This window comes from Paracoccus sp. NBH48 (genome assembly GCF_015390265.1).
Classification (GTDB): domain Bacteria; phylum Pseudomonadota; class Alphaproteobacteria; order Rhodobacterales; family Rhodobacteraceae; genus Paracoccus; species Paracoccus marcusii.
Genome location: NZ_VUOJ01000007.1, coordinates 1 through 55,674 on the forward strand (window position 1 = coordinate 1; position 55,674 = coordinate 55,674).

General features: G+C 68.9%; 51 protein-coding genes and 10 pseudogenes. 25 read left to right on the forward strand and 36 right to left on the reverse strand.

What is annotated here, in order from left to right; genetic code table 11:
* The 7 genes and pseudogenes from F1642_RS12530 to phhA form a co-directional block, all read right to left on the reverse strand.
* A pseudogene (locus F1642_RS12530) lies at nt 1-403 on the reverse strand (AI-2E family transporter); the annotation flags it as partial.
* Nucleotides 404-526: 123 nt separating this feature from the next.
* The gene (locus F1642_RS12535) at nt 527-1,753 is read right to left on the reverse strand and encodes a saccharopine dehydrogenase family protein (protein WP_046001263.1); all 1,227 of its coding nucleotides are present in this window, start codon (nt 1,751-1,753) and stop codon (nt 527-529) included.
* A gap of 35 nt (nt 1,754-1,788) precedes the next feature.
* Nucleotides 1,789-2,884, reverse strand: a pseudogene (locus F1642_RS12540) (carboxynorspermidine decarboxylase).
* Nucleotides 2,885-2,992: 108 nt separating this feature from the next.
* On the reverse strand, nt 2,993-3,385 hold the full coding sequence (locus F1642_RS12545; protein WP_194886378.1) for a hypothetical protein: 393 nt from the start codon (nt 3,383-3,385) through the stop codon (nt 2,993-2,995).
* Nucleotides 3,386-3,395: 10 nt separating this feature from the next.
* Nucleotides 3,396-4,181, reverse strand: a complete 786-nt coding sequence (locus F1642_RS12550) for a DUF6478 family protein (RefSeq protein ID WP_194886379.1) — start codon at nt 4,179-4,181, stop codon at nt 3,396-3,398.
* Nucleotides 4,182-4,317: 136 nt separating this feature from the next.
* Nucleotides 4,318-4,656, reverse strand: a complete 339-nt coding sequence (locus F1642_RS12555; protein WP_194886380.1) for a 4a-hydroxytetrahydrobiopterin dehydratase — start codon at nt 4,654-4,656, stop codon at nt 4,318-4,320.
* Between the two features lie 13 nt (nt 4,657-4,669).
* Nucleotides 4,670-5,461 carry a phenylalanine 4-monooxygenase gene (gene phhA, locus F1642_RS12560; protein WP_194886381.1) on the reverse strand — a complete coding sequence of 264 codons (792 nt, stop codon included), beginning with the start codon at nt 5,459-5,461 and terminating at the stop codon, nt 4,670-4,672.
* 119 nt (nt 5,462-5,580) lie between these two features.
* Here phhA and F1642_RS12565 point away from each other — a divergent pair, with 119 nt between their 5' ends.
* Nucleotides 5,581-6,042 (forward strand): Lrp/AsnC family transcriptional regulator, encoded by a 462-nt coding sequence (locus F1642_RS12565; protein WP_045982401.1) that lies wholly within the window; start codon nt 5,581-5,583, stop codon nt 6,040-6,042.
* Here F1642_RS12565 and cls read toward each other — a convergent pair whose 3' ends face one another.
* Nucleotides 6,043-7,470: a cardiolipin synthase gene (gene cls, locus F1642_RS12570; protein ID WP_045982400.1), complete on the reverse strand. Its 1,428-nt coding sequence runs from the start codon at nt 7,468-7,470 to the stop codon at nt 6,043-6,045.
* Between the two features lie 88 nt (nt 7,471-7,558).
* Here cls and accD point away from each other — a divergent pair, with 88 nt between their 5' ends.
* From accD to F1642_RS12585, 3 genes and pseudogenes are all read left to right on the forward strand, one after another.
* Nucleotides 7,559-8,500, forward strand: coding sequence for an acetyl-CoA carboxylase, carboxyltransferase subunit beta (gene accD / locus F1642_RS12575; RefSeq protein WP_194886382.1), 942 nt, complete (start codon nt 7,559-7,561; stop codon nt 8,498-8,500).
* A gap of 54 nt (nt 8,501-8,554) precedes the next feature.
* Nucleotides 8,555-9,822: pseudogene (locus F1642_RS12580) on the forward strand (folylpolyglutamate synthase/dihydrofolate synthase family protein).
* A gap of 26 nt (nt 9,823-9,848) precedes the next feature.
* Nucleotides 9,849-10,214, forward strand: a complete 366-nt coding sequence (locus F1642_RS12585) for a DUF983 domain-containing protein (protein ID WP_045982397.1) — start codon at nt 9,849-9,851, stop codon at nt 10,212-10,214.
* A 19-nt stretch (nt 10,215-10,233) separates the two neighbouring features.
* Here the strand turns inward: F1642_RS12585 and F1642_RS12590 are convergent, their stop codons facing one another.
* Nucleotides 10,234-12,117: an acyl-CoA synthetase gene (locus F1642_RS12590; RefSeq protein ID WP_194886406.1), complete on the reverse strand. Its 1,884-nt coding sequence runs from the start codon at nt 12,115-12,117 to the stop codon at nt 10,234-10,236.
* A 160-nt stretch (nt 12,118-12,277) separates the two neighbouring features.
* Entirely contained in the window at nt 12,278-12,784 is a 507-nt protein-coding gene (lysM, locus tag F1642_RS12595) for a peptidoglycan-binding protein LysM (RefSeq protein WP_194886383.1), read from the reverse strand.
* Nucleotides 12,785-12,942: 158 nt separating this feature from the next.
* Between lysM and F1642_RS12600 the strand changes: the two genes are divergently transcribed.
* Both F1642_RS12600 and F1642_RS16570 read left to right on the forward strand, forming a co-directional pair.
* Nucleotides 12,943-13,488, forward strand: a complete 546-nt coding sequence (locus F1642_RS12600; RefSeq protein WP_255522436.1) for a CAP domain-containing protein — start codon at nt 12,943-12,945, stop codon at nt 13,486-13,488.
* 190 nt (nt 13,489-13,678) lie between these two features.
* A pseudogene (locus F1642_RS16570) lies at nt 13,679-13,852 on the forward strand (CAP domain-containing protein); the annotation flags it as partial.
* Between the two features lie 166 nt (nt 13,853-14,018).
* Here the strand turns inward: F1642_RS16570 and F1642_RS12610 are convergent.
* Both F1642_RS12610 and F1642_RS12615 read right to left on the reverse strand, forming a co-directional pair.
* Nucleotides 14,019-15,822: pseudogene (locus F1642_RS12610) on the reverse strand (ABC transporter transmembrane domain-containing protein).
* 70 nt (nt 15,823-15,892) lie between these two features.
* Complete coding sequence (locus F1642_RS12615; RefSeq protein WP_045983308.1) at nt 15,893-16,501, reverse strand: 5'-methylthioadenosine/S-adenosylhomocysteine nucleosidase; 609 nt, start codon at nt 16,499-16,501, stop codon at nt 15,893-15,895.
* 131 nt (nt 16,502-16,632) lie between these two features.
* Here F1642_RS12615 and zapE point away from each other — a divergent pair, with 131 nt between their 5' ends.
* Nucleotides 16,633-17,742: a cell division protein ZapE gene (gene zapE / locus F1642_RS12620; protein WP_194886385.1), complete on the forward strand. Its 1,110-nt coding sequence runs from the start codon at nt 16,633-16,635 to the stop codon at nt 17,740-17,742.
* Here the strand turns inward: zapE and F1642_RS12625 are convergent.
* Nucleotides 17,739-18,356 (reverse strand): DsbA family protein, encoded by a 618-nt coding sequence (locus tag F1642_RS12625; protein ID WP_139598999.1) that lies wholly within the window; start codon nt 18,354-18,356, stop codon nt 17,739-17,741. The two genes, zapE and F1642_RS12625, sit on opposite strands and share 4 nt — an antisense overlap.
* Before the next feature lie 60 nt (nt 18,357-18,416).
* Between F1642_RS12625 and F1642_RS12630 the strand changes: the two genes are divergently transcribed.
* From F1642_RS12630 to F1642_RS12640, 3 genes are all read left to right on the forward strand, one after another.
* Nucleotides 18,417-18,737 (forward strand): HNH endonuclease, encoded by a 321-nt coding sequence (locus F1642_RS12630; protein WP_232303365.1) that lies wholly within the window; start codon nt 18,417-18,419, stop codon nt 18,735-18,737.
* Nucleotides 18,738-18,816: 79 nt separating this feature from the next.
* Nucleotides 18,817-19,026, forward strand: a complete 210-nt coding sequence (locus F1642_RS12635; protein ID WP_045983312.1) for a hypothetical protein — start codon at nt 18,817-18,819, stop codon at nt 19,024-19,026.
* 265 nt (nt 19,027-19,291) lie between these two features.
* Complete coding sequence (locus F1642_RS12640) at nt 19,292-19,864, forward strand: outer membrane protein (protein ID WP_046001250.1); 573 nt, start codon at nt 19,292-19,294, stop codon at nt 19,862-19,864.
* 69 nt (nt 19,865-19,933) lie between these two features.
* Here F1642_RS12640 and ettA read toward each other — a convergent pair whose 3' ends face one another.
* The 3 genes from ettA to rimO are packed head-to-tail and all read right to left on the reverse strand — an operon-like array spanning nt 19,934 to nt 23,904.
* A complete protein-coding gene (gene ettA, locus F1642_RS12645; RefSeq protein WP_045983314.1) occupies nt 19,934-21,589 on the reverse strand; it encodes an energy-dependent translational throttle protein EttA in 1,656 nt (551 codons plus the stop codon).
* 55 nt (nt 21,590-21,644) lie between these two features.
* Complete coding sequence (locus tag F1642_RS12650; protein ID WP_194886386.1) at nt 21,645-22,544, reverse strand: sulfotransferase; 900 nt, start codon at nt 22,542-22,544, stop codon at nt 21,645-21,647.
* Nucleotides 22,534-23,904: a 30S ribosomal protein S12 methylthiotransferase RimO gene (gene rimO, locus F1642_RS12655; protein ID WP_194886387.1), complete on the reverse strand. Its 1,371-nt coding sequence runs from the start codon at nt 23,902-23,904 to the stop codon at nt 22,534-22,536. The genes F1642_RS12650 and rimO overlap by 11 nt, the downstream gene beginning before the upstream one ends.
* 247 nt (nt 23,905-24,151) lie before the next feature.
* Here rimO and F1642_RS12660 point away from each other — a divergent pair, with 247 nt between their 5' ends.
* Nucleotides 24,152-24,622 carry a hypothetical protein gene (locus tag F1642_RS12660; protein ID WP_239441348.1) on the forward strand — a complete coding sequence of 157 codons (471 nt, stop codon included), beginning with the start codon at nt 24,152-24,154 and terminating at the stop codon, nt 24,620-24,622.
* Here F1642_RS12660 and F1642_RS12665 read toward each other — a convergent pair.
* The 3 genes and pseudogenes from F1642_RS12665 to mnmD form a co-directional block, all read right to left on the reverse strand.
* Nucleotides 24,619-25,380 carry an ABC transporter permease gene (locus tag F1642_RS12665; RefSeq protein WP_045983333.1) on the reverse strand — a complete coding sequence of 254 codons (762 nt, stop codon included), beginning with the start codon at nt 25,378-25,380 and terminating at the stop codon, nt 24,619-24,621. The two genes, F1642_RS12660 and F1642_RS12665, sit on opposite strands and share 4 nt — an antisense overlap.
* Nucleotides 25,381-25,382: 2 nt before the next feature.
* Nucleotides 25,383-26,313: pseudogene (locus F1642_RS12670) on the reverse strand (ABC transporter ATP-binding protein).
* A 108-nt stretch (nt 26,314-26,421) separates the two neighbouring features.
* A complete protein-coding gene (gene mnmD, locus F1642_RS12675) occupies nt 26,422-27,105 on the reverse strand; it encodes a tRNA (5-methylaminomethyl-2-thiouridine)(34)-methyltransferase MnmD (protein WP_194886388.1) in 684 nt (227 codons plus the stop codon).
* Nucleotides 27,106-27,133: 28 nt separating this feature from the next.
* On the opposite strand from mnmD, the gene F1642_RS12680 reads away from it, so the two are divergent.
* The 11 genes from F1642_RS12680 (at nt 27,134) to F1642_RS12735 (ending at nt 38,235) form a co-directional block, all read left to right on the forward strand.
* On the forward strand, nt 27,134-28,165 hold the full coding sequence (locus F1642_RS12680) for an FAD-binding oxidoreductase (protein WP_255522438.1): 1,032 nt from the start codon (nt 27,134-27,136) through the stop codon (nt 28,163-28,165).
* Nucleotides 28,166-28,287: 122 nt separating this feature from the next.
* Complete coding sequence (locus tag F1642_RS16575; RefSeq protein ID WP_370582874.1) at nt 28,288-29,556, forward strand: DUF4202 family protein; 1,269 nt, start codon at nt 28,288-28,290, stop codon at nt 29,554-29,556.
* Between the two features lie 42 nt (nt 29,557-29,598).
* Nucleotides 29,599-31,878 (forward strand): bifunctional salicylyl-CoA 5-hydroxylase/oxidoreductase, encoded by a 2,280-nt coding sequence (locus tag F1642_RS12695; RefSeq protein ID WP_194886390.1) that lies wholly within the window; start codon nt 29,599-29,601, stop codon nt 31,876-31,878.
* Nucleotides 31,875-32,600, forward strand: a complete 726-nt coding sequence (locus tag F1642_RS12700; RefSeq protein ID WP_194886391.1) for an SDR family NAD(P)-dependent oxidoreductase — start codon at nt 31,875-31,877, stop codon at nt 32,598-32,600. The genes F1642_RS12695 and F1642_RS12700 overlap by 4 nt, the downstream gene beginning before the upstream one ends.
* Complete coding sequence (locus F1642_RS12705) at nt 32,597-33,031, forward strand: MarR family winged helix-turn-helix transcriptional regulator (protein WP_046001243.1); 435 nt, start codon at nt 32,597-32,599, stop codon at nt 33,029-33,031. The genes F1642_RS12700 and F1642_RS12705 overlap by 4 nt, the downstream gene beginning before the upstream one ends.
* A complete protein-coding gene (locus F1642_RS12710; protein ID WP_084693878.1) occupies nt 33,028-33,840 on the forward strand; it encodes an enoyl-CoA hydratase family protein in 813 nt (270 codons plus the stop codon). The genes F1642_RS12705 and F1642_RS12710 overlap by 4 nt, the downstream gene beginning before the upstream one ends.
* Nucleotides 33,841-33,888: 48 nt before the next feature.
* Nucleotides 33,889-35,019, forward strand: a complete 1,131-nt coding sequence (locus F1642_RS12715; protein ID WP_194886409.1) for an acyl-CoA dehydrogenase family protein — start codon at nt 33,889-33,891, stop codon at nt 35,017-35,019.
* Nucleotides 35,016-35,405 carry a thioesterase family protein gene (locus tag F1642_RS12720; protein ID WP_194886392.1) on the forward strand — a complete coding sequence of 130 codons (390 nt, stop codon included), beginning with the start codon at nt 35,016-35,018 and terminating at the stop codon, nt 35,403-35,405. Before F1642_RS12715 ends, F1642_RS12720 begins: the two co-directional genes overlap by 4 nt.
* The gene (locus F1642_RS12725; RefSeq protein WP_194886393.1) at nt 35,398-35,793 is read left to right on the forward strand and encodes a RidA family protein; all 396 of its coding nucleotides are present in this window, start codon (nt 35,398-35,400) and stop codon (nt 35,791-35,793) included. Before F1642_RS12720 ends, F1642_RS12725 begins: the two co-directional genes overlap by 8 nt.
* Nucleotides 35,794-35,803: 10 nt before the next feature.
* Nucleotides 35,804-37,417 carry a benzoate-CoA ligase family protein gene (locus tag F1642_RS12730; RefSeq protein WP_194886394.1) on the forward strand — a complete coding sequence of 538 codons (1,614 nt, stop codon included), beginning with the start codon at nt 35,804-35,806 and terminating at the stop codon, nt 37,415-37,417.
* On the forward strand, nt 37,414-38,235 hold the full coding sequence (locus tag F1642_RS12735) for a tryptophan 2,3-dioxygenase (protein ID WP_194886395.1): 822 nt from the start codon (nt 37,414-37,416) through the stop codon (nt 38,233-38,235). The genes F1642_RS12730 and F1642_RS12735 overlap by 4 nt, the downstream gene beginning before the upstream one ends.
* Before the next feature lie 98 nt (nt 38,236-38,333).
* Here the strand turns inward: F1642_RS12735 and F1642_RS12740 are convergent, their stop codons facing one another.
* Both F1642_RS12740 and F1642_RS12745 read right to left on the reverse strand, forming a co-directional pair.
* The gene (locus F1642_RS12740; RefSeq protein WP_194886396.1) at nt 38,334-39,053 is read right to left on the reverse strand and encodes a GNAT family N-acetyltransferase; all 720 of its coding nucleotides are present in this window, start codon (nt 39,051-39,053) and stop codon (nt 38,334-38,336) included.
* A pseudogene (locus F1642_RS12745) lies at nt 39,050-39,791 on the reverse strand (competence/damage-inducible protein A). The gene F1642_RS12740 and the pseudogene F1642_RS12745 overlap by 4 nt, the downstream one beginning before the upstream one ends.
* Nucleotides 39,792-39,893: 102 nt before the next feature.
* On the opposite strand from F1642_RS12745, the gene map reads away from it, so the two are divergent.
* Nucleotides 39,894-40,691 (forward strand): type I methionyl aminopeptidase, encoded by a 798-nt coding sequence (gene map, locus F1642_RS12750; RefSeq protein ID WP_045983330.1) that lies wholly within the window; start codon nt 39,894-39,896, stop codon nt 40,689-40,691.
* 238 nt (nt 40,692-40,929) lie between these two features.
* Here map and F1642_RS12755 read toward each other — a convergent pair whose 3' ends face one another.
* The gene (locus F1642_RS12755) at nt 40,930-41,436 is read right to left on the reverse strand and encodes a YqgE/AlgH family protein (RefSeq protein ID WP_370582875.1); all 507 of its coding nucleotides are present in this window, start codon (nt 41,434-41,436) and stop codon (nt 40,930-40,932) included.
* Between the two features lie 103 nt (nt 41,437-41,539).
* Here F1642_RS12755 and F1642_RS12760 point away from each other — a divergent pair, with 103 nt between their 5' ends.
* Nucleotides 41,540-42,340 (forward strand): protein-disulfide reductase DsbD domain-containing protein, encoded by an 801-nt coding sequence (locus F1642_RS12760; protein WP_194886397.1) that lies wholly within the window; start codon nt 41,540-41,542, stop codon nt 42,338-42,340.
* A 39-nt stretch (nt 42,341-42,379) separates the two neighbouring features.
* On the opposite strand, the pseudogene F1642_RS12765 reads toward F1642_RS12760, so the two are convergent.
* From F1642_RS12765 to F1642_RS12785, 5 genes and pseudogenes are all read right to left on the reverse strand, one after another.
* A pseudogene (locus F1642_RS12765) lies at nt 42,380-45,688 on the reverse strand (efflux RND transporter permease subunit); the annotation flags it as partial.
* Entirely contained in the window at nt 45,681-47,009 is a 1,329-nt protein-coding gene (locus tag F1642_RS12770; protein ID WP_194886398.1) for an efflux RND transporter periplasmic adaptor subunit, read from the reverse strand. The gene F1642_RS12770 and the pseudogene F1642_RS12765, both read right to left, overlap by 8 nt.
* Before the next feature lie 54 nt (nt 47,010-47,063).
* Nucleotides 47,064-47,871 (reverse strand): annotated as a pseudogene (locus F1642_RS12775) (uracil-DNA glycosylase family protein).
* Between the two features lie 27 nt (nt 47,872-47,898).
* Nucleotides 47,899-48,600 (reverse strand): response regulator, encoded by a 702-nt coding sequence (locus tag F1642_RS12780; protein WP_046001231.1) that lies wholly within the window; start codon nt 48,598-48,600, stop codon nt 47,899-47,901.
* A 7-nt stretch (nt 48,601-48,607) separates the two neighbouring features.
* Nucleotides 48,608-49,126: a MarR family winged helix-turn-helix transcriptional regulator gene (locus tag F1642_RS12785; protein WP_046001230.1), complete on the reverse strand. Its 519-nt coding sequence runs from the start codon at nt 49,124-49,126 to the stop codon at nt 48,608-48,610.
* A gap of 156 nt (nt 49,127-49,282) precedes the next feature.
* Between F1642_RS12785 and F1642_RS12790 the strand changes: the two genes are divergently transcribed.
* Nucleotides 49,283-50,149, forward strand: coding sequence for a branched-chain amino acid aminotransferase (locus tag F1642_RS12790; RefSeq protein WP_369799449.1), 867 nt, complete (start codon nt 49,283-49,285; stop codon nt 50,147-50,149).
* Between the two features lie 43 nt (nt 50,150-50,192).
* Here the strand turns inward: F1642_RS12790 and F1642_RS12795 are convergent, their stop codons facing one another.
* The 9 genes and pseudogenes from F1642_RS12795 to F1642_RS12835 all read right to left on the reverse strand — a co-directional run bounded on the left by F1642_RS12795 (nt 50,193) and on the right by F1642_RS12835 (nt 55,650).
* Entirely contained in the window at nt 50,193-50,381 is a 189-nt protein-coding gene (locus tag F1642_RS12795) for a hypothetical protein (RefSeq protein WP_045983215.1), read from the reverse strand.
* Nucleotides 50,382-50,464: 83 nt separating this feature from the next.
* On the reverse strand, nt 50,465-50,929 hold the full coding sequence (locus F1642_RS12800) for a PTS sugar transporter subunit IIA (protein ID WP_046001228.1): 465 nt from the start codon (nt 50,927-50,929) through the stop codon (nt 50,465-50,467).
* A 104-nt stretch (nt 50,930-51,033) separates the two neighbouring features.
* On the reverse strand, nt 51,034-51,609 hold the full coding sequence (gene hpf, locus F1642_RS12805; RefSeq protein ID WP_045984022.1) for a ribosome hibernation-promoting factor, HPF/YfiA family: 576 nt from the start codon (nt 51,607-51,609) through the stop codon (nt 51,034-51,036).
* Nucleotides 51,610-51,788: 179 nt separating this feature from the next.
* Nucleotides 51,789-52,523, reverse strand: a complete 735-nt coding sequence (gene lptB, locus F1642_RS12810) for an LPS export ABC transporter ATP-binding protein (protein WP_194886399.1) — start codon at nt 52,521-52,523, stop codon at nt 51,789-51,791.
* Nucleotides 52,523-53,002, reverse strand: coding sequence for a lipopolysaccharide transport periplasmic protein LptA (gene lptA / locus F1642_RS12815; protein WP_194886400.1), 480 nt, complete (start codon nt 53,000-53,002; stop codon nt 52,523-52,525). Before lptA ends, lptB begins: the two co-directional genes overlap by 1 nt.
* A 40-nt stretch (nt 53,003-53,042) precedes the next feature.
* On the reverse strand, nt 53,043-53,651 hold the full coding sequence (locus F1642_RS12820) for a hypothetical protein (protein ID WP_194886401.1): 609 nt from the start codon (nt 53,649-53,651) through the stop codon (nt 53,043-53,045).
* Between the two features lie 2 nt (nt 53,652-53,653).
* Nucleotides 53,654-54,599 (reverse strand): annotated as a pseudogene (locus F1642_RS12825) (SIS domain-containing protein).
* A gap of 39 nt (nt 54,600-54,638) precedes the next feature.
* Entirely contained in the window at nt 54,639-55,253 is a 615-nt protein-coding gene (locus F1642_RS12830) for a ribonuclease D (protein WP_127897359.1), read from the reverse strand.
* Between the two features lie 109 nt (nt 55,254-55,362).
* Nucleotides 55,363-55,650, reverse strand: a complete 288-nt coding sequence (locus F1642_RS12835; RefSeq protein WP_052715322.1) for a DUF2218 domain-containing protein — start codon at nt 55,648-55,650, stop codon at nt 55,363-55,365.
* Nucleotides 55,651-55,674 lie beyond the last annotated feature (24 nt).

Here is a 55,674-nt window from a genome sequence, read left to right on the forward strand (position 1 = left end):
TGCGTGCGGCGGCCTCGCGCAGGTCCGACAGGCTGTCGCGGACGCTGTCGAACTTCTGCTCCAGCTTCGCGCTGATGATGGGCATGTTGCTCATCGCCCGGCTCAGCGGGCCGCTGGCGGCATAGGCGATGACCCCCACGGCCAGCAGGATCGACAGGGTGATGCCCGCCGCGGTCGCCGCATCCGGGATGCCGCGGCGTTCGGCAAAGCGGCGCAGGGGCGTGAAGACGAAGAACAGCAGCATCGCCATGGTGACGGGCATCAGGAAATCGCGCCCCGCGGCGATGGCGGCAAAGGCCATGACCAGAAAGATGCCGATCACGGCCCAGTTCGCCAGAACCGGGACCTTGCTGTCGGCGCGCTGTGAAAACCGTGGAAAAAGATGTCCTTCAGGACCTGGCATGTCGAACCCCCGATACGGGCGCCGCGTTCCCCAACGCCGGTGGCACCCGTGTGCTGCGCAAACGCAGGCGGCGGCCCGGATGTTCCGAACCGCCGCGTTCACGTTATTTCGGATCGGCCTGGATCAGACCGGATGATCGCCCGATGCGTCGATGACGCGGGTGGGAAGGCCCATCTCTCCCAGCAGCTCCAGGAAGGGTCGCGCGGGCAGATCCTCGACATTAGCCATCTTGCCCGCGTCCCACGGGCCGCGCGCGATCAGGATCGCCGCCGCGACCGGGGGCACGCCCGCGGTATAGCTGATGCCTTGGCTGCCGACCTCCTCGAAGGCCTCCTTGTGGTCGGCGACGTTGTAGATGAAGACCTCGGCCTCCTTGCCGTCGCGGGTGCCGCGGACCAGGTCGCCGATGCAGGTCTTGCCCTCATAGTCGGGGGCAAGGCTGGCCGGGTCGGGCAGCACGGCCTTGACCACCTTCAGCGGCACCACGTCCGTGCCGTCGGCCAGCGTGACCGGCTGTTCCGACAGCAGGCCCAGCTTCTGCAGGACGGTGAAGACGTTGATGTAATGCTCTCCGAACCCCATCCAGAACCGCACGTCGGCCTGCGGGTAGCGGGCCGACAGGCTGTGGACCTCGTCATGGCCGGACAGATAGGCGGTGCGCTTGCCCACCACGGGCAGGTCCCATTCGCGGCCGACCTCGAACATGCGGTTCTCCTGCCAGGCGCCCTTCTGCCAGGAATAGACCGTGCCGGTGAACTCACGGAAATTGATCTCGGGGTCGAAATTCGTGGCGAACCAACGGCCGTGCGATCCGGCGTTGATGTCCACGATGTCGATGCTGTCGACCTTGTCGAAATACTCGTCCTCGGCCAGGCGCGCATAGGCGTTGACCACGCCCGGATCGAAGCCCGCGCCCAGGATGGCGGTGATGCCCGCCTTGGCCACGTCCTCGCGGCGCTTCCATTCGTAATTGCCGTACCAGGGCGGCGTCTCGCAGATCTTGGCGGGATCCTCGTGGATGGCCGTGTCGATGTAGGCGGCGCCCGCGCGGATGCAGCCCTCAAGGACGGTCATGTTGATGAAGGCCGTGCCCACGTTGATGACGATGCCCGCATCCACCTGCCGGATCAGCGCCTCGACCGCGTCCGCGTCCATCGCGTCCAGCGCATGGCTGGTCCAGGCCATGTCATGACCCTTCTCGCGCAAGGACTGGATGATCGCGTCGGCCTTGGCCTGCGTGCGGTTCGCGATGTGCAGGTCGCCGAATTCGGCCGCCCATTGCGCGACCTTGTGGGCCGTGACCTGCGCCACGCCGCCCGCACCGATGATGAGCACGTTCTTTTTCGCCAATTCTGTCTCCTTCAGGTGGCAGAGGATGGGTGGCCTTAGGACAGGCTGCCTTTGTATTCGTCGTAACCGAAGCTGCGGACGGTGCGGATCGTTCCGTCCTCCTCGCGGCGCGCGATGGCGGGCATGGCGACGCCGTTGAACCAGTTCTTCTTGACCATCGTGTATCCGGCCGCATCCTGGATGCTGACCCGGTCGCCGATCCGCAGGGGCCGGTCAAAGCCCGCCTCTCCGAAGATGTCGCCCGCCAGGCAGGTCTTGCCCGCGATCTGGTAGCGGTGATCGCCCTCCTGCGGCAGGCGGGGCGTCCTGGCGATAGATCAGCAGGTCCAGCATATGCGCCTCGGTCGAGCTGTCCACGATCGCCACGGGCTTGCCGGTGTCGATGATGTCCAGGACGCTGACCTCCAGCGTGGTGGTGTTGGTGATGCTGGCCTCTCCGGGCTCCAGATAGGCCTGCACGCCAAAGCGGTCCTGGAAGGCCTTCAGGCGGTCGGCCAGCCGGTCCAGCGGATAGCCCTGGCCGGTGAAGTGGATGCCGCCGCCCAGGGACACCCAGTCCAGGCGCTTCAGGATGGCGCCGAACTCGTCCTCAATCCGGGTCAGCTGGCGGTCGAACAGGTCGAAGTCGCCGTTTTCGCAGTTGTAGTGGATCATCACGCCGCTGATGCGGTCCAGCGCGGATTCCAGCCGCTCCACGTCGCCTTCGCCCAGGCGGGAAAACGGCCGCGCCGGGTCGGCCAGATCGAAGCCGCTGGTCGAAAAGCGCGGGTTCAGCCGCAGGCCGGTCGCGATGCCCGCGGCCTTGGCGCCGAAGCGGTCCAGCTGCGACAGGCTGTTGAAGATGATCTTGTCGGCGTAACCCACCGCCTCGTCGATCTCGTGATCGGCCCAGGCCACGGAATAGGCGTGGGTTTCCTTGCCGAAGGTCTCATGCCCCAGGCGCAGTTCATAAAGCGACGAGGACGTGGTCCCGTCCATGTAGTCGCGCATCAGGTCGAAGACCGACCAGGTGGCAAAGCATTTCAGCGCCAGAAGCGCCTTGGCGCCCGACGCCTCGCGCAGATGGGCGACCTTTTCCATGTTGGCGCGCAGACGGGCCATGTCGATCAGGTAATGCGGCGTCTGCGGCAGGGTCATGGTCAACCTTACGTCAAGAAACACGGGGGGCGGGTCGCGAAGCCGCGATATAGCCACGCCCCCCGCTTTTCGCAAGGAACCATGACGGCCGGGTGACGGGACCTAGCGCCCGGTCAGGTCAGCGGCAAAGCGGCGCAGCTCTCGCTTGACCAGTTCCAGCTCGGCCCGCAGAGCGGCGATCTCGGCGGTCAGATCCTCGTCCAGGGGCTGGCCCGCCATCAGCGACAGCCGCGCCAGGACATACCCGTCCGGCCCGCTGTCCTGTCCCGGCCCCGCCGCCGTCTTCAGCAGCAGCGTCTGCACCCCGTCCGACAGGACCTGGGCCGGCAGGTCCGCCTCGACCAGCCAGCGGCCGGGGCCGTCGGCGGTCACGCGCGCCTCGGCCAGGACCTCGGCGTGCTGGATCAGCACGACCCGGATGCCGGGTGCGTCGATGCCCGTCAGCGCGCCGCGCCAGACGCCGCCCTTCAGGCCGTGATTGTCGAAATGCGGCATGGCCATATCCTCAGATCTGGGCGCGGGGATGGCGCGACAGGATGACATCGCGCAGGCCGACCGCGTTCATGAAGGGCGCCTCGAAGATCAGGTCCAGCCATGCCTTCTCGACCGACCGGGCGGACAGTTCGGCATAGCCCAGGTCGAACTCGACGATGCGGTCGCAATGGCGGCCCTCGATCGGCTCGCCCATCTTGCGCAGCATGGTTTCGGTGTTCGGACCCTGCTGGATGTTCAGCCGGGCATAGACCGCGATGGGGCGTTCCGCCTGCAGCGTCGCGTCCAGCCGGATGATGTGATGCCCGCCCAGATCACGCAGCGCCTCGACCGGCAGCGATAGCGAGAACGACAGGAAGCTGCCGGAAAACCCCATCACCTCCAGCGCCAGCCCGTAATCGGACAGGTCGGTGGCGCGGCGGTTGCGCACCTGCCGCAGGATCAGCGCACGTTCGGCGCAGTCGTGGAACAGCGCCACCTCGGGGGACAGCCACAGGCCCGCTTCCGGGGCGATCAGCGCGGGGGCGGCATGGCGCGCCTGCAGGATCTGGGGCCGCCAGCGCCAGTCGGTTCCCGCCGGCAGATCGATGCGCGACAGGGAATCGCGGGCGCCCACGCTGCGCGCGTCGGCGGCGTGCAGCAGACGCGACAGCACCTGATGCAGGTCGCGGGCCTCGTCGCGCAGGTCGGGATCCAGGGGCCGGTCGCGGCGCGTGACCGATTTCAGCATCCGCGACCATTGCCGGGCCGCATGGCCGCGCCGGCGGCGCGACAGCCAGCTGGTCTCATGGCGCGACATGGACGCGACCCCCGGTCTGGCGCCGGTCATCCCGGACAAGGCGACGATTCGTCATGCGGCACGGCCCGTATGCTGGAAACCCCTGGACTTGGGGATAGACCGTGACGGGCCGCCGGACAACCCTGACGCGTGCCGTTCAGGCCACCAGCGCGTCCAGCCGGGCGGCGCAGATGAAGTCGTTGTCGGTCAGCCCGCCGGCCTCGTGCGTGGTGAAGGTCACCGTGCAATAGCCCCAGCCGAAGGCGATGTCGGGATGGTGGCCCTGCTTGTTGCCCAGCCATGCGGCCAGGTTCGCCATCTCCACCGCCTTGGCGAACCCCTTGAAGGTGAAGCGCCGGCTGATGGCGGTGCCATCGTCCGACAGGGTCCAGCCCGTCAGCCGGGTCAGCATGGTGGCGGCGGTCGCCGGGTCGTGCGGTGCCACGCCCCCCTTGCAGGGTTCGCAGTCGCGGGCGGCAAGATCGCAGGTGGTCATGGCATCGGTCCTTTCAGGCGGCGGTCTTGGGCGGGTATTTCGGTGCGTGCAGCCCCAGGGCGCGGGCCTGGGCGATGTCGGCCAGCAGGTCGCGCCGGGCGGCGGCGAACAGGTCGTCCAGATCGTCTATCACGAAATAGACCGGCTGGTGGATATCGATCCGATAGGGCGTGCGCAGGATGTCGATCACGTCGAAAGGCCGCTGTTCCGCCTGCCCGGAAATGGCCCAGGGCAGTTCGGTGACCGAACTGGCCAGCCCCGACCCCAGGGCCTTCAGCTGGCCATCCTCGCGCATCAGCCCGAATTCGATCGAGAACCAATACAGGCGGATCAGCCAGGCAAAATCGGCCTTGTCGCAGCGCGTTCCCGCCGCGCCGATGGCCTGGCTGAAGGCGGCAAAGGCCGGATCGGTCAGCAGCGGGGTGTGGCCGAAGATCTCGTGGAAGATGTCCGGCTCTTCGATATAGTTGAAATGCTTGCGCTTGCGGATGAAGCTGGCGGCCGGGAACGTCCGGTCGGCCAGCATGCCGAAGAACCGCCCGAACCCGATCAGCGCCGGCACGGGTTCCACCCGCCACCCGGTCAGCGCGCCCAGCTTGGCCGACACCTCGGGGCATTGCGGCACACGGTCCTGCGGCAGGTCCAGCAGGTCCAGACCCCGCAAATAGGGCGAGGCCATCCGGTCCCGCACGGCGGGCAGCTGCTGGGCCATCAGGTCGCGCCAGACGGCATCCTCCTCGGCGTCATAGGCGATGAAACCCCGGTCATCGGCGACCTTGGCGGCATATTCGGTCGATTTCGGCATGGCACGTCCTCCTCTGCGGTCCAGATTACCGGATGTGGGGGAAAAACTTTGCCGGAATGGGTTGTCCAGCCGGCTTTGGCGGCACATCATCTCGCATATCGCCGAAACAGGGGAAACCGATGCCCGATCTGGACGACGCCGACCGCCGCATCCTGCGCCTGATGCAGCAGGACGCGACTTTGTCGACCCAGGGGCTGGCCGATGCGGCGGGCCTGTCGACATCGCCCGCGTGGCGGCGGCTGCGGCGACTGATCGAGACCGGGGTGATCGACCGGCAGGTGGCGCTGGTTCCGCCGGCCAAGGCCGGGCTGCATGCCCTTGCCTATGTCCAGGTGTCGCTGCTGGACCATACCGAGGCGACGCTGGCGCGGTTCGACCGCTTCGTGCAGACCGAGGCGCAGATCCTGGAATGCGCGACCATCACCGGCACCTTCGACTATCAGCTGAAGATCGTGGCGACCGACCCCGAGGGGCTGGAACATTTCCTGATGCGCCGGATGCTGTCCTTGGGCATCATCCGCAGCACGGTGACGCATTTCGTGCTGCGTCAGACGAAATACACGACCGCCCTGCCCCTGTGATCACAGCAGCGGCGATGCCAGCGCCAGGGCGTTGTTGCGGATGCGCCGCCACGGCGACCAGGCGCGCACCTGGTCCAGCGTGATCGCGTCGGCCCGCGCGACATAGCTGGCCTGCCGCGCATCCAGCAGCCCCACGAATTCCGGGTCATAGACCGCCATGTTGACCTCATAGTTCAGCTCGAAGCTGCGACGGTCCAGGTTCGCGCTGCCGATCATCGCCATGCGCCCGTCCACGGTCAGGATCTTGGAATGCAGTAGGCCGTCGCGGAACAGCATCAGCCGGACCCCGGCGGCCAGCAGCCCGTAATAGAAGCCCTGGCTGGTCGCCCCCACGATCAGGCTGTCGTTGCGGGCGGGCAGGATCATGGTGACCTGCACCCCGCGCCGCGCCGCCGCCCGGATCGCCGCGTCCAGCGCATCATCGGGGACATAGTACGGCGTGGTGATCACCACCCGGTCGCGCGCCGCGTGCAGCATCGCGGACAGGCAGTCCGACACGCTGCCCGCGCGCAGGTCGGGGCCGGTGGCCACCACCTGCGCCGCGACGCCGGGATCGGCCACCGGTGCCACCGGCTGCAGCATGGGGCCCAGATCGCGGCCGGTATAGCTCATCCAGTCCGACAGGAAGACGCCCTGCAGCTGGCGCACCGCCGGTCCCTCGACCCGAACGAGGATGTCGACCCAAGGGGCAAAGCGCGCCTTGATCGCGAACGCCATGTCCGCGCAGTTGCGGCTGCCGGTAAAGGCCACGGCATTGTCGATCACCAGGATCTTGCGGTGGTTGCGCAGATCCAGACGCTGGAACAGGATGCTGATGAAGGGCAGGCCCCAGGGAAAGGCGGTGACGCATTCCACGCCCGCCTGGCTCATCCGGTCCCACAGTTCCGACCGGACCAGCGACCGCGACCCAAGGGCGTCGACGATGACGCGGCATTGCACGCCGCGATCCTCGGCGCGGCACAGGGCCTGGGCGACCTTGGTGCCGCTGGCATCGGGCAGCCAGATGTAGAACAGCAGATGCACGTGATCGGTCGCCGCATCGATGGCCGCGACCAACTCGTCGATCGCCCCGTCGCTCTCCTCCAGCAGCTGCAGGCTGTTGCCCTGGACGGCTTGCATGCCGCCCACCGCCTCGTTCGCGGCGATGATCGGGCCCGCCGGGTCGGACCGGTCGGCGCGGACGGCGGGCACGGCGGTGCGCAGGCCGGTCAGGCGGTCGCGCACGTCGGACATGCGCTGGACCTCGGCCTGCTTCATGCGGACCTCTCCGAACAGCAGATAGGCCGCGATCCCCAAAAGCGGCACCGCCTCGACGACCATGATCCAGGCCAGCCGCACCGAGGGCTCGACCCTGGGACGCAGCAGCACGCGGGCGATGATCACCAGCGACAGGGTCGTGTGCGTGAAAAAGAACAGGGTCGTCCACATGCCCGGCATCATCAGCCGCCCCCCCGGCAATTGCAATTCCCCGCGTGGGGCCCTATCTGGGGGCCTGAAACAGCCAAGGCCATTCGCGATGAACTGGATCACGAACTACGTCCGCCCGCGCATCAACTCGCTGTTCTCGCGGCGCGAAGTCCCCGAGAACCTGTGGACGAAATGCCCCGAATGCGGGACGATGCTGTTCCACCGCGAATTGTCGGACAACCTGAACGTCTGCACGAACTGCGATCACCACATGGCGATCACGCCGCGAGACCGCTTCGGTGCGCTGTTCGACGGCGGCGCCTTCGTCGAGGTCAAGGTCCCCGAGCCCATCGCAGACCCGCTGCAGTTCCGCGATCAGAAGAAATACCCCGACCGCATGAAGGCCGCGCAGAAATCCTCCGGCGAAAAGGAGGCCATGCTGGTCGCCGAGGGAGAGATCGGCCGCACCCCGGTCATCGCCGTGGGCCAGGACTTCAGCTTCATGGGCGGGTCCATGGGCATGTATGTGGGCAACGCGATCGTGGCGGCTGCCGAACGGGCGATCAAGGTCCGAAAGCCGATGATCCTCTTCTCCGCCGCGGGCGGCGCCCGCATGCAGGAGGGGATCCTGTCCCTGATGCAGATGCCCCGCACCACCGTCGCGGTCGGGATGCTGCGCGAGGCCGGCATTCCCTACATCGTCGTGCTGACCCACCCGACCACGGGCGGCGTCACCGCCAGCTATGCCATGCTGGGCGACATCCACATCGCCGAACCAAACGCGCTGATCTGCTTTGCCGGCCCGCGCGTGATCGAACAGACGATCCGCGAAAAGCTGCCCGAAGGGTTCCAGCGCGCCGAATATCTGCTGGAACACGGCATGCTGGACCGCGTGACCCATCGCGGCAAGCTGCGCGACGAACTGGTCTCGATCCTGCGGATGCTGGGCGGCCTGCCCGCCCCCACCCGCGCCGACCTGCCAGCGCCCGAACCGGTCAACGACCCGATCCCGGCGCCGGCCCCCACGCCCGCGCCGGCCCCGGCCGAGTAATTCTTCTTTGTCGAAATACCCCGGGGGTCCGGGGGCTGGCCCCCGGTGCATGACATGACCACATCCGATGCGATCTTGTCGCGCCTCATGGCGCTGCACCCCAAGGTGATCGACCTGTCGCTTGACCGGATGCACCGCCTTCTGGCGGCCTTGGGCAACCCCGAACGCGTCATCCCCCCGGTGATCCACATCGCGGGCACCAACGGCAAGGGCAGCACGCATGCGATGATCCGCGCGGGCCTTGAGGCCGGCGGCGCGCGGATTCATGCCTATACCTCGCCGCACCTGGCCCAGTTCCGCGAACGCATCCGCCTGGCGGCACCCTGATCGAGGACGACGCCCTGGCTAACCTGCTGGCCCAGGTCGAGGGCGCGAATGACGGCCAGCCCATCACCTTCTTCGAGATCACCACCGCCGCGGCCTTCCTGGCCTTCGCCCGCACCCCCGCGGACTTCACCCTGCTGGAGGTCGGACTGGGCGGGCGCCTGGATGCGACCAACGTCATCGACGCGCCGCGCCTGACGGTCATCACGCCGGTCTCGATCGACCACACCCAGTACCTGGGAGAGACGCTGCCCCTAATCGCCGCCGAAAAGGCCGGCATCATCAAGCCCCGCGTCCCCGTCATCGTCGGCCCCCAGGACGACGAAGCCCTGCGCGTGATCGAGGCGCGCGCCATGGGCCTGTCCGCGCCCATCGTCGCACATGGCCAGCACTGGATGATCCAGCCGGAGCGCGACGGCATGGTGTTCCAGGACGATCACGGGCTGTGGGACCTGCCCCGCCCGAACCTGATCGGCCCGCACCAGGTCCAGAACGCGGGCACCGCGCTGGCCGCCCTGCGCGCGCTTGGCGCCACCGACGCGCAGGCTCGCGCCGCCGTCACGCAGGCCGAATGGCCCGCCCGGATGCAGCGCCTGCGCCATGGTCCGCTGGTCGATCTGGCCCAGGGGGCAGAGCTGTGGCTGGACGGCGGGCACAACCCCGCGGGCGGGCAGGCGCTGGCCGCGACCCTGGCCGCGATGCCCGCGCGCCCCACGCATCTGGTCTGCGGCATGCTGAACACCAAGGATGTCGCGGGCTATCTGCGTCCGCTGGCCGACCACGCCGCCAGCCTGACCGCCATCGACATCCCCGGAGAGCCGAACACCCTGCCCGCCACCCAGACCGCCGACGCCGCGCGCCAGGTCGGCATGACCACGCATGTGGCCCAGGATGCCGCGCAGGCGGTGGAACAGCTGGTGACCCGCCACCCCGGCGCGCGTATCCTGATCTGCGGATCCCTGTATCTGGCCGGGCGCATCCTGCGCGACAACGGCTAGGCCACGCCCGAACCCAAGGACAGCCCATGACCCAGATCCGAGACAGCCGCGCCGCCATCCTGCGGGGTGTCATGAACCGCTGCCCTTCCTGCGGAGAGGGGCAGCTGATGCAGGGCTATCTGAAGGTGAACCCGGTCTGCGCGCATTGCCAGGCGCCCCTGTCCCGCTATCCGGCGGCGGACGGGCCGGCGTTCTTTACCATGACGGTGATGCTCCTGGTGCTGATCCCGCTGTTCGGCATCATCTGGAACGTCTGGCGCCCCGAACCCGCGACGCTGCTGGCGGTCACCGGGCTGATCACCACGGTGATGACGCTGGTGCTGCTTCGCCTGATCAAGGGCGCCTTCATTGGCTATCTGTGGGCCAAGGACGAACAGGACCGGGGCGCCTGACGGCCCCCGGTCCCCGCCCTCACGCCCAGTCCCAGGGCGTCGTGAACTGACCCAGCCTCTCGTGGACCTGATCCTCGGCGACGTTGCCCTCGCGCGACAATCGGGCGACCAACCCGCGCTTCTTGTCCTCGCGCACCTCGACCACGCGGGCGCCGGTGCCCTGCAGGGCGGCGTCATAGACGCGGCTGATGGCCAGGCGGCGCAGGTCCGGCTTGAAGATCTTGCCGACCGCGGTCTTGGGCAGCTCCGACAGGATCTCGATATGCTTGGGGACGGCGGCGCGTTCATGGATATGGTCGCGGGCATGGGCCGCCAGTTCGTCCACGGTCACGGTGGCTCCACCGACCAGTTCCACATAGACGCAGGGCAGTTCGCCCGCGAAGGCGTCGGGCTGGCCGATGGCCCCGGCGAACGCGACGGCGGGGTGCGACAGCATCCCCTCCTCGATCTCGGCGGGGTCGATGTTGTGGCCGCCGCGGATGATCAGGTCTTTGGCCCGCCCGGTGATCCACAGATAGCCGTCCGCGTCGATCCGGCCCAGATCGCCCGTGCGCAGGTACCGATCGTCGGCGAACAGCTTATGGTTCTTGTCGGCCTCGGTATAGGTCGAGCCGGGGAAGACACCGGGATTGGCGACGCAGATCTCTCCGACGACATCGGTGGGGCATTCATGCACCCGGCCCGCATCGTCGTGGTTCAGGATGCGGACATGCGTGTGCGGCAGCGGGATGCCCACCGAGCCCACCTTCTTCAGCCCGTCCACCGGGTTGCAGCTGACCAGGCAGGTGGCCTCGGTCAGGCCGTAGCCTTCGGCGATCTCCACCCCGGTGGCCGCCTTGAAGCGGTTATACAGCTCGATCGGCAGCGGCGCCGAACCCGAAATGGCGGTCTTCAGGCTGCCCACATCGGCGTTGACCGGGCGCTGCATCAGGGCGGCGATGGCCGTGGGCACGGTGATCAGGAACGTCGCCTGCCACCGCTCGATCAGCTTCCAGAAATTGTCGAAGACCCCGTCGCCCCGGTATCCGGCGGGCGTGGGCATCACCACATGCGCGCCGGACGCGATGCAGGACATCAGCACCGGATAGGCCGCAAAGACGTGGAACATCGGCAGCGGGCACATCAGCACGTCGGTCTCGTCGAACAGCAATGTGCCGCCCAACCAGCCGTTATAGATCATGCCGCTGTACTTGTGCTGGGCCACCTTGGGCGTGCCGGTGGTGCCGCCAGTGTGGAAATAGGCCGCGACGCGGTCGGCCTTGGGGTCGTCGAATTCCAGGGCGGTATGCTTGCGCGCGCTGGTGGCGGCCTCGAAATCAAGGACCTTGGCCTTGTGCCGGACCTTCACCTTGGGGCGGATCAGCGGCACGATAAAGCGTTTCAGGCCGCGCAGATGGCGGTTCAGGTCGACCTCGACCACATGGGTGACGTTCGGGGCCTGTGCCACCGCCTCGGCGGCCTTCTGCGCCACGTCGGTCTTGGGAAAGGCCTTCAGCGTGACCAGCACCTTGGCATTCGTCTCGCGCAGGATGCCGGCGATCTGGGTGGCGTCCAGCAGCGGGTTGATCGGGTTCACGATCCCCGCCGTGGCCCCGGCCAGCAGGACCACCGGCGTCTCGATGCTGTTGGGCAGAAGGTAGGCGACGGTGTCGGTCGGCCCCACGCCCAGACTGCGGAACAGGTTGGCGGTTTCGGTCACGCGTTCCAGAAGGTCCTGCCAGGACAGGGTGACGGCGTGATCCTTGGGCCCGGACAGCAGCTGGAACGAGATCGCGGGCCGCTGCGGAAACCGCTCGGCCGTGCGCGACAGGAATTCATAGATCGTGACCGGCAGGCCGCGCGCGTCAAAGCTGCCTTCCTGTTCGATCCTGTCGCGGTCCGCATAGCTGCCGAACTTGCCCATCTGGTCCCCCTGCTGTCGGGCCGCATCGGCTGCGGCCCCTCCCTGCGGGTCAGGATGGTCCGACAAGGCCGGGCGGGCAAGTCCCGACCGGTCCGCCGCATGTGAAAACGCCGCGTCAACCGATGGCCGACGCGGCGTCATGACGGTCCGACCGGAGTGGTCAGTCCGCGGCGGGAATGCGCAGGACCTGGCCCGGATAGATCTTGTCGGGATCGCTCAGCATCGGGCGGTTCGCCTCGAAGATCGCGGCGTACTTGTTCGCGTTGCCCAGGTGCTCCTTGGCGATGGCGGACAGGGTCTCTCCCTTCTTCACGGTGTGGAAGACAGGTTGGGGCGCGTCGGCGGGCAGGTCGGCCTCGACCTTGGCGATGCCCTCGATGTTGCCGACGGCCAGGATCAGCTTTTCCAGTGTCTCGCGGTCGGCGCCCTTGGATTCGACGACCACCGTGTCGCCGCGCAGGCGCAGGTGCACGTCGTCGCCGTCCAGGTTCAGCGCGCGCAGCTCCGCCTTCAGCGCCGCGACCTTGCGCTGCGTGTCGTCCTGGGCCGCGGGCTGCGCGGCGGCGGGGGCTGCGGCAGGGGCCGCGGCGGCGGGCTTGGGCGTGGCGGCCTCGGCCTTGCCGAAGACCGACTTGCCCGCGTCTTTCACGAAATCCCAGATGGCCATGTGCAAAGGTCCTTGTGATGTTCCGCCACCGAACGACCGCCATGTCGGCACGGTTCCGCCAAACCAGGGCGCCAAGGCCGCATCGGGGCGAAAGCGCTTGTTAACCCGGGGCGGCTATAAGAACCAAGGCGCGCTTGGAAACGGGGTCACCGCAGGGCATGACGAACTGGACAGGATACGGACGGGGATCGCTGATGATCCTGGGCGCGGCGCTGCTGGCGGGATGCGCGGCCACCCCGCAGGCGCCGGTGGGACACGACCCCCACGCGGTCCAGGTCGGCCCGCCCGGACCCGCACAATGCGGCGCGACGGCGCCGGACCGGAACGCGATGGCGGCGCAGGTGAGCAACCGCGCGCGGGCCCGCGCCGGCCTGACGCCACTGCGCGCCGATCCCCGGCTGGCCCGGGTCGCGGCGCGCCATGCCTGCGACATGGCGCAGCGCGGGCGCATGACCCATCTGGGCAGCACCACCACCGGTCCCGCCATGCGCCTGAAGCAGGCGGGCTATCAGCCCACCGTCTCGGCCGAGAATATCGCCGCGGGGCCATTCTTGCTGCCGCGGGTGCTGTCGGAATGGACGGCCTCGCCGGGGCATCACGCCAACATCATGCTGCCGCAGGTGCGCGATTTCGGCGTGGGACAGGCGACGTCCCAGGACGGGCGCACGACCTATTGGGCCGCCGTCTATGCGGCCCCCCGTTAGGCCGCGGGCATGACCTGCGGCCCGACTCGTTCGGATGACCACAAAGACGAGGATCGGATGACCCGACATTTCAACCGCATCGCCGCGCTGGCGCTGATCGTGGCCGGCGCATGGCCGGCCCATGCGTCGACATCCTGCGCCACGCCCCCCGCCCCGGGCCAGTCAGGCGATCGCGTCCTCCGTCAGCCAGATGCGGGCCCAGGCCGGGCTGGGCGCGGTGACGGTCGATCCCGCGTTGACGGCGGCGGCGACCCGCCAGGCCTGCGAGATGGCCGCCCGCGGCAGGCTCAGCCATCGGGGCGGCGGGGGCGTCAAGGCACGCGCCCGGTCGGCGGGCTATGCCGCCTCCGTCGTGGCCGAGAACATCGCCGCGGGCCAGCGCGACGCAGGCGCCGCGATGCGCAGCTGGGCGCGGTCGGCGGGCACCGGTCGAACATGCTGCATGCGCGGGTGCGCCACGTGGGCATCGGCCAGGCGCTGGCGGCGGACGGGCGGACGGTGTTCTGGGCGATGGTGCTGGCCGCCCCGCGCTAGGCGGGGTCGACCGGCCTGTCACCCGGCCCGTCGGTGAACTGCATCCGCGCCAGGCGTGCATAGAGCCCGCCCTGCGCGACCAGTTCGTCATGGCTGCCGGTGGCCACGATCCGGCCCTGATCCAGGACCACGATCCGGTCGGCCTTCTTGACCGTCGCCAGGCGGTGGGCCACGACGACGGTCGTGCGCCCCTCGGCCAGGCGGCTGACGGCGGCCTGGACCAGCGATTCGGATTCCGCGTCCAGCGCGCTGGTCGCCTCGTCCAGCAGCAGGACCGGCGCGTCGCGCAGGATCGCGCGGGCGATGGCCACGCGCTGGCGCTGACCGCCGGACAGCATCACGCCGCGTTCGCCCAACGCGGTGTCATATCCCTGCGGCAGGGCCGCGATGAAGTCATGCGCATGCGCCGCCCGCGCCGCGGCCTGCACCTGCGCGTCGGTCGCGTCGGGGCGGCCAAGGCGGATGTTGTCGGCGGCGGATGCGGCAAAGATCACCGGGTCCTGGGGAACCAGCGCGATATGGCTGCGCAGATCGACGCGGGCCAGTTGGCGCAGGTCGGTGCCGTCCATCGTCACGCGACCCGATTGCGGGTCCCAGAACCGCTGGATCAGCTGGATCACGGTCGTCTTGCCCGCCCCAGACGGGCCGACCAGCGCCACGGTCTCCCCCGGCCGGATGGTCAGGTCGATCCCGTGCAGGGCCGGCGCGTCGGGACGCGAGGGAAAGCTGAAGGCCACCCCCTCCAGCACGATCTCTCCGCGCACGGGCAGCAGCAGGGGCACCGGGCGCGCCGGATCGGTCAGCGTGTCCGTCGCGGACAGCAGTTCGGCCAGGCGTTCGGTCGCCCCGGCGGCGCGTTGCAGTTCGCCCCAGATCTCGGACAGGGCGCCGGCCGCGCCCGCGACCAGGATCGCATAGATCACGAACTGCACCAGCTGGCCCGCGGTCATCACCCCGTCCTGGACGTCGCGGGCACCGACCCACAGCACGCCGATCACGCCCGCAAAGATCAGGAAGATCACGATGGCGGTCATCACCGCGCGGGGTGCCGATGCGGGTGCGGGCCACGACATAGGACTGTTCGGTCACGTCGTCAAAGCGCACCATGCTGCGCGCCTCGGCGGTGTAGGCCTGGATGGTCTGGGCGGCCAGCAGGGTTTCGGACGCTGTGCCCGAGGATGCGGCGATCCAGTCCTGGTTGGCGCGCGACAGGGCGCGCAGGCGGCGTCCCAGCACGATGATCGGGATCAGGATGGCGGGCACGATCAGCAGCACCAGCCCCATCAGCTTGACCGAGGTCCAGGCCAGCATCGCCATGCCCCCCGCCAAGATCAGCATGTTGCGCAGGGCGATGGACAGCGACGACCCCACGACCGACTGGATCAGCGTGGTGTCGGTGGTGATGCGCGACAGGATTTCCCCCGTCATCACGCGTTCGAAGAAGGCGGGCGACAGGGTGATCACGCGGGCATAGACGGCCTTGCGGATGTCGGCCACGACCCGTTCGCCCAGCCGTGTCACGAAGAAGTACCGCGCCGCCGTGCCCAGGGCCAGCAGCGCTACGATCATCAGGGCCGCGCCGAAATACTTGTCCAGAAGGCCCGCGCCGTCGTCGAAATTGTCGACCACCCGGCGTGCGGCCAGTGGCAGGATCAGGCTGATCGCCGATGTCAGCACCAGCGCCACCAGCGCCAGCACCATCTGCCCGCGATAGGGCCGGACGAACGGCCACAGCGCGCCAAGCGCCCCCACCCGCCGGCTGGTGGGCCGGTCTTCCAGATTGCTTGCGCCGCGTGCCATGCTTGCCCGTCTTTGTCCGTTGCCGCCCCGGTTTAGGGGGCCGCCGCCCCAAGGACAAGCGTGCGCCCTGTCACAGGACCAGCCGTCCCTGCGCCAGCGCCTTGTGCAGCAGGTCCACCGCCGCGGCCAGCTTGCCGTCGATCACCTGAAGATAGCGGGTCCAGTCGTCCATCCCGCCCAGATCGGCCGCCCCGTCGGAGATGCCGCGCAGCCCGATCAGCGGCACGCCGAAATTCTGGGCGGCGCGCAGGTGGGCAAAGGTCTCCATGTCGACCATGTCCTCCTCGATCGCTGCATAGGCCGGGCCGCTGACGATGTCGGCGCCGGTGGACAGGCTGGCCACCGGCAGGCCGGGGATGCGGTGCGGCAGGTCGATCACCCGCGGCAGGTCCAGAAGCGGCGTGCAGCCCCGCGCGAACCCCAGCGCGCTGGCATCCATGTCGCGCCAGGCGACGGCGCCCACCTGATAGACCTCGGTCTGGGCCAGACGCGCGGACCCGGCCGACCCCAGCGATACGATCAGCCGGGGCAGCCGGTCCATGCGGGCCAGCGCGGCGGTCAGCTGGACCGCGGCCTCGATCGGGCCGATGCCGGTCATCAGCGGCTGGATGCGCGCGCGCAGGGCCGGGCCGTATTCGGGCTGGGCGGCCATCACGAACAGGATCGGCAGGTCGGTCATCGGCGCACCTTCGTCAGCGGGGATCGCGTCGGGCGTCGCACGGGCACGCCGCGGCGGTCAAGGCCGCAGACCCTTGCGGGCACGGGCCGCGCCGTGGCAGGGGTGCATCGGTCACAGGACAGGGGCACGCCATGGGCAAGGTCAGCGATCTTTACCGCCAGCGCATCGCATCGGGCGCGCTGCGCCACGACGACGCGCAGGCAGCGGTGCTGCCGCACATGGACCGCGTTCTGGATCAGCTGCAGGCGACACCGCCGCAGAAGCCGCGATCGGCGTGGCGGGCCTTTTTGGGCGTGGGCAGCCCCGATCCGGTGCCCGCGGTGCAGGGGTTGTATCTGTGGGGCGGCGTGGGGCGCGGCAAGTCCATGCTGATGGACCTGATGGCCGACGCGGCCGGCGACATTCCCACCCGGCGGGTGCATTTCCACGAATTTATGCAGGAGATCCAGGCCGGCCTGAACGAGGCGCGCAAGCGCGGCGAGCAGGACACCGTCCGCCCCGTGGCCGAGGCCGTGGCGGCGCAGGTCCGCCTGCTGTGCTTTGACGAGATGCAGATCACCGACATCGCCGACGCGATGATCGTGGGGCGGCTGTTCCAGGTTCTGTTCGACCAGGGGGTGACGGTGGTCACAACGTCGAACCGCGAACCGGACGACCTGTACAAGCATGGGCTGAACCGCCAGCTGTTCCTGCCCTTCATCGCACTGATCCGCCAGCGGATGGAGGTGGTGTGCCTGGACAGCCGCACCGACTATCGCCAGAACCGCCAGGGCGGTCAGGTCTGGTTTGCCCCCGCCGACGCGGCGGCACGGGCCGAACTGGACGCCGTCTGGGCCGAGCTGACCGGCGACGCCACGCCCGAACCGTTGGTCCTGACCGTGCAGGGGCGCCAGGTCACCCTGCCCGCCCATGTCGGGCGCGCGGCACGGTCCAGCTTCTGGGACCTGTGCGGCAAGCCGCTTGGGCCCGCGGATTACCTGGCGGTGGCGCGGGCGGTCGACGTGCTGCTGATCGACGGCGTGCCGCGGCTGTCGGCGTCGAACTATAATGAGGCCAAGCGCTTCGTGACGCTGATCGACGCCCTTTACGAGGCGCGGGTCCGGCTGATCGCCAGCGGCGCGGACCAGCCCGAACAGCTGTACAACGAGGGCGAAGGCAGCTTCGAGTTCGAACGCACCGCATCCCGCCTGCGCGAGATGCAGGACGCCGCGTGGGGGCGGCGCGACCCGGCGGGGGACTAGACCCCCATCGTCCGCCGTCCGCGCTGGACCAGGGCGCGCAGCTCCTCCAGCGTCATCGCGCCGAACGCGGCCTCGTCCCCGCAGATGAAGCTTGGCGTGCCCATCAGCCCCATGTGGTCGCCCAGCAGGTGGCTGTAGGTGATGTGGCGTTCGACGGTATCGGCCTGCATGCCTGTGCGGATCGTGGCCTCGTCCAGGCCCAGGTCGCGGACAACGCGCATCACGGTCGCCTCCTCGGCGCGGGCGCGCATGCCCAGCAGGGCGGCGTGCAGCCGCCAGTAGTTGCCCGTGGGCAGCGTCGCCAGCGACGCGCGCGCCGCGAATTCCGATCCGGGACCGAAGACCGGCCATTCGCGCAGCACTACCCGCAGCTGTGGGTCCGACCGGACCAGTTCCGACATCAGCGGCAGCATCGTCTTGCAGTGCGGACAGTTGTAATCGAAGAACTCGGTCAGGGTGATGTTGCCGTCGGGATTGCCCAGCACCGGTGCGGTCGGGTCGCGTTCCAGCGCCTGGCGCAGCTCCTCGGGCATCGGGTTGGGGCGGTCCTGCGCAAAGGCGGGCATCGCCGCGAAGGCGCCGGCAGAGGCCAGAAGAAAGCGGCGGGTCGGCATGGCTTGTCCTTTCGGCGGGTCCGGGGTCAGATGTCCTTCGGCCTAACCGACGGCGGACAGATGCGTAAATCCAGATATACCGAACCAGAGGTCACGATGGCGTCAGACCCCGACCCGGTCTGCCCTCTGTGCCTGCGCCCGATCCCGCCCGACGTGCCGCAAAGCCGCCATCACCTGATCCCCAAGCTGCGCGGCGGCAAGGGGGGCCCCACCGTGCTGCTGCACCACATCTGCCACAAGACGATCCACAAGACCCTGCGCGAGACGGAGCTGGCGCGAAACGTGAACACGGTCGAGGCGCTGCGCACCCATCCCGACCTGGCCCCGTTCTGGGCCTGGATCGCCCGCCGCCCGCCGGGCTTTTCCGGAAAGACGCGCTGACACCATCGGTTTTTCCGCTTTGCGGAAGCGTGATTCGGGCGCACCCTGAGGCAGTCGTCCCCTGCGAAAGGACTGTCCCATGCCCCGATCGTTCCTGACCGCGCTGGCCTTGGGTGCCCTGACCGCCCCTGCGGCCTGGGCCCAGACCGGGCCGCCCCAGGCCCCGGCGCCCGCGCCCATCGTGATCCCCGCCCCCCAGGACGCCCGCACACCCGACGCCCCCCTGCCGACCAATCCGGCCATGACCGGCAAGCGGTCCTGCGGCGGGGCCCGGCAGGTCACATCCTGACAGGCGCACGGCCTCGACAAGGTCCGCGCAGGCGGTGAACCGCGCGTCTCGGCCTGAGCGCCCTGGCTTTGGCGGCAGGTTGTGATCGGCACAGGCCCCCTGTGCGGCCCCATGCACGGGTTCGGCCGGCGTCGCTCACGCGGGTTCACAAGCCTGTGGTTGCGACCATGCAACGCCGCGCACGGGCATTCCGGGCGTCAACCTTTCGGCAGCAGGGTCAGACGGTTAGGTCTGCCCCGTCATCAGACTGAGAAGGACCCCCATCATGAAACTTGCATTCGCAACCCTGGGCGCAAGCCTGTTCGCCGTCACCGCCCATGCCGGTGGCTATGTCGCCCCCGTGGTCGAGCCCGCCCCCGCACCCGTCGTCGCCCCCGTCGCGGCACCCGTGTCCGACTGGACCGGCTTCTATGCCGGTCTGCAGTACGGCCAGGGCGATGCCGACCTGAGCGACGCCGACTCGCTGGACTTCGATGCCTACGGCGTCCACGGCGGCTACAACCGCGATTTCGGCCAGTTCGTCCTGGGCGGCGAGCTGGACTACAACCGCATCGACCTGGACGAGGCCGGCGAAGGCGACCTGGTCCGGCTGCGCGGCCGCGCGGGCTATGACCTGGGCCGCTTCATGCCCTACGTCTCTCTGGGCGCTGCCCATGTCGAAACGGACGACCTGTCCGAAACCGCCTTCACCTATGGCATCGGCGCCGACTTCAAGGTCACCGAGCGCATGACCCTGGGCGCGGAATACACCCGCCAGGACTTCGACGACGTCAACGACGTGTCGGGTTTCGACATCGATTCCGACATGGTGCAGGTGCGCGCCTCGTTCCGGTTCTGATCGAAACGGTCCGAACGCGAAAGGCGGCCCCCGCGGGGGCCGCCTTTTTCATTGCCGCAACAGGTGCGATCAGCGCGTGAACTTCTTGTACTTCACGCGCTTGGGGTTCACCGAATCGGGGCCCAGGCGGCGGATCTTGTCCTCCTCATAGGCCTCGAAATTGCCTTCGAACCATTCGACATGGGCGTCGCCCTCGAACGCCAGGATGTGCGTGCACAGACGGTCCAGGAAGAAGCGGTCGTGGCTGATGATCACCGCGCAGCCCGCGAAGTCGTCCAGCGCCGCCTCCAGCGCCTGCAGCGTCTCGACGTCCAGGTCGTTGGTCGGTTCGTCCAGCAGCAGCACGTTGCCGCCCGACTTCAGCAGCTTGGCCATGTGCACGCGGTTGCGTTCGCCGCCCGACAGGGTTCCGACCTTCTTCTGCTGGTCGCTGCCCTTGAAGTTGAAGGCGCTGCAATAGGCGCGGCTGTTCATCGTCGCGTCGCCCAGGGCGATCAGCTCGGCGCCGCCGCTGATCTCCTCCCAGACGTTGTGGTTGTCGCCCAGCGCGTCGCGCGACTGGTCGACATAGGACAGCTGCACCGTCTCGCCCAGGGTGATCGTGCCCTCGTCGGGCTGCTCCTGGCCGGTCAGCATGCGGAACAGCGTCGACTTGCCCGCGCCGTTCGGACCGATCACGCCGACGATGCCGCCGGGCGGGATGGTGAAGTCCAGGTTCTCGATCAGCAGCTTGTCGCCCATCGCCTTCTTCAGGCCGATGACCTCGATCACCTTGCCGCCCAGGCGCTCGCCATTCGGGATGATGATCTGGGCACTGGTGATGCGCTCCTTCTCGGTCTTGTTGGCCATCTCGTTATAGGCGTTGACGCGGGCCTTCTGCTTGGCCTGACGGGCCTTGGCCCCGGCGCGGATCCATTCCAGTTCCTTCTCCAGGACCTTCTGCTTGGACTTGTCCTCACGGGCCTCCTGCGCCACGCGCTTGGCCTTGGCGTCCAGCCACGAGGAATAGTTCCCCTCGTGCGGGATGCCGCGGCCGCGCTCCAGCTCCAGGATCCAGGTCGTGATGTCGTCCAGGAAATAGCGGTCGTGGGTGACGATCAGGATCGTGCCCTTGTATTCGATCAGGTGCTTTTGCAGCCAGGCGATGGTCTCGGCGTCCAGGTGGTTGGTCGGTTCGTCCAGCAGCAGCATGTCGGGCGCCTCAAGCAGCAGCTTGCACAGCGCGACCCGGCGGCGTTCGCCGCCCGACAGGGTGCTGACATCGGCGTCGTCGGGCGGGCAGCGCAGGGCCTCCATCGCGACATCGACCTGACTGTCCAGGTCCCACAGGTTCTCGGCGTCGATCTGGTCCTGCAGGGCGGACATCTCCTCGGCGGTCTCGTCCGAGTAGTTCATCGCCAGCTCGTTATAGCGGTCCAGCTTGGCCTGCTTGGCCGCGACCCCCAGCATGACGTTGCCGCGCACGTCCAGGCTTTCGTCCAGGTGCGGCTCCTGCGGCAGATAGCCGACGGTCGCGCCCTTGGCGGCCCAGGCCTCTCCGGTGAAATCCTTGTCGATGCCGGCCATCACGCGCATCAGGCTGGATTTGCCCGATCCGTTGACGCCGACGACGCCGATCTTGACGCCCGGCAGGAAGTTCAGCTTGATGTTCTCAAACACCTTCTTGCCGCCGGGATAGGTCTTGGACACGCCGTCCATGTGGTAGACGAACTGATAGGACGCCATCGGAAACTCCTGTGAATTTGCCGCTTTGTAAGGGAAACGGGCGTCCGATGGAAGATCAGCGCACCTCGTCCATGAAATCGCCGCCCATGATGTCGCGCAGCGCGTCCATCTGGGGGGCCAGGCGCGCCTCCAGCGCGACGATGGCCGCGGGGGGCGGCATCGGGCCGTCGGGATTGGCGAACACCTTCTGCGTCAGGTTGGCGTAGAAGCAGGGGCCCAGCCCCAGATGCGCCTCGACCGCGTCCATCACCCGGTGCGGCGCGCGCGCGATCCGACCGAAGGGCAGGACCAGCATGTCGGGATAGCGCCTAAGCCAGCGCGGCAGATAGGCGGCATAGTCGCCCCGTTCATCCAGGACCGGGTTCGCGACCTCGGCCAGCCAGTCGGCCTCGGTCACAGGCACGCGCTTTTCCCGGCGCAGGTTCATGCGCAGCTGCGATATGGCGCGATCGACGGGGTGGCGGATCAGATAGATCACGCGCGCCTTGGGCAGCAGGTCGCGGACCGCCTGCACCCCCTCGTCCGGCAGGCCGGAATATTCCGGGGTGAAATCCATCGGCATCGCGTGTTCGGGCGCGGGGGCGAAGACGCGCTTGTACCACTGGTTGTGGAACATCTTGCCGCTGGTGATGGCCGTCAGATAGGCGTCCAGCTCGGGCTGCAGCTCGACCTTGCGCGCCTTGTGGCGGTCGCGGATCTCCTGCGGCTTGTTGCGGTAATGCCAGGCGATCCAGCGGCGGTGTTCGGGGATGTGCAGATGGTTGAAATACTGCACCTCCTTGAAGGGCGGGATCCAGACCTGCGGATGCTGGCCCAGCATCTGGGCCAGCCAGCTGGTCCCGGCCTTCTGCGCGCCGATGCACAGCGCGCCGGGCTTGCGGGGCAGGCCCTGGGGATCGAAGGCCGGGCTGATCGTCAGCGTGGTGACCAGGCGCGACAGGGCGTCAGCGCTCAAGTGTTCCCCAAAGGTCATAATCGCCCGCCTCGTCCACCGTCACGGTCACAATATCGCCCGGCGACAGGGCGTCAAACCCCTCGTCGATGAACAGGTTTCCGTCGATCTCGGGGGCGTCGGCCTTGGTGCGGCAGGTGGCGCCGCGCTCGTCGACCTCGTCGACGATCACCTGGATGCGCTGGCCGACCTTGGCCTCCAGCTTGGCGGCGCTGATGGCCTGGGCCTTTTCCATAAACCGCGCAAAGCGGTCCTGCTTGACCTCGGCAGGCACGTGGTCGGGCAGGTCGTTGGCCCGCGCGCCCTTGACGTTTTCGTACTGGAAGGCGCCGACGCGGTCCAGCTGCGCCTCGTCCAGCCAGTCCAGCAGGGTCTGGAACTCTGCCTCGGTCTCTCCGGGATAGCCCACGATGAAGGTCGAGCGCAGGGTGATGTCGGGGCAGATGTCGCGCCAGGCGGCGATCTCGTCCAGGGTCTTGGCCGCCGCCGCCGGGCGCGCCATGCGGCGCAGGACGTCGGGGTGGGCGTGCTGGAACGGGATGTCCAGATAGGGCAGCACCAGGCCATCCGCCATCAGCGGGATCAGGTCGCGCACATGCGGATAGGGATAGACGTAATGCAGCCGCACCCAGGCCCCGAGGCTGCCCAGATCACGCGCCAGATCGGTGATGTGGGCGCGGTGCCCCCGGTCGGTCGCGTGCTTCAGGTCCAGCCCATAGGCGCTGGTGTCCTGGCTGATGACCAGCAGTTCCCGCACCCCGGCCTGCACCAGGCGCTCGGCCTCGCGCACCACCGCATGGGCCGGGCGGCTGACCAGACGGCCGCGCATGTCGGGGATGATGCAGAACTTGCACTTGTGATTGCAGCCTTCCGATATCTTCAGATAGCTGTAATGGCGCGGCGTCAGGCTGACCCCGCTGGCGGGCAGCAGGTCGATGAACGGATCGGGCTGCGGCGGCACGGCGGCATGGACCGCGTCCAGCACCTGTTCGTACTGATGCGGACCGGTCACGGCCAGCACCTTGGGATGCGCACCGGTGATGTAATCCGGTTCCGCCCCCAGGCAGCCGGTGACGATGACACGGCCGTTCTCGCGCAGCGCCTCGCCGATGGCATCCAAGCTCTCGGCCTTGGCGCTGTCCAGGAACCCGCAGGTGTTGACCACCACGGCATCCGCACCATGGTAATCGGCGCTGATCGCATAGCCTTCGGCCCGCAGGCGCGTCAGGATGCGTTCGCTGTCCACCAAGGCCTTGGGGCAGCCAAGGCTGACCATGCCGATGGTCGGCTGACCGTCGCGGCGGTCATCCGGGATGCGCGCACGCGCAAGGTCGGGGCGAAGTTCGGGCGGGTTCTGCTGCATCCGCCGCACATAAGCGATTCTGGATCGCGGGGGAAGTCCGTTCCGCGGTCAGCGGCGGCCCATGAAACGACGGATCATCTTGAAGATGGCAAACAGCTTGAGCAGGCGGAACATGGGCTTCTCCGATATGGGTTCGCGGGCCCAACGTCCCCCGCGGGCAACCGGTTCACGGCAGTGCGCGTTCCCGATGCCCGTCGTCGCCGGAACGTGATTTCACCACCGCCCGAAAAAAGGACCAGATGTCGCCATGATGAAGCCCCGCCGCCTTGCCCTGATCCTTGCCGCCGCCCTGACGGTCGCGACCCCTGCCCTGGCTCAGCAGCCGCAAGGCATCCAGCGCGCGGGAGAGTTCATCGACGTGTGGAACAACCGCGGCGGCAACGTGCTGGAGATGGTGCAGACCCGGCAGGAGCTGGCATCGTCGGGCCGCACGGTGCGCATCCGCGGCTATTGCCGGTCGGCCTGCACGATCCTGACGACGATGCCCAATGCCTGCCTGGGGCCGCAGGCGCGGATCGGGTTTCACGCGCCGCGCATCCAGGGCACCCAGATCATCCCACCCTATGTCGATCAGATCATGGGCAACTTCTATCGTGGCGGCATCCGCGAGCGGTGGTTCGGGGGCTGGAACCGCTCGATGGAGATGAAGATTATCTCGGCCCGCGAATACGTGCGCCTGGACCCGCAGGCGCGGATCTGCGGCAGCCTGCGCCCCTAGTCGCGCAGGCGCCAGCCGGTGGCAAAGATCCAGCGGATGATGGCCAGGCAGATCACGACCATGATCCCCACCGCCACCAGCGACACCCCCACCGGCACGTCGGCCAGTCCGAAGAACGACCAGCGGAACCCCGAGATCAGGTAGAGGACCGGGTTCAGCTTGGCCACGCCCTCCCAGAAGGGCGGCAGCATGCTGGCCGAGTAGAAGGCGCCGCCCAGGAAGACCAGCGGCATGATGACCATCATCGGCACGATCTGCAGTTGTTCGAACGACTTGGCCCACAGCCCGATGATGAAGCCCAGCAGGCTGAAGCCGATCGACGACAGGACCAGGAAGGCCACCATCCAGAACGGGTGCAGGATGTGGACGCCGACGAAGACGAAGCTGGTCAGCAGGATCACCAGCGCGATCAGGATCGACTTGACCGCTGCCGCGCCGACGAAGCCCATCGTCACCTCGATCCAGCCGACGGGCGACACCAGGTATTCATAGATCGTGCCGCTGAACTTGGGGAAATAGATGCCGAAGCTGGCGTTGCTGACGGCCTGCTGCAGCACGGTCAGCATCATCAGGCCGGGCACGATGAAGGCCGCGTATTCGACCCCCTCGACCGACTGGATGCGCCCGCCGATGGCCGCGCCGAAGACGACGAAATACAGCACCGTGGACAGCACGGGCGATGCCAGCGACTGCCAGATGGTGCGGAAGAACCGCATCATCTCGTGGTGAAAGATGGACCAGACGCCAAACCAGTTGATGCTCATGCCGCGTCCTCGGAGACCAGGGAAAGGAAGACGTCCTCGAGGCTGGATTGCCGCGTGGACACATCGCGCACGGTGATGCCGCGCGCGGCCAGATCGCCCAGAAGGCGCGCGATGCCGGTGCGTTTCGGCCCGCGTGTCGTATTCGAAGGACAGCCGCCGCCCGTCATCCGACAGCGACAGCCCGCGCCCGGACAGATCGCCGGGGATCGCGGCCAAAGGCTGGTCCAGCTCGATCGACAGGGTCTTCTTGCCGAATTCTCCCATCAGCTCGCTGGTCGGCTTGACCAGCAGCAGGCTGCCCTTGGCGATGACGCCGATGCGGTCGGCCATCTCCTCGGCCTCCTCCAGGTAATGGGTGGTCAGGATGATCGTCACGCCCTCGCGGCGCAGATCGCCCACGACCTGCCACATCTCGCGGCGCAGGGCGACGTCGACACCCGCCGTGGGTTCGTCCAGGAACAGCACCTTGGGTTGGTGCGACAGCGCCTTGGCGATCAGCACGCGGCGCTTCATGCCGCCCGACAGTTCCCGCGTGGCGGCGTCGCGCTTGTCCCACAGCGACAGCGACCGCAGGATGCGCTCGATATAGGCCTCGTCCGGGGGCATGCCGTACAGCCCGCGGGTGAAGCGGACACAGTTGATGACCTTCTCGAACGGTTCCAGCGCGATTTCCTGGGGGACCAGGCCAATCAGCTTGCGCGCGGCGCGCCAGTCGGTGCGGATGTCGTGCCCGCCCACGCGGACCGTGCCGCCGGTCGGCACCACCAACCCGCAGATGATCGAGATCAGCGTGGTCTTGCCCGCCCCGTTGGGGCCCAGCAGCGCGATGATCTCTCCCTCGTCGATGGACAGGGTCACGTCGTCCAGCGCTTTGGTGCCGCTGCCATATTCCTTGGACAGGTGGTCGATGTCGATGATCGCGCCCATGGGCCTCTCCTGTAGGTGAGTTCGGGGACCGTGGCGCGCCTCGCGCACAGCTGTCCGGTCCCGCAGATAGGCCCTGCCCGCCCCGATTGCCAGTGCGGGACCGCGGATTCAGCCGTCCGACGTCCTCAGCCGCCCCCGGCACATGTGGCGCTTGCGCCCGAAACCGGGGCTGCGAAGGACGTCGAACCCGGCATCCGACAGCGCCTGGCGGACATGGCCCGCGGCGGTATAGGTGGCGAACGTGCCCCCCGGCGCGGTATGCGCGCCCACCTCGGCCATCACGTCCGCGCCCCACATCTGCGGGTTCTTGGCCGGAGAGAACCCGTCCAGGAACCACGCATCCGCCGCATCCCGCCACGCGGGCAACGTCCGGCGCACATCGCCCAGGACCACGGTCAGCGCGACCTGTCCCACGCGGATCACCCCCTGCCCCCATCCGTCGCGCAGCTGCGCTGCCAGCTCCGCCAGGTCGGGAAAGGCGGCATGCGCCTGCTCCAGCTGGACGCGGCTCATCGGAAAGGCCTCGAAGCTGGTCATCCGCACGGGCACCGTCGCCACCTGCGCCAGCGCCAATGCGTTCAGACCGGTGCCGAACCCCGTCTCGGCCACGTGGAACCCCGGCCTCAGCCGTGCCGGCAGGTCGTTGCCTGCAAGGAAGACGTGCCGCGTCTCCTCCAGCCCGCCGCCCAGGCTGAAATATGGGTCGTCGAACTGCTGTGACACGGGAACGCCCCCATCGCGCCAGTCCAGCGCAGGCTCGTCATCGGGGCGGGGATGGGTTAGGTCGCTCATGACGCATCTGTCGGGAAAGGACGCGGCTTTGGCAAGGGTGATCCATGTGGCGGGGGCCGGCGTCTTCGGGCTGGCCTGTGCCTGGGCGCTGATCCGGCGCGGCGCGCAGGTCACCGTGTTCGAGGCCACGACCATCGGCGCAGGATCCTCGGGCGGCCATGTGGGCGCCCTGGCCCCCCATGCGCCCGACCCCTGGAACATCAAGAAACAGCTGCAGCTGGACAGCCTTCTGGCCGCCCCAGCCTTCTGGGCCAGCGTCGAACTGGAGTCCCGCCTGCCCACGGGTTACGCCCGCACCGGCCGCCTGCAACCCGTGCCCGACATAGATACCGCCGCCCGCCTGCCCGACCGCATCGCGGCCGCCGCGCGCCAGTGGCCCGCCGCCATGGGCATGGCACTGACCCGCGATCCGCACGGCCCGCTGATCCCGCCCAGCCCCACCGGCCTGTGGCTGACCGACGGGCTGACGGCCCGCCTGAACCCCCGCGCCTCCCTGCAGGCCCTGGTCGCGGCGATCCGCGCCGGGGGCGGCCAGATCCATGAACATACGCCGGCCCCCGATGGCCACATCCCCACGATCTGGGCCACGGGCACGCCGGGACTTGTGGCGCTGAACAGCGCGCTGGACCGCAAGATCGGTCAGGGGGTCAAGGGTCAGTCGCTGCTCCTCTCGCACGCCGCCCCTGACAGCCCTCAGGTCTTTGCCGACGGGCTGCATATCGTGCCCCATGCGGACGGCACCACGGCCATCGGCTCGACCTCGGAAAACACCTACGACACCGTACACCCCGATCATCAGGCCCAGGACCTGCTGGCCCGCGCCGTCGCGATCTGCCCGGCGCTGGCCGATGCACCCGTCCTCGACATCTGGGCCGGCCTGCGCCCCCGCGCCCGCTCGCGCGCGCCGGTGCTGGCCCCGTGGCCCGGCCGCCCCGGCCACCTGATCGTCAATGGCGGCTTCAAGATCGGCTTCGGCATGGCCCCGCTGATCGCCGACCTGACCGCACAGATCCTTCTGGACGACCGCCGGGACATCCCCGACCTCTTCGCCCTGCCCTGAGATTTCTCCTTTGCCCAAATACCCCGGGGGGGAGTCCGCAGGACGGGGGGCGGCGCCCCCCTGCCCGCTTGCCACCCGCGCGCGCCCCGCGCACACTCCCCCCGAACCAGCCGGAGCCCGCGATGACCCGCCTCGACCATGCTTTCACCGCCATCGATGCCGCCAATGCCCAGGACCCGAACCTGGACGGCGGCAAGCCTGCGAACCTCCTCTATGGCCAGCGCATGACGGCGGAACAGCAGCGCCTGTTCCCCGACGCCGACGACGTTCTGCGCATCGCCTGCCGCGGCCAGCATGTCGAACGCTGGCTGCTGCCGCGGGCCGACTATCCGATGAACCGCCCCGGCTATCTGGCCTGGCGCCAGGAACAGGGCCGCCGTCACGCGGATCGCATCGCGGGCATCATGGCCGATGCGGGCTATGACGCCGATGACATCGACCGCGCCCGCAAGATGCTGACGAAACAGGGCATCAAGCGCGACCCCCAGGTGCAGGCGCTGGAGGATGTGATCTGCTTCACCTTCATCCGCTGGTATCTGGGCGACTTCATGGCCGAACAACCCGACCACAAGATCCCCCGCATCATCGAAAAGACCGCCCGCAAGATGTCGGCCGAGGCCCGCGCCCGCGCCCTGGCCGAATTCCCCATGCCCGAGGCGTTGGCCCAATACTTCCACGACGCCGATCAGCCGCAGACCCTGTCGCGCGCCGTCATCGTCTCGCATGGCCAGCCCGGCGACCCCGCCCCCCAGCAGGCCGCCATCGAGGCGCTGGCCGCCCAGGTCGCGGCCCACGCCCCCGGCGTCGAGGTCCTTGGCGCGACGCTCGCCGACCCCGACGCCCTGCCCCGCACCTGCCGCAGCGACTGCATCATCTACCCGATGTTCATGGCCGAGGGCTGGTTCACTGGCATCGAACTGCCCCGCCGCCTGACCCAGGCCGGCGCGCCGGGCGCGCATATCATGCGCCCCTTCGGCACCGATCCGGGCCTCGACGCGCTGGTCGTCGAAAAGGCGCGGCAGGCCGCGGAGGCCCAGGGCTGGGCGCTCTCCGACACGACGCTGCTCCTGTCTGCGCATGGCTCGCAGCGCGGTCAGGCCAGCCATGACATCACCATGGCGCTGGCCGCCCGCATCGCGCCGCGTTTCGCCCGCGTCGTCGCGGGCTTCGTCGAACAGGAGCCCTTCATCGCCGATGCCGCCCGCGATTTGGAACGCGCCATCAGCCTGCCGCTGTTTGCGCTACGCGCCGAGCATGTGACCGATGACCTGCCGCAGGCGCTGGATCAGGCAGGCTTCTCCGGCCCGCGCCTTGATCCGGTGGGTCTGGCCCCCGAAGTGCCCGCGATGATCGCAGCCTCCATCGCCAGAGAAGTTTCAAGCTTGAAATGATTTCGGACCCGTGCCAGCCTGCAGCGCAGGAGGTGGCACGGGATGAAGATTCTCTGTCTGGGCGGCGGGCCTGCGGGCCTTTACTTCGCGATCTCTATGAAGCTGCGCGACCCGTCGCATGACGTGACTGTGCTGGAGCGCAACGGCGCGGGCGACACCTTCGGATGGGGCGTGGTGCTGTCCGATGACGCCCTGTCGCGGCTGCAGAAAAACGACCCGCCTTCGGCGCAGGCGATCCGCGACCACTTCATCTACTGGGACGACATCGCGGTGGTCCGCGATGGGCACCGGCAGGTCTCCGGCGGGCATGGCTTCGCAGGGATCGGGCGGCGGCAGCTGCTGATCCTGCTGCAGGAGCGGGCGCGCGACCTGGGCGTCACTCTGCAATTCCGGACCGAGTTCCAGACCGCCGAACATTACCGCCGCGACTATGACCTGGTCGTCGCCTGCGACGGGCTGAACAGCAAGGTCCGCACTGAGTATGCGGACGTGTTCCGCCCCGACATCGACATGCGCCGCTGCAAGTTCGTCTGGCTGGGCACGAAACAGAAATTCGACGACGCCTTCACCTTCATCTTCGAAAAGACGCCCCAAGGCTGGCTCTGGGCGCATGTCTATTCATTCGATGCCGACACCGCGACCTTCATCGTGGAATGCGCGCAAGAGACCTGGGATGCGATGGGCTTCGAGGGCATGACGAAAGAGCAGATCGTCGAGACCTGCCGCGCGGTCTTCGCGGATCATCTGGGCGGGCACGAGCTGATGTCGAACGCGGCGCATCTGCGCGGCTCCGCCGTCTGGATGAACTTTCCCCGCGTCATCTGCGAGCGGTGGTATCATGAGAACGTGGTGCTGATGGGCGATGCGGCGGCGACGGGGCATTTCTCGATCGGGTCCGGCACGCGGCTGGCCTTGGACAGCGCCATCGCGCTGGCCGATTACCTGCATTCCGAACCTGACCTGCCCCGCGCCTTCGAACGCTATCAGGAGGAACGGCGCATCGAGGTGCTGCGCCTGCAATCGGCCGCCCGAAACAGCCTGGAATGGTTCGAGGAGGTCGAGCGTTACCTGGACCTAGACCCGATCCAGTTCACCTATTCCCTGCTGACCCGCAGCCAACGCATCGGGCATGAGAACCTGCGCCTGCGCGACCCGGATTGGGTGCGCGAGGCCGAGGACTGGTTCCAACGGCAGGCCGGCGGCCAGCCGGGCCGCGCGCCGATCTTCGCGCCCTTCCGCCTGCGCGACATGGCGCTGAAGAACCGCATCGTCGTCTCGCCCATGGCGCAGTACAAGGCGCAGGGGGGCTGCCCGACCGACTGGCACCTGGTCCATTACGGCGAACGCGCCAAGGGCGGCGCGGGCCTGGTCTTCACCGAGATGACCTGTGTCAGCCCCGAGGGCCGCATCACGCCCGGCTGTCCGGGCCTCTACGCGCCCGAGCATCAGGCGGCCTGGCGGCGGATCACCGATTTCGTCCATGCCGAGACTGATGCCAGGATCTGCTGCCAGATCGGCCATTCGGGCCGCAAGGGCTCCACCCGCATCGGGTGGGAGGGGATGGACCGGCCGCTGGCGGAGGGGAACTGGCCGATCATGGCGGCCTCCGCCCTGCCCTGGTCCGAGGGCAATGCCGTCCCGCAGGAGATGACCCGCGCCGACATGGAGGCGGTGACCCAGCAGTTCGTGGCCGCGACCCGCATGGCGGATGCGGCAGGCTTCGACATGATCGAACTGCATGCGGCGCATGGCTATCTGCTGTCGGGGTTCCTGTCGCCGGTGTCGAACCGGCGCACGGATGACTATGGCGGCAGCCTGGAGAACCGCCTGCGCTGGCCGCTGGAGGTCTTCGCCGCCATGCGCGCCGTCTGGCCCGAGGACAGGCCCATGTCGGTGCGCATCTCGGCCACGGACTGGACCGAGGATGGGGTGACGCCCGACGAATCGGTCGCCATCGCGCGGGCCTTCCATGCGGCGGGGGCGGATATCATCGACGTCTCGGCCGGTCAGACGACGCCCGAGGCGCGGCCCGTCTATGGGCGGATGTTTCAGACGCCCTTCTCGGACCGCATCCGCAACCAGGCGGGGCTGGCCACGATGGCGGTGGGCAACATCACCGACGCCGATCAGGCCAACGGCATCCTGATGGCCGGGCGCGCCGATCTGGTGGCCATCGGGCGGCCGCATCTGGCCGACCCGTATTGGACGCTGCATGCGGCGACGGCCCTTGGTGATCCGGCGGACTGGCCCCTGCCCTATCACGCAGGCCGCGATCAGGCGCGGCGACTGGCCGCCAAGCAGGCCGAGGAGATCCGCGCATGACCCGCGTCCTGATCACCGGCGGCGGCAGCGGCACGGGGGCCGACATGGCCCGCGCCTTTGCGGCTGAGGGCCATGAGGTCGTCATCACCGGGCGCGATGCGGCGAAACTGGAGGCGGTGGCGGGGGGCCTGATCCGCGCCGTGCCGGGCGATGTCAGCGACGAGGATCAGGTGTGCGCGATCTTTGACGCGGCCGGGCCCTGCCCCGTGGTCATCGCCAATGCCGGCATCGCCGAGGCCGCGCCCTTCGGCAAGGTCACGATGGAGCATTGGAACCGCATCATCGCGGTGAACCTGACCGGGGTGTTCCTAACCTTCCGCCAGGCGCTGGCCCAGATGGGACCGGGGGGGCGGATGATCGCCATCTGCTCGATCACGGGGGTGCGCGGGGCGGCCTATGCGGCGCCCTATGCGGCCAGCAAGCATGGGGTGATGGGCCTGGTGCGGTCCCTGGCGCTGGAGGTCGCGAAGAAGGAGATCACCGTCAACGCGATCTGCCCCGGCTATCTGGATACCGAGATGACGCGGCGCAGCATCGCCAACATCATGGAAAAGACCGGACGCGATCAGGACGCGGCGGTGGCCGCGCTGGCGGGCAAGAACCCGCAGGCGCGGCTGATCGCGCCCTCCGAGGTCACGGCGACCGCTGTGTGGCTGGCGTCACCGGGGGCTGCCAGCGTGAACGGCCAGGCCATCGTCCTGGACGGGGGCGAGAGCGCATGACCGACCTGTCCAAGCGGCGGCTGAAGACCTGGATCCGCCTTCTGGGCGTCACGCGGGGGGCCGAGAACCACCTGCGCGACTATCTGCGCCGCGCGCACGGCACCACCCTGCCCCGCTTCGACGTGATGGCGGCGCTGTGGCGCAGGCGCGAAGGCGTGACCATGTCCGAGCTGTCGCGCCTGCTGCTGGTGTCGAACGGCAATGCCACGGCGGTCGTCGACCGGCTGGAGGCCGACGGCATGGTCCGCCGCGAGGCCGAGAACGGCGACCGCCGCCGCATCCGCGTGCGCCTGACGCCCGAAGGCCTGGAGGCGTTCGAGATCATGGCCCTGGGCCATGAGGCCGAGGTCGACGCGATCCTGGGCCGATTGTCCGAAACCGATCTGGAGGCGCTGCGCGACATCCTGTCCCGCGCCGGGAGGCCCGAATGAAACCCGTCCCCATGGCCGATCTGGCGCCCGAGCATTTCCTGTGGGAGGTCACGGACCGCGTCGCGGTGATCCGCCTGAATCGCCCCGAACGCAAGAACCCCCTGACCTTCGACAGCTATGCCGAACTGGGCGCCTGCTTTCGACAACTGGCCCATGCGTCGGACGTGGATGTGGTGGTGCTCGCCTCCAACGGCGGGAATTTCTGTTCGGGCGGTGACGTGCACGAGATCATCGGCCCGCTGGTCGGCATGGAGATGCCGCAGCTTCTGGCCTTCACCCGCATGACCGGAGAGCTGGTCCGCGCGATGATCCATTGCGGCAAGCCGGTGATCGCCGCGGTCGAGGGGGTCTGCGTCGGCGCGGGCGCGATCATGGCCATGGCCAGCGACCTGCGGCTGGCGGCGCCCTCGGCCAAGGCGGCGTTCCTATTCACCAAGGTGGGGCTGGCGGGCTGCGACATGGGCGCCTGCGCGATGCTGCCGCGCATCGTGGGACAGGGGCGGGCGGCGGAACTGCTGTACACCGGCCGCGTGCTGCGCGCCGAGGAGGGCGAGCGGTGGGGGTTCTGGAACAGCCTGCATGACGACGTCTTCGCCGCCGCGATGGATCTGGCGCGGGCGATCGCGGCGGGGCCTGTCTGGGCGCATGGGATCACCAAGACGCAGCTGTTGCAGGAATGGACCATGGGTCTGGACCAGGCGATCGAGGCCGAGGCGCAAGCCCAGGCCATCTGCATGACCACGCGCGATTTCGAGCGGGCCTATCGGGCCTTCGTCGCCAAGCAGACGCCAGTCTTCGAAGGCAATTGAGGGCGCCGGGGCTCTGGCCCCGGACCCCGGGATATTTGGGTGAAGAAGATGGATCGCAGCTTTCTGGACTGGCCGTTCTTCGAAGACAGGCATCGCGTGCTGGCCCAGGGGCTGGAGGATTGGGCCCTGGGCGCGCTGCCGGTGGATCACGGCGATGTGGACGGGGCCTGCCGGGGCCTGGTGCGGGCGTTGGGGGACGGCGGGTGGCTGGCGCATTCGGGGGGCGAGGCGCTGGACGTGCGCGCGCTGTGCCTGATCCGCGAAACGCTGGCGCGCCATGACGGGTTGGCGGATTTCGCCTTTGCCATGCAGGGCCTGGGCATGGGGGCCGTGACGCTGTTCGGCAGTCCGGCGCAGCGGGAATGGCTGGAGCGGACGCGGGCGGGCCGGGCGATTTCGGGTTTTGCGCTGACCGAGCCTGCGTCCGGGTCGGACGTGGCGCGGCTGGCGACCACGGCGCGCCGGGATGGCGACGGGTGGGTTCTGGACGGGGAAAAGACCTATATCTCGAATGGCGGGATCGCGGATGTCTATGTGATCGTCGCGCGGACCGGGGAGGCCCCGGGCGCGCGGGGGCTGTCGGCCTTCCTGCTGCCTGCAGAGACACCGGGGCTGGAGGTGGTCGGGCGCATCGACGTGATGGCCCCCCATCCGCTGGCGCATCTGCGTCTGACGGGGGTGCGGTTGCCGGGGGACGCGCTGATCGGGCAGCCGGGACAGGGGTTCCGCATCGCCATGACGGTGCTGGATCATTTCCGGCCCACGGTGGGGGCCGCGGCCTTGGGCTTTGCGCGTCGGGCGCTGGACGAGGCTTTGGCCCGCGTGCGGTCGCGCCAGATTCAGGGCGCGCCGATGGCCGAGCTGCAGATGGTCCAGGGGCATCTGGCCGACATGGCGCTGAAGATCGACGCCGCCGCCCTGCTGATCTATCGCGCGGCCTGGGCCAAGGACCAGGGCGCGCCCCGCATCACGCGCGAGGCGGCGATGGCCAAGCTGTACGCCACCGAGATCGCGCAGGAGGTCATCGACCAGGCCGTGCAGCTGCATGGCGGCGACGGCGTGCGCACCGGCAGCACGGTCGAGAGCCTGTACCGTGAGATCCGCGCCCTGCGCATCTATGAGGGGGCCAGCGACGTGCAGCGCGTCGTCATCGCCCGCAGCATCCTGGAGGGCGCATGACCTATAACCGCACCATTCCTATCGAATTCTGCCATTGCGACCCGGCCGGGATCGTCTTCTATCCGCGCTATGCGGAGATGGTGAACCACATGGTGGAGAACTTCTTCCTTGAGGTCGTGGGGCATGGCTTTGGCCCGATGATGGCGGCCGGTCAGGGCATGCCCACCGTCGCGCTGGAAATGGCGTTCCGTAAACCGTCGCGGCTTGGCGACCGGCTCGACTGGACGCTGGTGGTCGAGCATCTGGGCCGGTCCAGCGCGCGCTTCCTGGTGCGCGGCGGGGACCGGGTGGAGGCGCGGACCACCGTGGTCTGGATGGACCGCGACTTCACCCCGTCCCCCTGGCCCGACGACATTCGACAGACCTTGGAGGCGCATCATGCATGAACCCCTGCATCCGGCGACGTGGAAGCGCGCCTCGGGCTATTCCAACGGGATCATGGCGCGGGGGCGGATGATCTTTACCGGCGGGCTGGTGGGCTGGGACGCGGATCAGGTCTTTCAGACCGACGATTTCGCAGGGCAGGTCCGGCAGGTGCTGGAGAACATCGTGGCGGTCCTGGCCGAGGGCGGCGCGGGGCCAGAGCATCTGGTGCGGCTGACCTGGTATGTCACCGACAAGCACGAATACCTTGGCGCGCTGCGCGAGGTGGGGGCGGCCTATCGCGACGTGATCGGGCGGCATTACCCGGCCATGGCACTGGTGCAGGTCGTGGCGCTGGTCGAGGACCGCGCCAAGGTCGAGATCGAGGCCACCGCCGTGGTGCCGGAATAGGGGGACGATCATGCTGGGACCAAGCGGGCACGAGGACAGCTTCACGCGCGACAACCTGCCCCCGCAGGACAGCTGGCCGCGGATCGACCTGTCCGGATACGACTATCCTGACTGGCTGAACGCCGGGGCCGAGCTGACCGACCGCATGGTCGATCGCGGCTTTGGCGACCGGGTCGCGCTGGTCGGCAACGGGCGGGCGCGGACCTACAAGGAGCTGTCGGACTGGACCAACCGGCTGGCCCATGCGCTGGTCGCGGATTACGGGCTGCGGCCGGGCAACCGGGTGCTGATCCGGTCGGCCAACAACCCCGCGATGGTCGCCTGCTGGCTGGCCGCGACCAAGGCGGGGGCGGTGGTCGTGAACACCATGCCCATGCTGCGCGCCAAGGAGCTGTCCCAGATCATCGACAAGGCGCAGGTGACCCATGCGCTGTGCGACACGCGGCTGATGGATGAGCTGGTGGCGGCGGCCAAGGGTTCGGCGACGCTGACCACCGTGGTGGGGTTCGACGGCACTGCGAACCATGATGCGGAGCTGGACCGCGCGGCGCTGACGAAACCCGTGCGGTTCGAGGCGGTGCGGACCGGGCGGGATGACGTGGCGCTGTTGGGGATGACGTCGGGTTCGACGGGCGAGCCCAAGGCCACGATGCATTTCCACCGCGACCTGCTGATCATCGCCGACGGCTATGCGCGCGAGGTGCTGGGGGTGACGCCCGACGATGTCTTCGTGGGGTCGCCGCCCTTGGCGTTCACGTTTGGGCTGGGCGGGCTGGCGGTGTTTCCGCTGCGCTTCGGGGCCAGCGCGGTGCTGCTGGAGAACGCCTCGCCCCCGAACATGATCGAGATCATCGAACGCCACCGCGCCACGATCTGCGTGACCGCGCCCACGGCGTACCGGGTGATGCTGCGCGCGATGGATCAGGGGGCGGACCTGTCCAGCCTGCGCGTGGCGATCAGCGCCGGAGAGACCCTGCCCGCGCCCATCTGGCAGGATTGGCACGACCGCACCGGCAAGCCGATGCTGGACGGGATCGGCGCGACCGAGATGCTGCACATCTTCCTGACCAACCGGCTGGACGACAGCCATCCCGGCTGCACCGGGCGGCCCGTGCAGGGATACCGCGCGCGGATCGTGGACGATGCGGGCCAGGAGGTGCCGCGCGGAGAGATGGGGCGGCTAGCGGTGATCGGGCCGACCGGCTGCCGCTATCTGAACGATGCGCGGCAAGCAGAGTATGTGCAAGGCGGCTGGAACCTGACCGGCGACACCTTCTGGCAGGACGATGACGGGCGGTTCCATTTCGCGGCGCGCTGCGACGACATCATCGTGTCGTCGGGCTATAACATCGCGGGGCCGGATGTGGAGGCGGCGTTGCTGGCGCACGCGGACGTGGTGGAATGCGCGGTGATCGGGGTGCCGGACACGGAGCGCGGCCAGATCGTCGAGGCGCATGTGGTGCTGGCACCGGGCGTCGCCCCCGATACCGCGACGGCGGAGCGGTTGCAGCGGCATGTGAAGGACGTGATCGCGCCCTTCAAATATCCCCGCCGGGTGGTCTTCTGCGCGGCCCTGCCCAAGACCCAGACCGGCAAGATCCAGAGGTTCAGACTGAAGCAATGAGTATCGACCCTGCACAGGAAGGCGCGCGCATGTCGTTCGACGGGCGCATGTCCTATGGCGATTATCTGGGGCTGGACCGGCTGCTGACATCGCAAGCGCCGCTGTCGGACGCGCATGACGAGATGCTGTTCATCATCCAGCACCAGACGTCCGAGCTGTGGATGAAGCTGGCCCTGCTGGAGATGGGGGCGGCGCGCGACCGGATCGCTGTGGGCGATCTGCGGCCCGCCTTCAAGATGCTGACCCGCGTGGCGCGGATCATGGAGCAGCTGAATTCGGCCTGGGACGTGCTGCGCACCATGACGCCGTCGGAATATTCGACCTTTCGCCCCGCGCTGGCCGAGAGCAGCGGGTTTCAGTCGCATCAGTACCGGATGATCGAGTTCGTCGCGGGCAACCGCAACATGGCGATGATCGCGCCCCATGCGCATCGGCCCGACCTGGCCGAGGCGCTGCGGGAGGAAGCCACGCGGCCGTCGCTGTACGACGAGGTTCTGGGGCGGCTGAGGGCGGCGGGGTTCGACGTGGCCCCGCGCACCGTGCTGGACGCACCTCATGCGCCGGACGCGGCGGCGCGGGCTGCCTGGGCGGCGGTGTATCGCGACCCTGTGCGGTATTGGGAGCTGTATGAACTGGCCGAGAAGCTGGTCGATTTCGAGGATTACTTCCGCCGCTGGCGGTTCAACCATGTGACGACGGTGGAGCGGATCATCGGCTTCAAGCGCGGATCGGGCGGCACGTCGGGGGTGAACTATCTGCGGCGGATGCTGGACGTGGTGCTGTTCCCCGACCTGTGGGAGCTGCGGACCGAGCTGTAAGCGGGGCGGACGGCCGCGCCTGACCGGCCCTGACGGGCCGGGGTCGCGGCCGTCGGTGGCGCCCGGACCTGCGGTCCGGGCGCGGTCGGTCCGGTGGGTCAGGCGGCGGGGCCGTAATAGGCGTAGCTGCCGGCGGCGGTGAAGCCGAGGCTGGCATAGGTGGCCTGGGCTGCGGTATTCGCGCGGCTGACGGCCAGGCCGATGCGTGTGGCGCCGAGATCCTGGGCCCAGAGGGCGGCTTGGCGCATCATCCATCCGGCGAGGCCCTGGCGGCGGAAGGTGGGCAGGACTTCGACGGCGTGGACCATGGCGGTGCGGTCATGCAGCGCGACGAAGCCTGCGCCGGCGGCCCGATCACGGATGCGACCCAAAAGCGCGGCCTTGGGCGGGGGGACGCGGTCGATCACGGCCTGTCTTGCGGGAGTGATGTTGCCCGCGCCCCAGATCTGGCGCTGGATCGCCAGGGGGGGCCAGATCGCGAAGGCGGTGACGGGCGGGATCTGCCGGTCGGTCAGCGCGGCGATGGGCGCGGCCATGACCAGGGTCGGGATATGCGCGCCGAGGCCGCGCGCGGTCAGGGCGGCGATCAGGTCAGTCTCATCGTCCCAGGCACGGAACAGCGGCGGCTGGCCCCATGCGGCATGCCGGGCGCAGGCGGCGTCGATGTCGGCATCGCCCCACGGACCGACCGCGATGGCCGAGCTGACGCGCCCGCCCGCCCCTGCGCCTCGCCCGACCAGGAAGCCGCCGCAGCGGACGGTCTCGAACGCGGGCCAGGTCGCCTCGAAGGCGGCGGCCAGATCGGGGGCGGGCCTCACAACCCGATGCGTCCGCGCAGAGCGGCCATGGCCTGATCGACGCGGGCGGCATCCAGGCCCCGCACGACCAGGTTGGTGCCCCAACCCGTATCGTCACGGAACGGATACGACCCCAAAGACAGGTCGGCATATTCGGCGGCGACGGCCTTGAGGTCCTCGGCCACCTCGCTTTCGCCGCGGCGGACCTCGACGGTTAGGGATTGCACGGGGCGGCCCACGGGCAGCTGCGGGATCAGCCAGGCGACCATGGCGCGGAACACCTCGGGGACGCCCGCCATCACATGGGTCGCACCGATCGAGAAGCCGGGCGCGGCCGACACGGCATTGTCGATCAGCGTCGCACCCACGGGGATGCGGGCCATGCGCAGGCGGTTCTCGTTCAGCTCGACCCCCATGCGGTCGCAGCGCTCCTGCAGCAGGGCGCGTGCGGTGGGATTGACCTCGACCGTGGTGCCATGGGCGGCGGCCACGGCATCGGCGGTTATGTCGTCATGCGTAGGCCCCGATGCCGCCCGAGGTGAACAGCAGGTCGTATGCCCCGCCCAGGGTCCGGTCCAGCGCGCGGATCGCATCCACGATGCGGTCGGTGTCGTCGGCCACGACGCGGATCTCCTGGAGGTCGATGCCGGTGGCGGTCAGCACCTGGGCCAGGTGATGGGCGTTCCCTTCGCGGGTGCGGCCGGACAGGATCTCGTCGCCGATGACCAGGATGGCGGCTGTGGGGTTGTCGGACTGCATCAGGCTCTCCCTTGGGTGTCGCGCCCCATCTATGCCCGCAGCCGGGGCTGGAACAAGTGGGCGCGCGTCTCTATCTAGGGCGGCAGACAGAAAGGATCAGCGATGGACGAAGGCCGTATCACGAGGGAAGGCATCCGCCTGCACATGCCCGGGGATTTCGCAGGCATGCGGGCGGCGGGCGCCCTGGCCGCACGGATCCTGGACGAGGTGGGGCCGATGGTCGCACCGGGCGTCACCACCGGCGCGCTGGACGATTTCATCCGGGGCCGGGTGACCGAGCTGGGCGCGACCTCGGCCACGATCGGTTATCGCGGGTACCAGCATGCCAGCTGCATCAGCGTGAACCACGTGGTGTGTCACGGCATCCCCGGCGACAAGAGCCTCAAGGACGGCGACATCCTGAACATCGACGTGACGGTCATCCTGGACGGCTGGTTCGGCGACACCAGCAGGATGTACGTGGCGGGCAAGCCGTCGCTCAAGGCGCAGCGGCTGCTGCAGGTGACCCATGACGCGCTGATGAAGGGGATCGAGGCCGTGCGCCCCGGCGCGACCTTCGGCGACATCGGCGCGGCCATCCAGACCTATGCGGAAGAACGGCGCATGTCGGTCGTGCGCGACTTCTGCGGGCACGGGATCGGGCGGGTGTTCCATTCGCCGCCCAACGTGCTGCATTTCGGACGCGCCGGCAAAGGGCCGGTGCTGGAGGAGGGCATGTTCTTCACGATCGAGCCGATGATCAACCTGGGCCGCCCGGAAACCAAGGTCCTGGCCGATGACTGGACGGCGGTGACGCGCGACAAGTCGCTCTCGGCGCAGTTCGAACATTCGATAGGCGTGACGGCCGACGGTTGCGAGATCTTTACCCCTTCGGACCGGTTCTTCCCCGAACTGGCATGATCGATTGCGTCCCGCGGTGGCCGGGGGCGCTCCGCCCCCCGGACCCCCCGGAGGTCGCAATCATTCATTGGTTATGAAAACACCGCAAGGCGTCCTCCGCCCCAGGGGGTCCGGGGGTGGAACCCCCCGGCACCGCGCGGGACGCAAAATTCAGGCGCGGCCGGACGCCGCCGACAAAAGCGACGGATCGATCCCTTGCGCCCGCAGCGCGCGCTGCCACTTGTCCTCGTGCGACAGATCAAAAAATCAGGTCCTCGGCGCCATCTCCGGTCAACCAGCCATTGGCCAGCATCTCGGTCTCCAGCTGCCCCGGCCCCCAGCCTGCATAGCCAAGCGCCAGAACTGCAGGGTCCGGGCCATAGCCCTGCGCCAGTTCGACCAGGATGTCGCGCGTCGTGGTCATTGCCAGCGCTTGGCCGATCCGCAAGCGGCCCTCGGGGTCCTGCCCGTGTTCGGCCACCTTGTGCAGCACGAATCCCCTGCCCGGCTCGACCGGGCCGCCAAAGCGAACCTCGATCGGCCGCGCATCCTCCTCGGCCTCGATGCCCAGCTGGTCCAGCAGATCGCCAAAGCCGATCTCGGGCAGCGGGCGATTCAGCACCAGCCCCATCGCCCCCTCGTCGGAATGCGCGCAGACCAGCACCACGGACCGCTCGAAACGCGGATCGCTCATGCCGGGCATGGCGATCAGGATCTTGCCGGTCAGGTTGCGGTCTTGGGCGGAATCACCGGTGATGCTGGTCATCATGTCTCCTTTTCATGACAGATCGGCACTGGGGCGGGATGTTGCAAGGCTTGCGCGGAATTGTGACTTTCCGCCCCCGCCGCGCGGGCGCTAGGACAAGGGCATGATACATTTCCCCCGCCCGCTTCTTGCCACCGCCCTGGCGCTTGCCCTGACCGGTCCCGCCATCGCCCAGGACGACCTGCCGCCCGGCCTGCGCGGCGCACAGCTGCTGCCCGGCTGGACCGAACCCGGCGGCGCACGCATCCTGGCGCTGGAACTGCTGCTGGAGCCGGGCTGGAAGACCTACTGGCGCAGCCCCGGCGACACCGGCCTGCCGCCCCAGCTGGACTGGGCGGGGTCACGGAACCTGTCCCATGTCACCCTGCACTGGCCCGCGCCCCAGGCCATCCGATCCGGAGAGACGCTGGAGATGGGCTATCACGACCGCCTCGTGCTGCCCCTGACCGCCCATCCGCAGGACCCCGGCAAGCCCGTCGACATCGCCGCCCAGATCGATCTGGGCCTGTGCGAGAACATCTGCGTTCCCGTGCACCTTGAGCTGCAGGCGCCGCCCGTGGGCACGCAGTCGGACCCGGTGATCGCCAGCGCCCTTGCGGCGGAGCCGCAGCGCCTGGACGGCAACCCCGCCTGCGAGGTGACGCCCTTGGCAGACGGGCTGCGCGTCGCGATGGACCTGCCGCAGGGCCCGGCCACGCTGGCCGCGGTCGAACTGACCGACAATCCGCAGGTCTGGGTCTCGGCGGCGGACATCCTGCCCGGACCCACGGGCCCCCAGGCGGTGGTCGAAATGGTCGCCCCCTCGGGCAAGCCCTTCGATCTGGACCATGACGCACTGCGCCTGACGGTGATCCCCGCCGATGGGGGACGGGCGACCGAAACCACCGGCTGCGCCGCGGACTAGGTCCCCGCACGGCGCCCCCGCCGGACCTGCGCCAGGGTCGCCCCCCGCCATGATCGCCGCCAGCGTCGCCAGATAGGCCAGCAGCGCGCCCCCCGCCCCCGGCCACCAGCCGGGCGCGGCCAGGCCCATCGCGGGCAGCACCGTCACCGGCCCCAGGATCAGCAGCAGCCCCGCGACGGCCGCGATCACCGCGCCGCGCATCACGACGCGCACCGGCCCGGCCCGCAGGCTGCGGCGAAAGGCCCGGCGGGCGCGGGCCAGATCGTCGCCCGCGACCAGCACGGCCGGCACCACCAGCAGCACCAGCACCATCCCGAACCCCAGCCCATAGGCCAGCGTGACCACCGTGGGCTTGAGGAACAGCGCCTGCGACGAACGTTCGTACAACAGCGGGGCCAGGCCCAGAACCGTGGTGGCCGTGGTCAGCAGCACGGGGCGGAACCGGTCGGCGACCGCATCGACGATCGCGGGCCGAAGCGCCCGGGTGGCCCGGTATTCGTCGATGGTCGAGATCAGCACGATGGAATCGTTGATGATGATCCCCGACATGCCGATCAGGCCCACCACGGAAAACAGGCTCAGCGGCAGGCCCCAGGCCGCGTGCCCCCAGACCGCGCCGATCAGTCCGAAGGGGATGACCGACATCACCACCAGGGGCCGCGTCCAGCTGGCAAAGATCCACGCCAGCACCATGTAGATGCCGGTCAGCGCCAACGCGAAGCCGATCAGCGCCTCGGACAGGAACGCGCGCTCCTGCTGGGCCAGGCCGGTGACGTCATAGGTCACACCGAACTGCGCGGCGATGTCGGGCAGCAGGCGGGTCTGCAGGTCGGCGGTGATCGCCGCCGCCCGCGCCGGATCGTCGCCCGAGATGTCGCCGGTGACCTCGATCATCCGCTCGCCGTTCTCGCGGCGGACGACCGAGAAGCCCGCCTCGGTGCTGACCGACACGATGTCGCCCAAGGGCACCCAGGCCCCGGACGCGGTGCGCATCTGCATGCGGTCCAGGAAATCGGCGCGGCGGTCATCCTCGGCCAGTTCCACGGTGATGGCGCCGGTGCGGGTGCCCTCGGGCCAGGTTGCGGCCTCGATCCCGCCAAGGCGCTGGCGCAGCTCGCGCGCAAGCCCGTCGGTGGTGAAGCCCAGGCCCTCGCCCTGGGGCGTCAGGCGCAGCGCCAGCTCGTCCTTGTCATAGTCCAGGCTGTCCTCCAGCGCCGAGACCTCGGGCGCCTCGGCCAGCCGCGCCTTCAGCGCCTCGGCGGCGGCCTTCAGCGTCGCGGCATCCGCGCCGGTCATCAGCACCGAGATGGCATCGCCGCCCGGCCCCGACCGCCCGCCGCGAAAGCTGATCGTCTCCAGCTGGGGGTTGGTGGGCATGGCCTCCTGCAAGGCGGCGACCAGCTCGAAGCTGGAATAGGGGCGGAAATCGGGGTCGATCAGCTCCATCTGGACGGCGCCCAGCAGGTCGGCGTCCTTGGTCTCGGCCCCCGGCAGGGGACGGCCCGCATTGCCGCCAACCTGGGTCATCACGTGGGTCAGCGGGCTGATGCCGTATTCTGCCTCATATTCGGCCGCGACCCGGTCCACGGCCTCCTGCACCAGTCCCATGACGCGCAGGGTGTCGTCGCGGGTCGCCCCCTCCAGCATGGCGAAATTGCCCGACACGCTGCCCTGTTCGGGCGAATCGAAGAACCGCCACGGCACCGTCCCGCTGATCAGCGCCGCCGTGGACCAGGAAAAGCCCACCATGACCAGCGCCAGCACCGGATAGCGGGCGACAAGCACCAGACGCGCCAGCGGGCGCAGAACGCCCGCCACGAACCGGTCCAGCCAGCGGTTCACGACGACCGACGGCCGGTCGTACCAGCGGTCCTTGCCGTGATGGGCCAGCGCGTGCGCCATGTGGTTGGGCAGGATCAGGAAACATTCGATCAGCGAAGCCGCCAGCACCAGAATGACGGTCAGAGGAATGTCCGACACCAGCGACCCGAACTGTCCGCCGATCAGCACCAGCCCGGCAAAGGCGATGATCGTGGTCAGGGTCGATGCGATCACCGGCGCGCCCATGGCGCCCGCCGCCCGTTCGGCGGCGACCAGCGGCGGCTCGCCCAGCTTGCGGGCGCGATAGTCGGCATGTTCGCCCACCACGATGGCGTCATCCACGATGATGCCCAGCGTCAGGATCAGCGCGAACAGAGAGATCATGTTGATCGTCATGCCGACCGCGTACATCATCGCCACCGCCGCCAGCAGCGCCGCCGGGATGCCCGCCGCGACCCAGATCGCGGTGCGGGCGTTCAGAAACAGGAACAGCAGGCCCAGGACCAGCCCCAGCCCCATCAGCGCATTGTCCAAAAGCAGCGACAGCCGGGCCGAGATCTGTTCCGCCCGCGCCCGAACCAGTTCCGCCGTGACCCCCTGCGGCAGGGTCGGCGCCAGCGCGTCGACGGCCGCCTGCACGTCCTGCTGCATGCCGATCGCGTCGCCCGATGCGCTGCGCTGGACGGACACCGTGACCGCCGGGTTGCCGTCGACGAAATAGGCCACGCCCCGGTCGATGCCCGTGTCGCGCACCTGCGCCACGTCACCGATGGTCAGCTGCGTCCCGTCGGGCAGCGCGGTCAGGACCAGAGCCGAGACCTGTTCGGGGGTGCGTGTCTCGGCCCCCGTGCGCACGCGCGATATGCCCGATGCCACGTCGCCGGCAGGCGTCGGCGCGGCGGCGGCGGCGATGGTCGCCGCGATCTGGTCCAACGTGATGTCATGCTGCACCAGGTCGGCCATGCGCAGCTGGACCAAGGTTTCGGGGGCGGACAGGCCGGTGACGGACAGCCGCGTCACCCCACGGGCATACAGGCGGTTGGTCAGGTCGTCCGCGATGCGGCCCAGCTGGTCCAGGCCCACGGGCCCCGAGATCACCACGTCGGTGACCGCGTCGCGCCAGGCGCGGCGCGTGACCTCGGGGTCCTCGGCGCCCTCGGGCAGGTCGCCCGCGGCGGCGATGGCGGCTTCGACCTCGCCGGTGGCGCGGGACATGTCCCAGCCCGGCTCGAACTCCAGGGTGATGCGGGCGCTGCCTTGGCTGGACTGGCTTTCGGTCAGGGACACGCCCTCGACCGCGATCAGCGCGGGTTCCAGCACGCCGACCACCGACCGGTCCACATCATCCGCCCCGGCCCCGTCCCAGCGGACGGCCACCTGGATCTGCTGGACGACCGTGTCGGGAAAGAACTGCGCCCTGAGGCGCGGCGCGGAATAAAGACCCGCCACCACCATCACCGCCAGCAGCAGGTTGGCCAGCGTGGCATGGCGCACGAAGGTGCCGATCAGGCCCGGGCGCCTATCCACGGGTGGGCCCCCGGCCCTGCGCCCGCTGATCGGGCCCCTGCGCGGGCACGGGGGCTGCGGCGTCGCGGACGCGGATGCCGGTGCCCAGCTGCGGCGCGCGTTCGGCCACGATGCGCGCCCCTGCCAGGTCGGCCGGCACCGCGATGATCAGATCGTCGCCCTGCCGGCGCAGCACGGTCACGGGCGTCGCCTGCAGGCGGCCGTCCGCCCCCGCGACAAGCACGCCGCCATCCGACCCCAGGGCCGCCGCGGGAATGATCGCCGCGTCGGACAGCACCGGTTCGGCGATGCGCGCGGTCACGAAATCGCCCGGGCGCAGCGCCTGCGCACCCTGGACCAGCCGGGCATAGACCACCCGCCCCGCCGTCCCTTCCGCGACCGAGGCCGCCGCCCGGTCCAGCCGCGCCTGCGCGACCAATGCGCCGGCGCTGCCGTCCAGCGTCACCGTCACCTCGCGGTCCAGCAGGGCACCGTCCGGGCCCAGCAGGCGCCCGAACTGGTCCAGCGACAGCGGGATCTGCAACTCCAGCGCCGCGGGGTCGATGATCGTGGCCAGCTGTTCGTTCACGCCGACCAGCGCGCCCTCGACCGCGGTGACGGCGGTGACGCGCCCGTCGAAGCCCGCGCGCAGTTCCGTGTCGGCCAGCGCGCGGCGGGCCTCGGTCACGGCGATCTCGGCCCGGCGCAGGGCGTTCTCGGCCGCGGTCACGGCGCTTTGCGCGTCGGCCTGGGCGGCGCGGGCGGCGATCACGGTCTGGCTGGCGGTGGATGCGGCCAGTTCGGCGGTCTCGCGGTCCAGGCTGGTGCCCAGGCCGCGGTCGGCCAGCTGCTCCTGCCGCGTCACCGCGGCGGCGCGCAGTTCGGCCTGGCGGTCCGCCGCGGCCACGTCCTGGGCCGCGATGTCGACGCGGCGGCGCGCATCCTCCAGCACGCCCTGGGCGTCGGCGCGTTCGGCCTGGCTGCTGTCCAGCGCCGCCTGTGCGGCGGACGGGTCGATGCGCGCCAGCAGCTGGCCCGCGACGACCGTGCCGCCCTCCTGCAAGGCGGGGTCCAGCTGGACGATGCGGCCCCCGGCACCCGCGCGCAGCTGCAGTTCGCGTCGCGACAGGACCTGGCCGAACACCTGCATCTGCGGCTGGACCACCCCCGGCGCGACCGTGACCAGCCGCGCGGCATAGACCTGTTCGGCAGGGGCGCGCACCGCGGGTCCGTCCCCGTCCGGCGTCACCGCACGCCACAGGATCCCCGCGGCCAGCATCAGCAGGGCCAGCGTCAGGAAGGTCAGGAAAAGCCCCAGAAGGCTGCGGGACAGGAAACGCATGCGGATGGTCCATCTATGGGATGGCCGGGATAGCGCATGATGGGCAAACGAAACCTAAACGGAAAGCGATTCCAGCCGCGCCTGCAGCGACAGAAGGTCCGCCCAGGCCTCGCGCTTGGCGGCGGGGGTTGCGCAGCAGATAGGACGGGTGCGTCATGGGCAGCGCGGGCCGCCCGAACGCCTGCACCCACTGGCCGCGCAGGCGCAGGATGCCGCGTTTCTCGATCGCCGCCTGGCAGGCGATGTTGCCCATCAGCACGATCAGGTCGGGCGCCGCCAGATCGACATGGCGGCGCAGGAACGGCAGGCTCACGGCAATTTCATCGGGCTCGGGGTCGCGGTTGCCGGGCGGGCGCCACGTCAGGACGTTCGTGACATAAAAGGCGCGTTCCGCATCGACCCCGTCACGCGACAGCCCGATGGCCGCGAACATGCGGTCCAGCATCTGTCCCGCGCGCCCCACGAAGGGGCGGCCCTGCCGGTCCTCCTCGTCGCCCGGCGCCTCTCCAAGGATCAGGACGCGGGCCTTGGGATTGCCATCGGCAAAGCAGAAATTGCGGGCGCCCTTCTTCAGCTCGATCCCGTCGAACCCCTGCTGGGCCTCGGCCAGGGCGGCCAGGGTGCCGGCCCCGTCGGCCAGTGCCTGCGCCAGGGCCACGCGGCCGGCCAGATCGTCGTCGGCGGGCGGCGGCGGGGCCTGGGGCACGGGGGCCGCGGGCGCCACGCGGGTCGGCAGGTCGAACCGGTCGACCGGCGCATCCAGCATGGGCACGTCGCAGCCCATCTCCAGCTGCCAGTCCAGCAGCGCCAGCGCGCTGTCCCCGTCCAGCGTGATTCCCCGATATGTGGCCTGATCGTTCATCGCCGCACGCTAGGGCCGCGGACCGCCCTAGTCCACCACCAGCATGTAACCGGTGCCCCGCACCGTCTGCAGGAAGCGCGGCTCTCGGGGGTCGGGCTCGATCTTGCGGCGCAGGCGGGTGATCTGGACGTCGATGGCGCGCTCTCCGTTCTCATCCTCGCCGCCGCCCCGGCCCAGGTCGTCGATCAGGTCGGCGCGGCTGACCGGCTGGCCCCGGCTGGCCGCAAGACGGCGCAGCAGCGCGGTTTCCGTGCCCGTCAGGCGCAGGGGCGCGTCGCCGTTCCACAACTCGCCCTTGTCCGTGTCATAGCGCAGCGCGCCAAGCGTCAGGTATTTCGGCTGCGCCACCTCGACCACCGGCACCCGGCGCAGGATCGCACCGATGCGCAGCAGCAGTTCGCGCGGCTCGAACGGCTTGGGCAGGTAATCGTCGGCGCCGCTTTCCAGCCCGCTGATCCGGTCCTCGGTCTCGCCCTTGGCGGTCAGCAGCAGGATCGGCGTGTCGATCCGCTCGCGCAGCGCCCGCGTCAGGGCCAGGCCGTCCTCTCCGGGCATCATCACGTCCATGACGATCAGGTCGAATTCCAGCCCCGCCAGCAGGCGGCGCGCCTGGACCGCGTCACGGGCCATGGTGACCATGTATCCGTTCTTGCGCAGGAACCGCCCCAGCAGCGCGCGGATGCGTTCGTCGTCGTCGACGATCAGCAGGTGGCAGTCGGTATGCGTCATGGCGGCCTCAGCGGTCTTCGGGAAGATCCTTCAGCGCCTGATACTGCGCCCGGGTCTCGGGGTCCATCATCGCTTCCAGAACCTGGCGGAACCCCGACACGGCCTGGGGTCCGGCATTGCGATAGGCGGCGCGCATCCGTGCCCGCTGCGCCTCGGACAGGCGGCGTTCCAGGGCGGTGCCCTTGGCCGTCAGGTGCAGCTGGCGTTCGCGCCGGTCGCGGCGGCCGATGCGGCTGTCGACCAGCCCGTCCTCGATCAGGGTGCGCAGCACGCGGTTCAGCGACTGCTTGGTCACGCCCAGCACCGCCAGCAGCGAGGTGACCGTCAGCCCCGGATCGCGGTTGACGAAATGCAGCGCGCGGTGATGGGCGCGGCCGTAATCCAGCTCGGCCAGGATCAGGTCCGGATCGGCGGTGAAGGCGCGATAGGCAAAGAACATCGCCTCGATCCCGCGGCGCAGCTGGTCGTCGGTCAGGAACAGCAGGTCCTCGCCCATCATCGCCTGGATCCGCGCTTTTTCCTGCATCTGCACCCTCTGTTCGTCACCTGCCCCGGATATGGCAGCGTTGTTGACTTTCTAATCCGTGATTGCTAGCCGTCAAGCATCTTGCGTAACAAACATGCCAAATCCGCCCTGACAGGCGCAAGAATCGAAAAACCGGGCGGCGGATGGAGACATATGATGCTGGCTTACGACGATCGCGACGGCAAGATCTGGATGGACGGGGACCTGGTGGACTGGCGCGACGCCAAGGTACACATCCTGACCCATGCGATGCACTATGCCAGCTCGGTCTTCGAGGGTGAGCGGTGCTATGACGGCAAGATCTTCAAGGGCCACGAACATTCGCTGCGCCTGATCGAATCGGGCCGCCTGCTGGACATGCCGATCCCCTATTCCGCCGAGGAGATCGACGCCGCCAAGGAGGCCGTGCTGAAGGCCAACGGCTTCGAAAACGCCTATGTCCGCGTCGTCGCATGGCGCGGGTCGGGCCTGGACATGGGCGTGTCCGCGGCGCGCAACCCGGTCCGCATGGCCGTCGCGGCCTGGGAATGGGGCAGCTATTACGGCGACGCGAAATGGCAGGGGGCGAAACTGGACGTGGCCAAGTGGAAACGCCCCAGCCCCGAGACCATCCCCACCGCCGCCAAGGCCGCGGGCCTCTACATGATCTGCACCATGTCCAAGCACGCGGCCGAGGCCAAGGGCTGTTCGGACGCGCTGTTCATGGACTGGGAGGGTTACGTGGCCGAGGCGACCGGCGCCAACATCTTCTTCGTCAAGGACGGAGAGGTCCACACGCCTCTGGCCGATCGCTTCCTGAATGGCATCACCCGTCAGACCATCGTGCAGATGCTGAAGGACAAAGGCTATACGGTTCACGAACGCCGCATCACGCCCGACGAGCTGGAGGGGTTCCAGGAATGCTGGCTGACCGGCACCGCGGCCGAGGTGACGCCCGTGGGCCAGATCGGCGACTGGCATTTCCAGGTGGGCCAGATCACCCGCGACGTGGCCGAAAGCTATGAGGCGCTGGTCCGCGCCTGAGGCCTGAATGCGGGACCGCCCCTGCGGGCGGTCCCCGTCGGGGTCACTTCAGGTGACCCCGCGCGATGCGGGCGTATTCGGCGGCCTTGCGGCTGTCCTCGGCCCGGGCATGGGGGCGCGCGTGCAGGGCGCGGATGGCGCTGTGCATCCCGCCCTCGCGGTCCAGGCGCAGGAATTCGCGCAGGCGCGCCGCCCCCTGCATCCGCGGCTTGTCGGCATGATGTCTGGTCATGGTCAGCCCTCCCGTGGGGTGTCACCCCCTGGACTATAGGGCCGATCCGGTCCGATTTGAACAGTGTTGTTCGAAAGGCAGGCTCAGGCAGCCTTGATCCCCTGTGCCGCCGACAGGACCGCGTGCAGCGCGACGGGGTCGTCATTGGCGCGCAGCTTGGCACGCAGGTCCTGATCGCGCAGCGTGCGCGACACCAGCGCCAGCGCCTTGAGGTGGTCCACGCCGCTGCTTTCGGGGGCCAGCAGCGCAAAGATCAGGTCGACCGGCTGGCGGTCCACCGCGTCGAAATCCAACGGCTTGTCCAGCCGCAGGAACAGCCCCGCGACCTTGTCCAGCCCGTGCAGCCGCGCATGCGGCAGCGCCACGCCCTGCCCCACCCCGGTCGGCCCCAGGCTTTCGCGTTCCTGCAGCGCATCCAGCACCTCGGAGGCGTTCAGCCCGTATTCCGCATGGGCCAGATCGGCCAGCTCCTGAAACAGCCGCTTCTTCGAGGTGACCTGTCCCAAGGAACGGACCGCCCCGGGCCGGAGGATTTCAGCAAGTTGCATGGCGCCTTTGTCTTTCCCAAGCTGTCCGCCCCCCGGACATGGCTGTCAGGGGGGCGGCATCCAGTGCGGCCGTCGTCCCGCGTCGTCTGGACGCGGACGTGCGGTCAGCCGTTTCCGCGCGGATCGATCCAACCGACGTTGCCGTCGTCGCGGCGGTGGACGACATTGACGCCGCCGTGTTTCTCGTTGCGGAACACCAGCAGAGGGGTGCCCGACAGTTCCATCTGCATCACCGCATCGCCGACCGACAGGGTGGGCACGCGGCTTTGCATTTCGGCGATGATGATCGGCTGCAGGCTGTCATCCTGCGATTCCCATGCATCCTCGTCGGCGGCCAGCACATAGCTGCCTGCCTCGCCGAAGACAACCGGTTCGGGCCGTTCCTTGTGGTGGTCCTTCAGGCGGCGCTTGTAGCGGCGCAGCTGCTTGTCCATCTTCTCGCGGCAGGCCTCGAAGGCGGCATAGATGTCGGTATCCGTCCCGCGCGCGGCCACGTTCAGGCCGGTGGACAGGTGCACGACCGAATCGCACATGAACTGATGCGCGTCCTTGGAAAAGGTCACCGCCGCATCGGTCGGACGCTGAGAGTACTTCTCGATCGTGGCGCCCAGTTCGGTCTTTACATGCGTGCTGAGGGCATCACCCACATCGATGTGTTTTCCGCTGATGGTATAGCGCATCGTCACTCCTCTCCGGTTGCCCGTCGTCGCGGCGCCTGCCCGCCACTGGTGCCGGCAAGGGCGCGAACGGGTTGAACGGGGCGGCATCTCCGCACCCGCATATCTCAATTTGGTGACAGCGCGCGCCGACTGTCAACGGCCCACACGGGGGCGTGACCCTGAATCGGATTTCCGCGCGCTCAGGACAACGAGAAGCTGTCGCCCAGATAGACCTCGCGCACGCGCGGATCGGCCACGATCTGGTCGGTCGTGCCCGACATCAGCACATGCCCGTCATGCAGGATATAGGCCCGGTCGACGATGCCCAGGGTCTCGCGCACGTTGTGATCGGTGATCAGGACGCCGATCCCGCGCGACTTCAGCGCATGAACCAGGGTTCGGATCTCGCCCACGGCGATGGGATCGACGCCCGCAAAGGGTTCGTCCAGCAGCAGGAAGCCCGGATCGGACGCCAGGCAGCGGGCGATCTCGGCCCGCCTGCGTTCGCCGCCCGACAGGGCCAGCGCCGGCGCCCCGCGCAGATGCGTGATCGAGAAATCGGCCAGCAGCTCCTCCAGCCGGTCGCGCCTGTGGCGGGGGTCGTCGACCGCCACCTCCAGCACCGCCATGATGTTCTGCTCGACCGTCAGGCCGCGAAAGATCGACATCTCCTGCGGCAGATAGCCGATGCCCATGCGCGCGCGGCGGAACATCGGCAAGCGCGTGACGTCGCGCCCGTCGATCAGCACCTGCCCGGCATCGGCCGTGACCAGCCCCGCGATGCAGTAGAAGCACGTCGTCTTGCCCGACCCGTTCGGGCCCAGCAGGGCCACGACCTCTCCGCGCTGCAGGCTGACGGACACGTCGCGGATCACGGGGCGGTTGCGATAGGACTTGCGCAGGCCGCGCACGTCCAGCCCGGAATGGTCAGTCATCAGTTGGACCCCGGCTGCAGGACGGACCGCACGCGCCCCTGGACCTGCGCCGCGCCCGTCGCCAGGTCTACCGTCATGCGCTCTCCGGCCAGCACGTTGCCCCCCTGGGTCAGCAGCACGTCCCCGCTCAGCAGGACCGACCCCGCGGCGACGTCATAGACCGCCTCGGCGGCCTCGGCCGCGTCTTCCCCAGACACCAGGGTCACGTTGCCGGTCGCGGTCAGGCTGTCGATGCGCTGCTGGTCGCCGGATGCGTACTGCACGGCGACGCGGTCTGCCGACAGGCGCATCTCTCCCTGGCCGATGACCACGTTGCCGGTGAACAGCGCGGTGCCGTCGGCCTGGTTGACGTCCAGATTGTCGGCCGACACCTCGACCGGGGCCGAGGTGTCGGCCTGCATCCCCCCGAAGGTGGTCTGCGCCAGGGCGGGCATCGGCGCGGCCAGCGCCAGCGCGATCAGCAGGGGGCGAAGGGTCATCGGGTCCTCGATAGGGCTTCGGGCGGAAAGCGGCCCGGTGTCAGGGTTGGTATATCAGACGCACGCCGTCCGAGAAATTCAAGACTGCGGCCCCGCCGCCCGCCGAATCGCCCGCAGTGGCCCCGGCATCGGCATCGGTCGCAGCAGGGGCCAGCCGCATGCGGCCCGCGGTGATGCGGCCAAAGGGCGCCTGCGCCTCGACCCCGCGGTCGGCCTGAAGGACCGACGTATCGGTCCGCGCATCGATCTGCGGCGTGTCCAGCTGCCAGCCGCTGCTGGTGGTCATGCGCACGCCGCCCTCCAGCCGCACCAGCCCGTCCAGCAACCCGCCCTGCGGCGCGGTCAGATCGGCACGCAGCCCGTCGGGGCGCAGCCAGTCCAGCGCCACGTCCCCCGCCGCCCCGCCGGACCCGCCCGGCGTGACCTGCGCCGCGCGCAGGGTCAACTGCGCCCCGTCGCCGGTCACGCCGCTGTATTCGGGCGCGACAATGCGGTTGTCACGCGCTGCGGCCTGGGCATCGACCTCGGCATAGGGAATGCGCGATTCCACGTCAGAGCCGCGGCTGAACAGGAACATCGTCGACAGCATCGCCAGCGCCACCAGCGGCAGCAGCACGCGCAGCCAGCGGACGATGCGGGTCCGCGACATGGTCAGACCAGCCCCGCACGCAGGCAGTCGTGGATGTGCAGGATGCCGCGGGGGCGCCCGTCCTCGACCGCGAACAGGCAGGTGATCTTGCGCTCCTGCATCTGCGCCAGGGCGGCCTCGGCCAGGGCGCCGGGAGCGATGGTGCGCGGGGCGGGCGTCATCACGGCGCGCGCGTCCAGGTCCAGCAGGCCCTGCATGTGGCGGCGCAGGTCGCCGTCGGTGATGATCCCCGCCAGCAGACCGTCCCCGTCCACGACCCCGGTCACGCCATAGCCCTTCTGGCTGATCACCAGCAGCGCCTCGGACATGGGGGCATCAAGCCCGACCAGCGGCAGGTCGGTGTGCATCAGATCGCCCACCTTCGCCAGCAGCGCGCCCAGCTTGCCGCCGGGATGAAAGGTGCGGAAATGCTCGGGCGTGAACCTGCGATGCTCCATCAACGCGATGGCCAGCGCATCGCCCCAAGGCCAGCGTCATCGTGGTCGACGTCGTGGGCACGATCCCGTTGCCGCAGGCCTCCTGCGCGGCGGGCAGCACCAGCCCCAGGTCCGCCTGCCGCATCAGCGTCGATTGCGGCCGCGCCGCAACCCCGATCAGCGGGATCGAGAACCGCCGCGTATGCGCGATCAGGTCGGCCAGTTCCGGCGTCTCGCCGCTGTTGGACAGGACCAGCGCCAGGTCGGATTCGGTGACCATGCCCAGATCGCCGTGGCTGGCCTCGGCCGGGTGCACGAACTGTGCGGGCGTCCCGGTGGAGGCGAAGGTCGCCGCGATCTTGCGGCCCACATGGCCCGACTTGCCCATGCCCGACACGACCACCCGGCCTTGCACCGCCAAGATCATCTCGACCGCGCGCGAGAACTCGTGGCCCAGACCCGCCGACAGGGCCTCCAGCCCTGCGATCTCGACCCCGATCACCCGTCGCGCCGTCTCGATGTAATCCGCCACGCCCTGCCCTTCTTCTTTGTCCAAATACCCGTTGCCCGCTCAGTGGCGAAAGATGTCGCCCTCTTCGCCCCAGCCCAGCAGGTCCAGATGGGCACGCGCGGGCAGAAAGTCAAAGCAGGCCTGCGCCAGGCCCAGCCTGTTCTCGCGCTTCAGTCGCTCCTCCAGGGCATCCTTCAGCTTGTGCAGGTGCAATACGTCCGACGCGGCATATTCCAGCTGCGCGTCCGACAGGTCGGCCGCGCCCCAGTCGCTGGTCTGCTGCTGCTTGCTGACATCGACGCCCACCAGCTCCTGCAGCAGGTATTTCAGCCCGTGCCGGTCGGTAAAGGTCCGCACCAGCCGCGAGGCGATCTTGGTGCACCAGACGGGCGAGGTGACCACCCCGAACGCATTCTCCAGCGCGGCGATGTCGAAACGGCCGAAATGGAACAGCTTGACCACCTTGGGGTCGGTCAGCAGCTTGGTCAGGTTCGGAGCCTCGGTCTGGCCCCGGTCGATCTGGACCAGATGCGCCTCGCCGTCGCCCGACGACAGCTGCACCAGGCACAGCCGGTCGCGGCGCGGGTCAAGGCCCATCGTCTCGGTGTCGATGGCCACGACCGGGCCCAGCACCAGATCGTCGGGAAGGTCGTTCGGGTACAGATGGATGCTCATCGCCGGTCCTGCCTGAATTGCGCGCCGCCCGGCCCGTCCCCGGACCCGCGGCTTGGCGCCCCTTCGACCAGAAACCGGCCCGCCAATCCAGCGAAAATCGCGTGACCGGTCAGGCAGGGGGCGTCCAGGCCGGGGGCGCGGGCTCCTCGCGATGCGCAAACCGCATCAGGTGGCTTTCGATCACCGCGCGCAGCCGCTCCAGCGATTCAGTATCCGCGGCTTCCAGCGTCAGGTGCAGGGACGCGTCCTGCGCCTCGATCCGGGCCACGCCCATCTCGAAGGTCAGCACCGCCAGGCGGTCGTCATGGGTCACCGGGATCTTGTGACCGAAATGCTTGGCCATCGTGCCCGTCAGCGCGGCGGCGCGGGCGGTGGGGAAATCGGCAGTCATGCGCATGGGATGTCCTTTCGCGAATGCGCC

Coding starts and splice junctions, on each gene's coding strand:
- F1642_RS12830 (WP_127897359.1), bottom strand. CDS start 55,253: ATGAGCATCCATCTGTACCCGAACGACCTTCCCGACGATCTGGTGCTG.
- lptB (WP_194886399.1), bottom strand. CDS start 52,523: ATGACTGACCATTCCGGGCTGGACGTGCGCGGCCTGCGCAAGTCCTAT.
- lysM (WP_194886383.1), bottom strand. CDS start 12,784: ATGGCCATCTGGGATTTCGTGAAAGACGCGGGCAAGTCGGTCTTCGGC.
- F1642_RS12585 (WP_045982397.1), top strand. CDS start 9,849: ATGACCCAGATCCGAGACAGCCGCGCCGCCATCCTGCGGGGTGTCATG.
- F1642_RS12550 (WP_194886379.1), bottom strand. CDS start 4,181: ATGTCGCGCCATGAGACCAGCTGGCTGTCGCGCCGCCGGCGCGGCCAT.
- F1642_RS12835 (WP_052715322.1), bottom strand. CDS start 55,650: ATGCGCATGACTGCCGATTTCCCCACCGCCCGCGCCGCCGCGCTGACG.
- F1642_RS12625 (WP_139598999.1), bottom strand. CDS start 18,356: ATGCCGACCCGCCGCTTTCTTCTGGCCTCTGCCGGCGCCTTCGCGGCG.
- F1642_RS12720 (WP_194886392.1), top strand. CDS start 35,016: ATGACCTATAACCGCACCATTCCTATCGAATTCTGCCATTGCGACCCG.
- F1642_RS12615 (WP_045983308.1), bottom strand. CDS start 16,501: ATGACCGACCTGCCGATCCTGTTCGTGATGGCCGCCCAGCCCGAATAC.
- F1642_RS12755 (WP_370582875.1), bottom strand. CDS start 41,436: ATGACCAGCATCACCGGTGATTCCGCCCAAGACCGCAACCTGACCGGC.
- F1642_RS12700 (WP_194886391.1), top strand. CDS start 31,875: ATGACCCGCGTCCTGATCACCGGCGGCGGCAGCGGCACGGGGGCCGAC.
- zapE (WP_194886385.1), top strand. CDS start 16,633: ATGGGCAAGGTCAGCGATCTTTACCGCCAGCGCATCGCATCGGGCGCG.
- F1642_RS12730 (WP_194886394.1), top strand. CDS start 35,804: ATGCTGGGACCAAGCGGGCACGAGGACAGCTTCACGCGCGACAACCTG.
- F1642_RS12795 (WP_045983215.1), bottom strand. CDS start 50,381: ATGACCAGACATCATGCCGACAAGCCGCGGATGCAGGGGGCGGCGCGC.
- F1642_RS12760 (WP_194886397.1), top strand. CDS start 41,540: ATGATACATTTCCCCCGCCCGCTTCTTGCCACCGCCCTGGCGCTTGCC.
- F1642_RS16575 (WP_370582874.1), top strand. CDS start 28,288: ATGACCCGCCTCGACCATGCTTTCACCGCCATCGATGCCGCCAATGCC.
- F1642_RS12800 (WP_046001228.1), bottom strand. CDS start 50,929: ATGCAACTTGCTGAAATCCTCCGGCCCGGGGCGGTCCGTTCCTTGGGA.
- F1642_RS12735 (WP_194886395.1), top strand. CDS start 37,414: ATGAGTATCGACCCTGCACAGGAAGGCGCGCGCATGTCGTTCGACGGG.
- map (WP_045983330.1), top strand. CDS start 39,894: ATGGACGAAGGCCGTATCACGAGGGAAGGCATCCGCCTGCACATGCCC.
- F1642_RS12635 (WP_045983312.1), top strand. CDS start 18,817: ATGCCCCGATCGTTCCTGACCGCGCTGGCCTTGGGTGCCCTGACCGCC.
- F1642_RS12545 (WP_194886378.1), bottom strand. CDS start 3,385: ATGCCGCATTTCGACAATCACGGCCTGAAGGGCGGCGTCTGGCGCGGC.
- F1642_RS12725 (WP_194886393.1), top strand. CDS start 35,398: ATGCATGAACCCCTGCATCCGGCGACGTGGAAGCGCGCCTCGGGCTAT.
- F1642_RS12630 (WP_232303365.1), top strand. CDS start 18,417: ATGCGTAAATCCAGATATACCGAACCAGAGGTCACGATGGCGTCAGAC.
- F1642_RS12600 (WP_255522436.1), top strand. CDS start 12,943: ATGACGAACTGGACAGGATACGGACGGGGATCGCTGATGATCCTGGGC.
- F1642_RS12705 (WP_046001243.1), top strand. CDS start 32,597: ATGACCGACCTGTCCAAGCGGCGGCTGAAGACCTGGATCCGCCTTCTG.
- F1642_RS12715 (WP_194886409.1), top strand. CDS start 33,889: ATGGATCGCAGCTTTCTGGACTGGCCGTTCTTCGAAGACAGGCATCGC.
- F1642_RS12660 (WP_239441348.1), top strand. CDS start 24,152: ATGATGAAGCCCCGCCGCCTTGCCCTGATCCTTGCCGCCGCCCTGACG.
- F1642_RS12820 (WP_194886401.1), bottom strand. CDS start 53,651: ATGTCGCGGACCCGCATCGTCCGCTGGCTGCGCGTGCTGCTGCCGCTG.
- F1642_RS12565 (WP_045982401.1), top strand. CDS start 5,581: ATGCCCGATCTGGACGACGCCGACCGCCGCATCCTGCGCCTGATGCAG.
- F1642_RS12770 (WP_194886398.1), bottom strand. CDS start 47,009: ATGCGTTTCCTGTCCCGCAGCCTTCTGGGGCTTTTCCTGACCTTCCTG.
- cls (WP_045982400.1), bottom strand. CDS start 7,470: ATGTGGACGACCCTGTTCTTTTTCACGCACACGACCCTGTCGCTGGTG.
- F1642_RS12790 (WP_369799449.1), top strand. CDS start 49,283: ATGCTGGCTTACGACGATCGCGACGGCAAGATCTGGATGGACGGGGAC.
- F1642_RS12640 (WP_046001250.1), top strand. CDS start 19,292: ATGAAACTTGCATTCGCAACCCTGGGCGCAAGCCTGTTCGCCGTCACC.
- mnmD (WP_194886388.1), bottom strand. CDS start 27,105: ATGAGCGACCTAACCCATCCCCGCCCCGATGACGAGCCTGCGCTGGAC.
- accD (WP_194886382.1), top strand. CDS start 7,559: ATGAACTGGATCACGAACTACGTCCGCCCGCGCATCAACTCGCTGTTC.
- F1642_RS12590 (WP_194886406.1), bottom strand. CDS start 12,117: ATGGGCAAGTTCGGCAGCTATGCGGACCGCGACAGGATCGAACAGGAA.
- lptA (WP_194886400.1), bottom strand. CDS start 53,002: ATGACCCTTCGCCCCCTGCTGATCGCGCTGGCGCTGGCCGCGCCGATG.
- rimO (WP_194886387.1), bottom strand. CDS start 23,904: ATGCAGCAGAACCCGCCCGAACTTCGCCCCGACCTTGCGCGTGCGCGC.
- F1642_RS12555 (WP_194886380.1), bottom strand. CDS start 4,656: ATGACCACCTGCGATCTTGCCGCCCGCGACTGCGAACCCTGCAAGGGG.
- F1642_RS12695 (WP_194886390.1), top strand. CDS start 29,599: ATGAAGATTCTCTGTCTGGGCGGCGGGCCTGCGGGCCTTTACTTCGCG.
- F1642_RS12780 (WP_046001231.1), bottom strand. CDS start 48,600: ATGACGCATACCGACTGCCACCTGCTGATCGTCGACGACGACGAACGC.
- F1642_RS12710 (WP_084693878.1), top strand. CDS start 33,028: ATGAAACCCGTCCCCATGGCCGATCTGGCGCCCGAGCATTTCCTGTGG.
- hpf (WP_045984022.1), bottom strand. CDS start 51,609: ATGCGCTATACCATCAGCGGAAAACACATCGATGTGGGTGATGCCCTC.
- ettA (WP_045983314.1), bottom strand. CDS start 21,589: ATGGCGTCCTATCAGTTCGTCTACCACATGGACGGCGTGTCCAAGACC.
- phhA (WP_194886381.1), bottom strand. CDS start 5,461: ATGCCGAAATCGACCGAATATGCCGCCAAGGTCGCCGATGACCGGGGT.
- F1642_RS12785 (WP_046001230.1), bottom strand. CDS start 49,126: ATGCAGGAAAAAGCGCGGATCCAGGCGATGATGGGCGAGGACCTGCTG.